Origin of the sequence: Tahibacter aquaticus, assembly GCF_004363655.1 — a bacterium.
In the GTDB taxonomy this organism is placed as follows: domain Bacteria; phylum Pseudomonadota; class Gammaproteobacteria; order Xanthomonadales; family Rhodanobacteraceae; genus Tahibacter; species Tahibacter aquaticus.
In genome coordinates, this window is record NZ_SNZH01000018.1 from 55,641 (window position 1) to 111,281 (window position 55,641).

Here is a 55,641-nt window from a genome sequence, read left to right on the forward strand (position 1 = left end):
GGCCGGGCGTCGGGCTATCGGGGCCGTACCGGCATCTACGAACTGATCGGCGTGGACGAGAATTTCCGCCGGCAGATCCACGAAGGCGCCTCGGAAGCCGACATGGAACGCTACGCGCGCACGCGCTGCGCGGCGATGCCGGCCGATGGCTGGGCCAAGTGCCTGTCGGGCATGACCTCGGTGGACGAGGTGTTGCGGGTTACGCGGGAAGATTGAGCGGCGCTTTCGGCGAAGCGCGGCGTCGGTGGATTTGTTGACTCGGCTCAATCTTGCTGCAAAGTATATTTCGGCATCTGCCCCCTCACCCCAGCCCTCTCCCCAAGCGGAGCTTGGAGGAGAGGGAGCCATGCTTTGGCCCACTCCCATCGCCTGCGATGGAGGAGTGGGCCAGGAGAGGGCGCGCAGCCTTTGCAAACTTCAGCATCCGGTTTTCGCCGCCACTGCCGAGGGATTCAAACCTCGCGGTACTACATCGCGGCGACCATACCGTTAACACGCTCCCCGCGCGCCAATCCGCCTCGTTTGCTGCACCGCAGCCTGGCTATGATCGGCCGGATATCGGGAGCCTCGCATGAGCCAGCAAGCATCCACCGCCGTATCGTCTGACGGGTTTCAGCGTTCCTTGTCTTTGCTCGACGGCACCATGCTGGTAGCCGGCTCCATGATCGGCTCGGGCATCTTCATCGTCAGCGCCGATATTGCGCGCACGGTCGGTTCGGCCGGCTATCTGGTGCTGGTCTGGCTGATCTCCGGCCTCATGACCGTGATCGGTGCGCTGAGCTATGCGGAATTGTCCGCCATGTATCCAAAGGCCGGCGGGCAATATGTATACCTGCGCGAGGCCTGGGGCAGGCTGCCGGCCTTCCTGTATGGCTGGTCGTTTTTCGCGGTGATCCAGACCGGCTCCATTGCCGCCGTCGGCGTGGCCTTCGCCAAGTTCGCCGCCTATCTGTTTCCGGCGCTGGGTGAGCAGAACCTGCTGCTGGACCTGGGCCTGCTGCGCCTCAACGCCGCACAGCTGGTGTCCATAGCCGTGGTGCTGCTACTGACCCTGGTCAACAGCCGTGGTGTGAACTATGGCAAATGGATACAGACCGGCTTCACCCTGGCCAAGATCGCCGCCGTCGTCGCGCTGGTCGTGTTCGGCCTGCTGCTCGGCGCCAAGGCCGAGATCTGGAATGCGAACTGGGCCGAGGCCTGGCAGCGGCCGCCGAGCGGCGCCGGCGGCTTCGCGCTGGCCCTGCTGCCGGCGATCGCCGTATCCATGGTCGGTGCGCTGTTCTCTTCCGATTCCTGGCACAGCGCCGCGTCGGTTGCCGGCGAGATGCACAATCCGCGGCGCAATGTGGGCCTGAGCCTGCTGCTTGGTACCGTCATCGTCTGCAGTCTCTACGTCGTGGCCAACCTGATGTACCTCGCCGTGCTGCCGCTGCAGGGCATTGCCCAGGCCGAGGCCGACCGTGTCGGCGTAGCCGCCGCGCAGGCGGCATTCGGGCCCTTGGGCACGACGATGATTGCGGTGCTGATCATGGTGTCCACGTTCGGCTGCGTGAACGGTCTGATCATGGCCGGCGCGCGCGTCTACTACAGCATGGCCGGCGACGGCCTGTTCTTCCGCCGCGCCGCCACGCTGAATGCGCAGGCCGTACCCGGCTGGGCGCTGTGGCTGCAGGCGCTGTGGGCCTGCGTGCTGTGCCTGTCGGGGCGCTACGGCGACCTGCTCGATTACGTCATCCTGGCGACGCTGATCTTCTACGTGCTGACCATCGCCGGGCTGTTCCGCCTGCGCCGCACGCGGCCGCAGGCAGAACGGCCTTACCGCGCGTTCGGCTATCCCTGGCTGCCGGCGCTGTATCTGCTGCTGGCCAGCGGCGTCGGTATCGGCCTGCTGATCTGGAAGCCGGCCTATACCTGGCCTGGCCTGGCCATCGTGCTGCTGGGGGTGCCGGTGTTCTATGCGATCCGCCGCCGCCAATAGCCTGTACGGATGTGGCCCAGGTATCCAGCGCCGGCAAACCTACGGCACCCCCGCCGCTCTGCGCGAGTGGTTATGATCGGCCGGATTCCTGGGAGGGAACCATGAGCCTCATTCAACAGATCACGCGGCACAAGAGCATCGAGCAATTGCAGAGCGAGGCGGGCGCACGGGGCGAATTCCGCCGCGTGCTGGGCCTGTGGCAGCTCACGGCGATCGGCCTCGGCGGCATCATCGGCGTCGGCATCTTCGTGCTGGCCGGACAGCAGGCCGCAGCGAACGCCGGCCCGGCGGTGGCGCTGGCCTTCATCATCGCCGGCATCGCCAGTGCCGCCGCCGCGCTGTGCTACGCGGAATTCGCCGGCATGATTCCTGTCACCGGCAGCGCCTATACCTACGGCTATGCGGTGCTCGGCGAAGGCGTGGCCTGGCTGATCGGCTGGGATCTACTGCTGGAATACGCGCTGATCGTCGCGGCGGTGTCCAGCGGCTGGGCCGGTTACCTGCAGAACCTGCTCGGACACGTGGGCATCCATCTGCCGGTCTGGGCGCAGGGCGCCATGGGCACGGGCGAAGGCCGCGTGTTCAACGTGATTGCTGCCCTGGTCGCGATGGGCGTGGCGGTACTGCTGACCATGCGCACGGAAACCGGTGCGCGGCTCAATACCATCGTCGTCGCGGTCAAGGTCGTCGGCGTGGCGCTGGTCATCGGCGTCGGCGCGTTCTACATCAACACGGCCAACTGGTTTCCGTTCATTCCGCCGGAGGTGGTCGGTGCCAACGGCGAAAAGCAGTTCGGCTTCCAGGGCGTGGTCGCTGCCGCGTCGGTGGTGTTCTTTGCGGTATTCGGCTACGACACGCTGACCACGGCAGCGGAAGAATCGAAGAATCCCCAGCGCGATCTGCCACGCGCGATCCTGTTGTCGCTGGGCGTGTCGATGGTGCTGTACCTGACCATCTCCCTGGTCATTACCGGCGTCGCCCACTACAGCACGCTCAACAACGATGCGCCGGTGGCGAATGCGTTCCAGTCGCTGGGCCTGACCTGGATCAGCGCGGCGATTTCCGCGGTCGCCGTGGCGAGCATCATCAGCGTGGTGTTTGCCTTCATGCTGGCGGCGGCGCGCATCTGGTTCTCGCTGGCCCGCGACGGCTTGTTGCCGCAATGGTTTGCCAAGGTGCATCCGCGCTACGGCACGCCGTACCGGCCGACGCTGATCCTCGGCCTGCTCACTGGCCTCGCTGCCGGCGCCATGCCGATCGGCGATCTGGCCAAGCTGGTGAATATCGGCGTGCTCTGCGCATTCATCGTGATCTGCGGATCGATCATCGTGCTGCGCCGCACGCGGCCCGAGGTCAAGCGCGCCTTCCGCACGCCGCTGGTGCCGCTGGTGCCGATCGTCGGCATCGTGTTCTCGATCTGGCTGCTGACCGGCCTGCCCTGGATCACCTGGGAACGCTTCCTGATGTGGATGGCGCTGGGCCTGGTGGTGTATTTCGGCTACGGCATCCGTCACAGCGTGCTGGCAAAGCGCGGCTAGGCGATGCCCTTCATCCGCGCCGCGGCCGTCCCGGCCAGGCGCGGATTTCGCGCAGGTCTTTCAGCGCCCGCTGCCACAGCTGGTCGAAGCCTTCGGCCAGCTGTGCCGCCAGCCCCGCGTCGTGCACCAGCAGCGAGGCGAAGCGGCCTTCGCCGATGAAGGGATGGTCCAGCGCCAGTATCACCAGGTCGTCGTCGACGACATGGAAGGGATGCCCCATCTCGCCGCAGTAGCGCACGCCGCTGAGGTTGCGCGTAGAGCTGGCGAAATCGCGCAGAAACGCCAGCAGCTGCGGCGCATTGCGGTCGTCGAAGCCGAAGATCACGCGATGCTCAACGCCGGAGCGTTCGCGCTGGCGCGCTATGGTTTTCAGCACATCGAAACCGTCGTCGTCGCGCAGGCGGCGCATCGCCGCCAGATCGCCGGATTCCAGATACGACAGCACGCGCTGGCGCGCGCCGGCCAGCCGGCTGACATGGCGCTTGATATGGCTGTCGGCGCCGATGGCCAGGTCGACCCGTGCTTCGTTGCTTTTCAGTTTGCGCGGCAATTTCTCGAAGGCAGCGCGCAGCGATTGCGAGGCCTGGGCGAACTGATCGGCGCGTTCGCGCGCAATGGCGTTGAGGCGGTCGATCAGCGGCTCCGGCGGCAGCGCCGCAAACAGCTGTGGACGCGAACGGCGTACCTCGACCAGGCCGAGCTGCGCCAGTTTCTCCATCGCGGCGTAGATCTTCGAACTCGGAATATCGCCGTCGCGGCATAGCGTGGCCGCGTCGCTGACACCATGCACGGCCAGTGTGACCAGGGCGCGCTTCTCGTAGCTGCCGAAGCCGGCTTCGTCGAGCAGACCGAACTCGGCCCAGGCTACGCGCATTTCTACTCCAGAAAGTAGCTGAATCGGCGCAAGTGTCTGTCGATACTGGTTTCCCCGCAAGCCAACGGAGAAACAGCATGAGTGACAAACCCGCATCCGCCGCCGTCATCCCCCTGCGTTTCGTCGAGTCGGTCGACACGATGCGCGAGTTCTATCTGCAGCAGCTGGGCTTCGATCACCTGATGGGCATGGTCGGCAAGGACGGCCAGCTCGACTTCGCCATCGTGCAGCGCGCCGGCGCCATGCTGATGCTGTCGCGGCCGCAGGATGCGGCCGGCACGCTGACCGGCCACATGGAACTTTTCATCGAAGTGGACGATGTGGACGCCTACCACGAGCAGCTGAGCAAGACTGGCCTGGCCATCGTGCAGCCGCCACAGACGCAGTGGTGGGGCGACCGCAATTTCTCCGTGGTCGATCCGGCGGGACACACCTTGTGGTTCTGGAAGACCGTGGCCGAGATGCAGCCGCCGCCGGGTGTGACCATGATCTGAGCCAGCCACACGCTCGCAGCCGTCCCGGCCATCCTGCGGCGGCGGCTGCGCCATCGCCGCCGTCGCAGGGCGCGACCAAGGCACGCTACCCCCGCTATGGGATTCCGTAGACAATCGGCCTTCGTCCCGACGGAATCCCCTAGTGCCGGCATTCGCCTATCAAGCCCTCGACGCCAGCGGCAAGACTCAGCGCGGCGTGTTGCAGGGCGATACCGCGCGCGCCGTGCGCCAGAGCCTGCGCGAGCGCGGCCTGAATCCGCTGGATGTGACGCCGGTGGACGAAAAGCAACAAAGCTCGCCGCTGGGCCGGCGCGGCCTGTCGGCGGCCCAGCTGTCGCTGTTCACGCGCCAGCTCGCCACCCTGCTGTCGGCCGGCCTGCCCATCGACGAAGCGCTGGCTGCGTTGGCCGAGCAGGGCGAAGACGAGCGCTCGCGCAGCCTCACCGCCGCGCTGCGTTCGCGTGTGATGGAAGGTGCCTCGCTGGCCGGCGCCTTTGCCGACTATCCGGAAAGCTTTCCCGAGATCTACCGTGCCTCGGTCGCCGCGGGCGAACAGTCGGGCCGCCTCGGCACGGTGCTGGAGCGCCTGGCCGACTACGCCGAATCGCGCGATGCGCTGCGCCAGAAACTGCTCGCGGCCTTGGCCTATCCCTTGCTGCTGACCCTGGTGGCCACGGCCGTGGTGACGGGGTTGCTGATCTATGTGGTACCGCAGATCGTCGGCGTGTTCGCCAGCATGAAGCAGGAACTGCCGCTGCCGACGACGCTGCTGCTGGCGCTGTCGGCGTTGCTGAAGCGCTGGGGCATTTTTCTGGCGATCGGTCTGATGGCGGCCATCGTCGCCGCGCGCCTCGCCCTGCGCCGCGACAGCGTGCGCATGGTCTGGCATCGCTGGCTGCTGCGCCTGCCCCTGGTCGGCAAGCTGACGCGCGCATCGAACACCGCACGTGCCGCGCGCACACTGGCCTTGCTCAGCGCCAGCGCGGTGCCGCTGCTGGATGCGCTGGCCATCTCGGCCCAGGTCGTGCCCAACCTGCCCATGCGCGATGCGCTGCGCCGCGCCGCGCACAAGGTGCGCGAAGGCGGCGCGTTCTCGCGTGCGCTGGCCGACAGCGGCTATTTCCCGCCGGTGGCGGTGCGCCTGATCGCCAGCGGCGAACGCTCGGGCCAGCTCGAACGCATGCTCCACGAAGCCGCCAACCACCAGGCGCGCGAACTGGACCGCTGGCTGACCGTGCTGACCGCGGTGCTTGGCCCGGCGGTGATTCTGCTGGTCGGCGGCATGGTGCTGTTCATCGTGCTGGCGATCCTGCTGCCGATCTTCAACATGAACCAGATGGTGAAGTGATGCCGGGCGCCGCCGCATGATCCGATTCGACCAGGTGACCAAGCGCTATGCCTCCGGGCATGAAGCCGTACACGATCTGTCGTTCGAGCTGGCGGCCGGCGAAATGGCCTTTATCACCGGCCATTCGGGCGCGGGCAAAAGCACCATGCTCAAGCTGATCGGCCTGATCGAGCGGCCGACCCGCGGCCACGTCACGGTCAACGGGCAGAACCTGCACGGCCTGCGCCGCGGCCGCATTCCCGAACTGCGCCGCGGCATCGGCATGGTGTTCCAGGATCACCGCCTGCTGATGGACCGCAGCGTCTACGACAACGTCGCCCTGCCACTGATCATCGCCGGCCAGTCGCGCGAGGAAATCGCCAGGCGCGTGCGTGCGGCGCTGGACAAGGTCGGCCTGCTGGAACGCGAGCGGGCGGAACCGGTCACCTTGTCCACCGGCGAACAGCAGCGCGTCGGCATTGCGCGTGCCATCGTGGCCAAGCCGTCGGTGCTGATCGCCGATGAGCCGACCGGCAACCTCGACCCGCAGCTGTCGGCGGAAATCATGCAGCTGTTCGCCGATTTCCAGCAGGTCGGTACTACCGTGCTGGTGGCCAGCCACGATCTGCCCCTGGTCAAGCGCATGGGCAAGCGCGTGCTGGTGCTCAATCAAGGGCGCCTGCTGGACGACTGGCGGCCGGGGGGCGGCTGATGTTCGCGAAGAAACCGACCGGTAACCGGCTCAAAGTACAAGCATCGCCACCGCGCGCGGCCGAGCGCGCTACGCCGCGTACGCGGCTGGGTTTTTCCAGCTGGCGTGACCAGCACCTGTACAGCCTGTTCTCCAGCCTGGGCCGCCTGCTGGCCAAGCCCTGGGCCACCGCACTGACTGCGCTGGTGATGGGCCTGGCACTGGCCTTGCCGCTGCTGTTCCTGATCCTGCTCGACAATGCCCGCGGCCTGAGCGGCGGCTGGCAGGACGCGCGCGAGATCACCGTCTTCCTCAAGCCCGACGCGCCGGTCGATGCGGCGCGGCAGCTGGCCGAGGCCTTGCGCAAGCGCAGCGACGTGGCTGCAGTCAAGCAGATCACGCCGGAGCAGGGCCTGGAGGAGTTCCGCCAGATGTCGGGCTTTGCCGATGCGCTGGCCGTGCTGCAGTTCAATCCCTTGCCGCAGGTACTGGTGGTTACGCCGCAGGAGCTGCGCGGCAGCGACGATCCGGCTGTGCTGGCCGAGCTGCGCCAGCAGCCGAGCGTCGATCTGGTGCAGTACGACGCGGCCTGGCGCCGGCGCCTGGGGGCCATCCTGGGCCTGTCGCAGCGCAGCGTGCTGGTGCTGGCCGGCCTGCTCGCCATGGCTACCTTGCTGGTGGTCGGCAATACCGTGCGCATGGACATCCAGTCCCGCGCCGAAGAGATCGCCGTGATGCAGCTGATTGGCGCCAGTCCGGGTTTCGTGCGCCGGCCGTTTCTGTATACCGGCATCTGGTATGGCCTGTTCAGCGGCGCCTTTGCCCTGATCGTGGTGTTCGGCGTGCAGTGGGCGCTGAGCCATCCGGTCAACCAGCTGCTGGAAAGCTATGATCACCGGTTCGCCTTGCGTGGGCTGGAGCCGCTGGCGGCCCTGGCCGTGCCTGTGCTGAGTGCCGTTTTGGGCTGGCTTGGCGCTATGCTTGCAACCGCCCGGCATCTGGCCGAAGCCCATCCCGACTGAGTCGCGGCGGGCGGCAGGCCGGTTCATCCACCGCGCAGTACTCGACGGAAGTTCCTCAGGGGGAACCAATGGAAGCGCATCTCACCCGACATATCGCCAGCGACGAACCACGGGTGATGGTGGTAGACGGCTCCAAGGTCGTGCGCCGGCTCATCGAGCAGGTGCTCAAGGCCGACCTGCCCGGCGTTACCGTGCTGGCCTGCGAATCCGGCGCCGAAGCCAAGCAGCAGCTCGAAGCCGGCGTCGTCGATTTCGTCACCACCGCGCTGCGCCTGCCCGACATGGACGGCCTGGAGCTGGCCCAGCACATCCGCGAACACGCGCCGCAGGCGTATATCCCCATCGTCGTGGTGTCCGGCGACGTGCAGGAACGGCTGATCGCACGCACCCTGTCGGACGCGGTCACCGATTATTTCGACAAGTCGCTGGGCTTCACTGCCCTGGCCGCCTTTATCCGCGGCTATGTGCGGCCCGAGTCGAACGTCACCGGCGAAGTGCTGTACGTCGAGGACAGCCGCGTGGTCGCCCTGGCGACGCGGCGCATGATGGAAAAGCACGGGCTTACCGTATTGCACGTGGTCAGCGTGGAAGACGCGCTGGCCCTGCTGGAAACCGCCAAGGCCCAGGGCAAGGTGCCCGGCGCCGACATCGTCCTGACCGACGTCAACCTCAAGGGCGAGCTGACCGGCGGCGACCTGCTCGAACGCATCCGCAACGAATACGGCTACGGCAAGGGACAATTGCCGGTGCTGGTGATGACCGGCGACGACAATCCGAAGAACCAGGCCGTGCTGATCCGCCAGGGCGCCAACGACCTGGTGGAAAAACCGATCGAGGAACGCCTGCTGATCACCAAGCTGCTGTTCCAGCTGCGCGTAGGCCAGCATTCGCGCGCGCTGCTGCTGGCGGAAACCGCATGACCGAAGCGCGGGTGAAACTGGAACCGTCCTGGAAGGAAAAGGTCGGCAGCTATCTCGACCGCCCCGACATGCTGGCGCTGTCGGAATTCCTGCGTACGGAACTGCGCAACGGCAAGGTGATTTTCCCGCCGCCGAAAACCATCTTCGCCGCGCTGGATGCGACGCCGTTCGATGCCGTCAAAGTGGTCATTCTCGGCCAGGATCCGTACCACGGGCCCGGCCAGGCGCATGGCCTGTGCTTCTCGGTACAGCTCGGCGTGCCGATTCCACCTTCGCTGCGCAACATGTATGTGGAACTGCAGCGCGACATCGGCTTTGTGCCGCCGCGCCACGGCTGTCTGACGCACTGGGCCGAGCAGGGCGTGCTGCTGCTCAATGCCGTGCTGACGGTCGAGCAGGCCATGGCCAACTCGCACCAGGGCAAGGGCTGGGAAGGCTTCACCGATGCAGTGGTCGATGCGCTCAACCGCGACCGCGAAGGGCTGGTGTTCATGCTGTGGGGCTCGTACGCCCAGACCAAGGGCAAGCTGATCGACACGCGCCGGCATCTGGTGCTGAAGGCGCCGCACCCGTCGCCGCTGTCGGCGCACCGCGGCTTTATCGGCTGCGGCCATTTCTCCGCTGCGAACGACTACCTGGTCAGGCACGGCAAGACACCGGTGGACTGGACGCTGTAACGCGCTGCGATTAGTTTCTGTCGTTCGGGCCATTGCCCAGACAGGGAAACGCATGCGTCGATTCGAATTCGCCGAAGGCAACTCGAACAAGTTCTGGGAAATCGAACAGGACGGTTCGGATCTGAATATCCGCTGGGGCCGCATTGGCACCCAGGGCCAAAGCCAGACCAAGAGCTTCGCCGACGCGGCCAAGGCGGCCGCGGCACTGGACAAGCTGGTCACGGAAAAGACCGGCAAAGGCTATGCGGAGACCGCCGGCGGCGCGTCAGCGGCGCCGGCCAAGCCTTTGGAAAAAGTCGCAAAAGAGAAAAAAATAGAAGTTTCCGAAGCGCCTGCCGCTGCAACTTCCGCCGTGGCGGCCGTAGCGGAGACCGCGATAGTTGCTGCAGTTTCCGCCCCGGCTGCCGGCATCGAACTGGATGGATTGCCGCCGCTGCCCGCCGCACCCGCCGGCACGCCGCCCTGGCTGGCCCAGGGCGAGCCGCTGGATTTCGACGCAGCCTGGAAAGGGCTGACCAGCCCCAGCAACTACAACGCGATCGTGCAGGCGCTGCCGTCGCGGCGCTTCCCCGCCGCGCCCGTAACAGCCGATGCGCGGCTGGGCTGGTTGCAGGCGCGCGAGCAGATGCTCAAGAACACCGAGATCGATCCGGCCGCCGGCGACGCGTCGCTATTGCCCTTGCTGGAGCAGACCTGGGACCGGCTGCAGCAGCGCGGCCTGCACGGTTCGGACGAATCCGACGCGCTGCTGCTGGCGCTGGCCATGAAACTGGCGAGCGACGGCCAGGGCGGCGCGGACGGCAGCATCGCCGAATACCTGATCGCCAGCCGCGGGCTGGTGCAGGCAGTGCACTTGCTGTTGCAGGCGCAGCGCCTGGATATTGCGCTCGACTCGACCTGGCAGGGCAGCAGTCGCGGCCACTCGCGCAAGATCGGTCTGACGCGGCAGGTTTCCGCGCCATTCTCCGGCGCCTGGCACGGCCCGCTGACCAGCGAAGAGCGCGTATTCCGGCGCCATTTCTCCTTTGCCGACGCGGCGGCCTGGCAGGAGTGCGTGGCGCAGATACAGGCGGAAATCGCCGGCTTGCATCCGGCTCGCCAGGTGGTCATGGCCATGCTGCTGCCCGATGCGCCGGAAGTCGCCAATGAAACTGCGCTGCGCCTGGCGGGTCCGGCTGCGCCGGATGCATTGTTCTGGCTGCAGTTGACTGCAACTTCGCACGAGGCGCTGGCCGCCATCCGCACGCGCAATGCAGAGTCGAGTTACTTTTTCCACAACCCTGCAATGTTGGCGACGCTGCTGCAGGAGCGCCGCCTGAATGTTCTGCCGTTGCTGCTCGACGTGGCGACCATGCAGCACCCCGGCGATCTGCTGCGCCATTTCGGCCTGCCCGAGGCGATCACTGCACTGGCCAAGGTAGCGAACAGCAGCAAGACCAGCCTGCAGCGCCTGAACCAGGCGGCGCAGCGCTGGCCGCTGGCGGCGATCCCCGCGCTGGCGCAGCTGGTTGGCGCGAACACGCGCGAAGCGTTGTTGGCCGCGCCGCTGCTGAGCCAACTGGTGCAAAAGCACGACGCGGCCTTGCCCATGCTGCGGCCCTGGCTGACGCCGGCGGCGCAAGGCGTGATCGAGCGCCTGCTGGCCCAGCTGCAGGCGCCGGGCGAAGTCGCCGGCCTGGACGAAGTGCCGCGCGTACTGGCCGATCCGCCCTGGCTGAAGCCGCGCAAGACCCTGGCCAATGTGCCCGGCCTGGCGCCCTTGCCCGAACCGGCGCAGGAACACTGGGACGAGGCCGCGCGGGCCACTGCCGCGCAGCTGGGCGAATGGCAGCGCAACCGCTACAGCGGCAGCAAGGGGATGAAGGAAATCGTCGACGACCTGGGTTTCGACGCCGACTGGACCACGCAGGACAAGGAAGGCAACCAGCGTCTGCGCGAACGGGCCATTGCTGCGATCAAGGCGAACGATGCGGCGGCGCTGATCGCGGCCTGGCGCGGGCTCAAGGCTACGCGCAAGTACTTCTACGTCAGCGTCAACGGCGCTGCCTTGAGCCAGTTATCCGATGAGGTGGCCGTGGCCGTGTGGAACGACCTCGCCGGCGAAGGCTATGCCGATTACCAGGTCGAACTGATGGCGGCGCGCTACGGCTTGCGTGCCTGGCCCGGCGTCTTCAAGGCGATACGGCGTAGTCCGGGTGCGTATATCGATCTGGCCCTGCGTTACGCCGATGCGGATATGGCGGGGCTGGCCGCGCGCGCGTATGCCAAGCTGAAGACCTTGCGCCGCTTCGGCCGCGACTGGCTGCTGCGCTATCCCGCAATAGCCGCCGCGGCGCTGATCGCGCCGGCGCTGGGCAAGCCGGGTGAGGCGCGCGACTGTGCCGGTTCCGCGCTGCGTTTCCTCGCGGCCAACGGACACGAGTCGATGATCCTCGCTGCCGCGGCGCGCTATGCCCGCGCCGACGTGGATGACGGCGTGCGGCATATGCTGGCGGAAGATCCGCTGGACCGTTTCCCGAGCAAGCGCAGCGAGCTGCCGGCGTTCTGGACGCCGCGGGCCTGGCACCGGCCGCTGCTGGCCGGCAGTGGCAAGGCTTTGCCGGATTCGGTGCTGAATCATCTAGGTTGCATGCTGGCGTTTCCGAGCAACGAAGAGCTGTATGCCGGTGTGGGCGAGCTGCGTGAAGCCTGTACGCGCGAATCGCTGGCCGATTTCGCCTGGGATCTGTTCAACGCCTGGCTCGCCGCGGGCACACCGTCCAAGGAAGCCTGGGCCATGCAGGCACTGGGCTGGTTCGGCGGCGACGATACGGCACGCAAGCTGACGCCGCTGATTCGCGTCTGGCCGGGCGAGGGCGCCCACGCCCGCGCCGTCGCCGGTCTCGATGTGCTGACCGCGATCGGCAGCGACGTGGCGCTGATGCTGCTCAACGGCATTGCGCAGAAGGTCAAGTTCAAGGGCCTGCAAGACAAGGCGCGGGAAAAGATCGACGCCATCGCCGAGGCGCGCGGCCTCAGCACCGAAGAACTGGAAGACCGCCTCGCTCCCGACCTGGACCTGGACGAAGCGGGCACCTTGCTGCTGGATTTCGGCGAGCGCCAGTTCCGCGTCGGTTTCGACGAGGCGCTGAAACCCTATGTGCGCGATAGCGACGGCGCACGCCTGGCCGATCTGCCCAAGCCGAAGAAAACCGACGATGCCGCGCTGGCCGCGGCTGCCGTGGAGCGCTTCAAACTACTGAAGAAAGACGCACGCACCATCGCCAGCCAGCAGGTGATACGCCTGGAAGTTGCCATGTGTACACGGCGCCGCTGGAGCGGCGAGGTGTTCCGCCAGTTCCTCGCCACGCATCCGCTGCTGCGGCATCTGGTGCAGCGCCTGGTCTGGGGCGTGTATGCGATGGCCTCGGCCGAGGACACGCAGGGCGGGCGCCTGCTCAGTTGCTTCCGCGTAACGGAAGACGGCAGCTATGGCGACGCCGACGATGCCGCCGTGGAACTGGCGCAGGACGAAATGCTGCGCATCGGCCTGCCGCATGCGCTGGAGCTGCCGGCCGACATCGCTGCGGCATTCGGCCAGCTGTTTGCCGACTACGAGCTGATGCAGCCGTTCGCCCAGCTGGGCCGCGACAGTTATGCGCTGAGCGACGAGGAACGCACGCAGACCGTGCTGACGCGCTGGAAGGACAAGGTGGTGCCGACCGGCCGCGTGCTCGGCCTGGTGAACAAGGGCTGGCGTCGCGGCCAGGCCCAGGACGGCGGCGGCATCTGGTATTTCATCAAGCCGCTGCAGGGCGAGGTGGTGATCGAGCTGACCCTGGACCCCGGCATCATTGTCGGCCTGGTCGACGAATACCCGGAGCAGAAGCTGGTCGATATCCAGGTCGGCAAGACCTCGGCCTGGGGCGATATGCAGAATCCGCAGCCGCTGTCGTCGCTGGATGCCATCGCGGCCAGCGAGCTGATTCGCGATATGCAGGCCTTGGTCGGCAGTTGAGCCGGCGAGATCGCTTGTTGGTTCGCGGATCGCGCAGGAGTGGTGTTCGTGTCTGCCCGATTGAATCGTAAAAAATGGAAGATATTTCTATGGCCACTAAAGATCCGTCGGCATTGCAACGGCCGCCGGCCGAAATCCTCTATGCCGACCAGCTGCAGCGCCTGGCCAAGGCCGACCGCGATCCGCGGCCGCCGGGCTGGGCGCTGAGCCTGAAGGCCGCGCGCGCGTTCATTCTCGGCGACGAGGCATTGGGCGTGACGCGCAAGGTGGTGGCACCCGCGGCGGCGATCGAACGCATGCTGGTGACGCTGGCCACGGGGCGCGGCCTGATGCTGGTGGGCGAGCCGGGGACGGCCAAGTCGCTGCTGTCGGAGCTGCTGGCGACGGCGGTATCGGGCCTGTCCACGCTGACCATCCAGGGCGGTGCCTCGATCACCGAAGACCAGATCAAGTATTCCTGGAACTATGCCCTGCTGATCAACGAAGGCCCCAGCCTGCGCGCACTGGTGCCGGCTCCGCTGTACCAGGGCATGCGCGACGGCCGCCTGGTGCGTTTCGAGGAAATCACGCGTGCGCCGCTGGAAGTGCAGGATTGCCTGCTCGGCATGCTGTCGGACCGGGTCATGGCAGTGCCGGAACTGAGCGGCGAGCAGGCCATGCTGTATGCGCGCGAAGGCTTCAACATTGTCGCCACGGCGAATACGCGCGACCGCGGCGTCAACGAGATGTCGGCCGCGCTGAAACGCCGTTTCGATTTCGAGACCGTGTTTCCCATCCTCGACTACGAGCGCGAACTGGCCCTGGTGCAGCAGGCCAGCACCGAGCTGATGGCGCGCAGCGGTATTCCCAAGACCGTGCCGGCCGACGTGCTGGAACTGCTGGTGACCACGTTCCGCGATCTGCGCGCATCACCCGACGGTGCGCGGCGCGACGGCGGCATGGACCAGCTCAATGCGGTGATGTCCACGGCCGAAGCGGTCAATGTGGCGCACGCAGTCGGCGTGCGCGCCTGGTTTCTGGAGCAGCGCGACGGCAGTCCGGCCGATCTGGTCGATTGCATCGCCGGCACCGTGGCCAAGGACGATGCGGACGATCGCGCCAAGCTGCGCCGTTATTTCGAGCAGAAAGTGGCGAAAAAGGCCGGCAAGCACTGGCGTGCGTATTTCGAGGCACGGCATCGCCTGCCATGAGTGCGGCAGCACCTTGCATCATCGGTGTGCGGCATCACAGCCCGGTCTGCGCACAGCTGGTCGCGCTGCGCATCCGCGCGCTGCGGCCGCGCTATGTGCTGATCGAAGGCCCGGCCGATTTCAATGCACGCCTGGACGAACTGTCGCTGGGGCATACATTGCCGCTGGCGATCTACAGTTATCTTTCCGGCGCCGGCGTGCAGCGCGGTTCCTGGTCGCCATTCGCCGAGCATTCGCCGGAATGGCAGGCACTGGTGATCGCGCGCGAAGTCGGCGCGCAGTTGCGCTTCATCGATCTGCCCGCCTGGCACGATGCGATGTCCGATCTGCCCAACCGCTATGCCGACGCACCCGAGGCCGCTCATGAGGCGCGCGCCGAAGCCTACGAGCAGGCCTTGGCGGATACGCTGGCGATAGAAGGGCGCGACGCGCTGTGGGATCACCTGTTCGAACAGGAACACGATCTGGAAGCCCGCGCGCTGCAATTGCAGACCTATTTCGAGCACCTGCGCGGCGACGACCCGGGCAGCAGCGGCAATCGTGCGCGCGAAGCGCATATGGCACAGTGGATTGCCTGGGCGATGGCGCGCAACGACGGCGCCGTGCTGGTGGTCTGCGGCGGTTATCACGCGCCAGCGCTGGCGCGGCTGTGGCCTGCGGCCGCCGCGGCGGCGAGCGCGCACGAGCCCGTAGTGCCGCAGCCACCGGCCAGCGACGCAAGCGATGGCAGCCTGCGCCACGGTTCTTTCCTGGTGCCCTACAGCTACAAGCGGCTGGACGCGTTCCAGGGCTATGCCTCGGGCATGTCGTCGCCGATGTACTACCAGTGGCTGTGGCAGCACGGCGTGGCTGCAGCGGGGCTGCAGCTGGTGCGCGAGATTGCCCAGCGTCTGCGCCAGCGCAAGCTGCCCGTATCGACGGCTGACCTGATTGCCGTGCATACGCAGGCACGGGCTTTGGCGCATTTGCGCGGGCATGCGCAGCCGCTGCGCGTGGACTGGCTCGACGCGGTGGCCGCGTCGCTGGTCAAGGAAGCGCAGCAGGTGCCCTTGCCGTGGGCGTATCGCGGCGCCATCCGTGCCGGCACCGTGCCGCTGCTGGTCGAAGCCATGGACGTGCTGGCCGGCGATGTGCGCGGCCGCCTGGCGGCGGGCACGCCGCAGCCGCCGCTGCTCGCGTCAGTGGCGCAGGCACTGGCCGACGTCGGCCTGGAACTGGACGGCGAGCGGCGCGTGGATCTGCTGCAGCAGGGCGGGCGGGCGCAGAGTCGTGTTTTGCACAGATTGCTTTTGCTGCAGATTCCCGGCGTGGCGCGCAGTCAGGGGCCTGCGCTGGCCTTGTCCGGCGAGCGCCAGGAATGCTGGCAGCTGAGCCGGCCGCTGGAACAGCAGGCTGCCTTGATCGAGGCCGGCGCCTACGGCGCAACCCTGGCGGATGCGGCGCGGGCGATACTGGAAGAGCGGCTGCGTGCCGCGGGCAATGATGTGACGGCGCTGGCCGCAGGCCTGAATGCCGCCGCCTTCGCTGGCCTGGGCGATGTCAGCGAGCGGCTGCTGCATGATCTGCAGGCTGCCGTGGCGGCAGCGCCGCAACTGGAGCCGCTGGGGCGCGCCCTGGCTGTGCTGCATCCGCTGTTTCGTCACGGCGATCTGCTTGGCATGGCGGGCACCGCGTTGTTGCGCAGCACTATCGAGGCTGCGTTCGACCGCGCCCTGTGGCTGCTGGAGCCACCGGTGGCGATTGCTGCCGCCGACGCGTTCGCGCACCTGAATGCCATGACCGCGCTGCGTGACGTAGTGCGTGCCTATTGGGCCGACGAGGCCGATGGCGCAACGCGGCTGACGCTGGAACCGCAGCGCGCCCTGGCGGTGTTTCTGCGCAAGGCGCAAAGCCTCGCGTCGGCGGCGCTGAGCCGTGGCGCAGCGCTGGGCGCATTGGTCAGCCTGCCGCAGGCGGCCGATCGGTTGGATATGCAGGCATTCGATCTGGCCGTGCCCCTGGCCTTGCTGCGCAGCCTGCCGCCCGAGGCGCTGGGCGATGCGCTGGCCGGTTTGCTGGCGCTGGCGCGGGAGCAGCTGGCCCAGGAAACGGATTTCATTGCCGGCCTGGATGCGCTGGTAACGGTCTTCGACGACGACGATTTCCTGCGCGCGCTGCCGGCATTGCGCGGTGCGTTCGCCTGGCTGCCGCCGCGCGAGCGCGGCCGGCTGGCGACGGCGGTGCTGCGTCTGCATCAGGCCGGACATCTGGCGCAGAGCGTGCTGACGGCGCCGCTGCCGGCACGGCTCGACGCCGAGCAGATTGCTGCGGCAGCAAAGCGCGAGCGTCAGGTCTGGCGGCTGCTGGAGCAATGGGGCGTGGCTGCGGGAGACGCGCCATGACCTTGAAAATTTCCGCCGCGCTTCAGCGCTGGCGTCTGTTGCTGGGCGAGCCGGCAGAATCGGCACTGGGCGCACTGCACGGCGAGGCGCAGGCTGCCGACGCGGCACTGGAATGGCTGTATGGCCGCGATCCGGAGCGCGCCAGGCGCGGTGAGCGCAGCGGCGGCCTGGAACCGTCGCAGCTGAGTACGCCGGACTGGATCAACAACGTGCACCGCCTGTTTCCGCAGGAAGTCATCGAGCGGCTGGAGCGCGATGCGGTAGAGCGCTACGGCATCACCGAAGTAGTGACCAATCTGGAGGTGCTGCAGCGCATAGAGCCGTCTTCGGCGCTGCTGCGCGCGGTGTTGCAGACCAAGCACCTGATGAATCCGGCGGTACTGGCCGCAGCGCGGCGCATCGTCGCCGAGGTCGTGCGGCGAATCATGGAAAAAATCGCCCACGACGTGCGCCAGGCGTTTTCCGGCACGCGCGACCGGCGCCGGCGTTCGTCGCTGAAGATCGCGCGCAATTTCGATTTCGCCCGCACCTTGCGCGGCAATCTGGCGCGCTGGGATCCGCAGCGGCGTCGCCTGTTTATCGATGATCCGGTATTTGTCAGCCGCTCGCGCCGGCATGTAGAGCGCTGGGACATCGTATTGCTGATCGACCAGAGCGGCTCCATGGTCGATTCGGTCATCCATTCGGCGGTGATGGCGGCCTGCCTGTGGCAGTTGCCCGGCATGACCACGCACCTGGTCGCGTTCGACACCATGGTGGTCGATCTGACCCGCGATGTGGCCGATCCGGTGGAATTGTTGATGAAGGTACAACTGGGCGGTGGCACCGACATCGCCAAGGCGGTCGGCTACGCGCAGGGGCTGATTGGCAATCCCGGCCGCAGCATTGTCGTGCTGGTCAGCGATTTCTACGAAGGCGGCGATGCAGGCGAACTGGTGCGGCGCGTACAGGCGCTGGTACAAGGCGGCACCAAGGTGCTGGGCCTCGCCGCCTTGGATGCACAGGCCAAGCCGAACTACGACCGCGAAACCGCGGCGCGACTGGTCAAGGTTGGCGCACAGGTCGGTGCGATGACGCCGGGCGAGCTGGCGAGCTGGCTGGCGGAGAAACTGCACGCATGAACCTGCGCCAGGATCTGATCGAACTGAGCATCGAGGCGCTGACTGCGCTGGCCAATGCGGGCTTCGTCAAGCGTGCGCAGAAGGATCTGGCCGAAGGCCGTCTGCCGCAGATCGAGTACGCCGACGACGGCTGCGTGCGCGCGCGCTACGAAGACGGCCATTGCGCCAGTCTGGCGGCGGCCAAGTCGCTGCGCGAGGCGTTGTGCACGTGTCCTGCGACGGGGCTTTGTCGTCACCGGGTGACCCTGGTGCTGGCGTACCAGCAGTGGGTGCGTGCGCAACAGCCTGCGCTTGACGACAGTGCGGGACCGGTGGCGGAAAGCGGGGCCGAAACCGCCTGGAGTCCCGGCGAGTTCGACGATGCGGCGCTGGCCGCCGCGTTGGCGCCCAGCGTGCTGGAACAGGCGACGCGCCTGGCAGCGGCCAGGCCGGTCATCCGCCTGCAGGCGTGGCATCCGCAGGCGACCGCGCCGATTGCGCATTTGCCATTGTGCAATGTGCGTTTTTTTTCCCGGCGCAATCTTTCCCACGCGCGCTGCGATTGCCGCCTCGGTGGCAGCTGCGAGCACGTAGCGCTGGCGGTATGGGCATTCCGCCAGGCCGGTGGCCTGGCCGACGCGACCTTAGCGCTGACGCCACGGCATGCGGCAGCGGTCCGCAGCACTGCGTTCGGGCCGGCAGAGCAGGACATCGAGTCGGCGGTAGCGCGCCTGCTGCGCCGGCTTTGGCTGGACGGCAGCAGCCAGGATCTGGCACCGCTGGACGCCGAGTTTGCGGGCCTGCGCGAGCGTCTGAGCGCGCTGGGCTGGCGTTGGCTGCTGGAATGCCTGGACGAGCTGTACAACCTGCTGCTGGACCAGGCGGGTCGTTCCAGCCGCTTCGATCCACAGCGCCTGGTGGCGGTCATGGCCGAATTGCAGGCGCGATTGTCCGCCGCACGCTCGGCTGCGCAGCAAGCGGCACCCCTGATTCCGGCCAGCCAGATCCTTGGCCTCGGGGTGCGTGGCGAAGTAGCGCTGGAACATCTCAAACTGGTTTCGCTGGGCCTGCAGTGCTGGAGCGACGAGCATCAGGACGGTGCGCGCGTATTGTTCGCCGACCCCGATACCTTGGCGGTCACCGTGCTGGAGCGCAGTTGGGTGCGGGGCGATGGCGATACGCCGACGCCGATCCTGAATCGCCGCGTGGCCGGCCAAAGCCTGCGCCAGTTGGCTTGCGCCCAGGTGGTCACGCGCGGCGCCAAGCGGCGCGCGAACGGCCTGATCGACATTGCGGCGCTGGCGCGACAGACCCAGGTGCTGCCGCTGTCGGCGCAGTCCTGGGAAGGCTTGGCGGCGCCGTTGCGTCAGCCTGGTGGTGCTGCGCTGGCCAGCCATCTCGGGCAGGCCTCGCCGGATTTCGTGCGTCCGCGCCAGGCGGTTGTCCAGGTACATGTGCTGCCGGTAGCGGCGGTGGAACACTGGGGCTGGGATGCGGCGACGCAGACCTTGTACGCGCGTCTGCTTTGTTGCGAGGACGCAGAGAAAGCCCAGCCTGGCGACTCGGTACAACTGGCCATGCCGCATGTGCCCGCGGCGGTGTCGGCGGTCGATGCACTGGCCCTGGTCTTGAGCGATGTGGCCGATCCGCCCCAGCGCATTGCCGGGCTGGCGAGCCTGCGCGAAGGTCGGGTCTGGCTGACGCCATTGGCGGTGCTCACGCGTGAGCGCGCCGTAGTGCTGCAGGCCGGTGCCGCCGCTGTGCAGCGGCTCGACCTGCAGCCGCTGCAGCTGGTTAGCGCGGGATTGGCGGCTCTGCTCGACCGGATTTTCGAAGAGATTGTCGTATGGGCGCGCCAGGGCCTGCGCCATCAGCCGGCGACAGCGCTGCAGCGCGCGCAGGGGCTGGCGAACGAACTGGCGAGCCACGGCCTGGAACGCTCGGCGGAGCTGATGCAGCAGATATTGGCCGAGTGGCGCGGCGCTACTTCCGCAGCGTTGTCATACCAACTGACGACACTGGTGCTGCTATTGCAAGGATTGCTACATGGTGCTGTCGAGGAGGGGGCGGCACCACCAGTGGCATCGCTTATACCCGTAGAAGACGCAGGAAACATTTGAATATTCAACAACTTGAATGTTTTTGGCGATTGTGTCGCAGTCGCGTAATAATCAATTCACGAGACGCTAACCCTTTTTCTGTACTTGCTGGTACACTAATCGCCGTTCGCACGGTGAAACCCAACTGGGAACTCCCGTCGGATTTAGCACTCATACCTGACGAGTGCTAACCTAGTTCCAGAATTGGAGGTTTCAAGCCATGAGCGAAGCGCTTGCCCTAGTCAGCAACAACCTGCCGATTCCGAGTGCACTGGGCAGCCTTGAGGCTTACATCAGCGCCACGCATCGGGTTCCGATGCTGACGCAGGACGAGGAACAAGAACTGGCCGAACGCCTGCGTCGCGATAGCGATCTCGATGCGGCCAAGCGCCTGGTTCTTTCCCACCTGCGTTTTGTCGTACATGTAGCACGCGGTTACCAGGGTTACGGTCTGCCGCTTGGCGATCTGGTGCAGGAAGGCAATATCGGTCTCATGAAGGCGGTCAAGCGCTTCGATCCCACCTTGGGCGTGCGCCTGGTTTCCTTCGCCGTGCACTGGATTCGCGCAGAAATGCATGAGTTCATCCTGCGCAACTGGCGCATCGTCAAGGTCGCCACGACCAAGGCGCAGCGCAAGCTGTTCTTCAATCTGCGCAAGTCGAAGAAGCGTCTGGGCTGGTTGACGCATGAGGAAGCGCAGACGGTCGCGAAGGAGCTCGGCGTGCCGCTGGCAACCGTGCTGGAAATGGAATCGCGCCTGTCCGGCCGCGACGTCGGCTTCGACGCGCCCAGCGACAGCGGTGACGACGATGCGCCGCCTGCTCCGGTGGCCTATCTGGTCGACCACACCGCCGATCCCTACCAGACGCTGGCCAACGACGACCAGGAAGAATCGCAGCTGGAATCGCTGCGCGAAGGCATGGCCCGTCTGGACCAGCGTTCCCGCGACATCGTCACCCGGCGCTGGTTGCGCGACGGCGAGAAGGCAACGCTGCAGGAACTGGCCGACGAGTACGGTGTTTCCGCCGAGCGCATCCGCCAGATCGAAGCGAATGCCATGAAGAAGATGCGCGCGCTGTTCGTCGCCTGATTCTTCGTTACAGCAAGACGATGGACAAACGGCCCCGCGAGGGGCCGTTTTTTTGCGCGGGCAGGATTCGCCTAGCCGTCGCCGGCGTGCTTCTGCCCGACAATGATTCGGGCGTGGCGCTGATAGGTCCAGTACGACCAGCTCCAGTTGATCAACACGATCAGGCGGCTGCGGAAACCGATCAGAAACAGCACGTGGATGAACAGCCAGAACCACCAGGCCACGATGCCGGACAGGCGTATGCGGCCCAGGTCGGCGACGGCGGCCATGCGGCCGATAGTGGCGAGTGAGCCCGCATCGCTGTAGCGGAAGGCCGCCGGGGTTTCGCCGCGCAGGCGTTGCCGTATCGCCCGTGCCGCATGCGTACCCATCTGCTTGGCGGCCGGAGCCACGCCGGGTACGGGGCGACCGTCCTGCTGCTTGCTCGCCAGGTCGCCGATGACCAGGATTTCCGGGTTACCGGGCAGGCTCAGGTCGTCCTCGACGACGACGCGGCCAGCCTTGTCCAAGGGTACGTCCAGGCTGCGTCCCAGCGGCGACGCGGCCACGCCGGCCGCCCACAGCACGGTGTGCGCGGCGATGCGCTGCTCGCCCAGGGCGATACCCTGGGCATCGACGGCGGTGACCGGCTTGCCCGTGTGCACTTCCACGCCCAGACGCTGCAGTTGGCGCGTGGCCTTGGCCGACAGTTCCTCGGGCAGGGCCGACAGCACGCGCGGGCCGGCCTCGACCAGCAACACGCGCGCTGCGGCCGGATTGCTGCGGCGGAATTCGCGCCGCAGCGTATGCCGGGCGATTTCCGCCAGCGTGCCGGCCAGTTCCACACCGGTCGGGCCGCCGCCGATCACGACAAAGTTGAGCCAGGCCGCGCGCCGGGTCTCGTCGGTCTCGGCTTCGGCGCGTTCGAACGCCGTCAATACGCGGCGGCGGATGACCAGGGCGTCGTCCAGCGTCTTCAGGCCGGGCGCGAACTCGGCCCAGTCGTCATGGCCGAAGTAGGCGTGGCGCGCACCGCTGGCGACGATGAGGAAGTCATACGCAAGCTCGCTGCCGTCGACGCAGCGGACTCGCCGGTTGGCTTTGTCGATCGCGCTCACTTCGTTCAGCAGCACGGTCGCATTGGCCTGGCGCCGCAGGATATGCCGCAGCGGCGCGGCGATGTCGGGCATGGACAGGCCGGCGGTGGCGACCTGGTACAGCAGCGGCTGGAACAGATGGTGATTGACCCGGTCGATCAGGCTGATGCGCACCTTCGCCGTGGCCAGGCCGCGGGCGGCCCACAGCCCGCCGAAACCCCCGCCGATAATAACCACATGTGGATAATTTTCCGTCTGCATGACTTGCTCACTGGATTGCCTTCAATAGAGGTCGATCGGGTCCACGTCGAGGGACCAGCGTACGCGCCGCGCCGACGGCAGCTGGCGCCAGAATTCCATCCAGCCCGGCAGCAGCGCCTGCAGGCGCGCACGCTCCGGCGCACTGAAGTGCAACTGGGCGCGCGCCAGGCCGGCACGAAGAGGCATGGGAGCGGGCAGGGGCCCGTAGATGGCGACGCCGTCGGCTTCGCCGCAGACCGTGGCACAGGCGGCAAGAAATTCCTCCGCTGCGGCGGCATCCTTGGCTTCTGCGCGCAGCAGGGCCATGTGCGTATACGGCGGCAGTTCGGCTGCCCTGCGTTCCAGCAGCAGGTTTTGCGCCAGTGCGCGATAGCCGCCGCGGATCAGTACGCCGAGCAGGGCATGGTCGGGATGATGGGTCTGCAACAGCACCAGGCCAGGCTTGCTCGCGCGTCCGGCGCGTCCGGCCACCTGCACGATCAGCTGCCCCAGGCGTTCGCTGGAGCGGAAATCGATGCTGTGCAGGCCCTCGTCCACGCCGAGTATCGCGACCAGGGTCAGATTGGGCAGGTCGTGCCCCTTGGCCAGCATCTGCGTGCCGACATAGATGCCGGGCTGGTGCGGACCCAGCCGGTCCAGCAAGGCTTCCAGCGCGCCGCGCCGCCGCGTGGTTTCGCGGTCGATGCGCACGATCGGCGTATCCGGAAACAACTCGCCCAGTGCTTCTTCCAGCCGCTCGGTGCCTTGTCCCTGCGGCATCAGGTTGGCGCCGCTGCATTCGGGACATTGCATTGGCACGCGCCGCTCGGCTTCGCAGTGATGGCAGGCGAGGCGGCCGCGCTGGCGGTGCAAGGTCATCGGCTTGGCGCAGCGCTCGCACTCCGCATGCCAGCCGCAGTCGTGGCAGAACAGCACCGGCGCGTAGCCGCGGCGGTTGCGGAAGATCAGCGCCTGCTCGCCGCGGCCCAGGGTCTCGCGCAGGGCGGTCAGCAGTTCCGGGCCGAGGCCGTGGCTCAGGCGCGTACGCCGCGCATCGATCACGCGCAACTGCGGCGGTTTGGCGTTGCCCGCGCGCAGCGGCAGCTCCAGGCGTTCGTAGCGCCCGCCAGCGACATTGGCCAGGCTTTCCAGCGATGGCGTGGCCGAGCCCAGCAGCACCGGAATCTGCAGTGCCCTGGCACGCACGACAGCCAGATCGCGGGCGCAGTAGCGAAAGCCGTCCTGCTGTTTGTACGAGGCATCGTGTTCTTCGTCCACGGCGATCAGGCCCAGTCGTGGCAATGGCGCGAAGATGGCCGAGCGTGTGCCCAGGATGACATTCGCTTCGCCGCGCGCGGCCGCCAGCCAGGCGCGCGAGCGCTCGCCCTCGGCCAGGCCCGAGTGCAGTGCATGCACGCCGGCGCCGAAACGGTCGCGGAAGCGGCGCAAGGTCTGCGGGGTCAGGCCGATCTCGGGCACCAGTACCAGCGCCTGGCGGCCGGCTGCAATGACCTGGTCGATCAGGCCCAGATAGACCTCGGTCTTGCCGCTGCCGGTAATGCCTTCGAGCAGCCAGGGCTGGAAGCGCTGCAGTGCCTCGGCGACTCGCGTCACGGCAGCGTCCTGGGCTGGATTCAACGGCGGCGGCGCCACGCGTGCGCCGAGCACAGGACTCGCCGCCAGCGCGACGGTTTCCACCAGCCCGCGCTGGCGCAGGGCCGACGCGCTGTCGCGCCAGCGCGGCAGGGCCAGGTCCAGCGCGGCATAGGTCTGCGCCCCATCGGCCAGGCGTTCGAACAGTTCGCGGATGCGCGTGCCGCGGCGCAAGGTGTCGGCGCTGGTGTCGCGCCCGTCGGCGCTCAGGGCGAGTGCGCGATAGCCTTCGAACGGCAGCGGCTTGGCCTGGCGCATGCCGACCGGCAGGGCGGCTTCCAGCACGGCGCCCAGCGGGTGCTGGTAGTAGCGGGCAGCCCATTGCAGGGTCGCCAGAAGTTCGCTGCTGAGCAGCGGCTGCGCGTCCAGCACGCTGCTGACACGCTTGAGCTTGGCCAGCGGAATGTCGCTGCTGTCGCTGCTGCCGACGACGATGGCGACCTGCCGCCCCGGTCCGAACGGCACGACGACACGGCAGCCGGGCGCCGGCAACGCGCCGCGCGGCGCGAGGTAGTCGAACAGCTGCGGTAGCGGCACCGGAACGGCGACGCGCAGGATCTCAGGCATGGGCAGTGCTTATAGCCGCAATCCGATCCATCGGATGCTCTCCTGCGCTATGGAGCCGCTGCCGGCAAATGCAATCACCTGCTGCTGTCCAGGCCGGCGAGCCGGCGATAGACGTAACGCGCGGCGGCCAGATCCTGCACGATGCTGCCCAGCGACTTGTACACCGTGATGTCGTCCGCAGCGACGCGGCCAGGCAAGTCAGCGGCCAGTACCTGGCCGATCTCGCCCAGCACATGGCTGTCGTCGACCAGGCCGGCGGCCTTGGCGCGTAGAAATTCCGCGCCCTGTTTCAACACGGATTCGCGGTGGTCGGCGAAAAAACGCGCACGGCATACCAGCGCACTGTCGACTTCCACCGGGCCGGGCCGGCCGGAGCCGACCAGGTTCACGTGGCAACCTGGCGCCAGCATCGTGCCTTCGAGTATCGGTTCGCTCGCATGCGTGAGCGTGCAGACCATATCGGCCGCATCGACCGCGGCGGCGACGCTGTCGCAGTAGCGCAGCGCCAGCGGCGCCAGTGCTACCTGCAAGCGCATGCGGCCGATAAACGCCTCGGCCTTGTCGCGCGAGCGACCCCAGATGCGTACTTCGCGCAGGCGGCGCACCTGGGCCAGCGCGATCAAATGCGTTTCGGCCTGTTCGCCATAGCCGAGCAAGGCCAGCACCTGCGCGTCCTGCCGTGCCAGCGCATCGGTGGCGACCGCCGAGGCCGCCGCCGTGCGCAGCGCGGTAATCGCCTGCGCATCGACCACGGCCAGCGGTGCGCCACTGGCGCGGTCGAACAGCGCCACAAGGCCTTGATGCGAGGGCTGGCCGCGTTCGGCGTTGTGCGGGTAGACGCTGATCAGCTTGGCGCCGAAACAGTCTTCGCCCAGCCTGCCCGGCATCAGTCCGAGCAGGTCGCCGCCGTCCAGGTCCAGAATGCTGCGCAGCGGCTGCTGCGCCTGGCCGCGGGACAGCGCGATCATGGCTTTGCGCACGACCGCGATGCACGCCGCCGGCGACAAGGTGCTGCGTACCTGCGCCGCATCGATGCAGATCAGGCTCATCCGGGCTGCGCCTGCGGCGCCCGGGAACGCAGCCAGCGCACGAGCAGGCCGGCGTTGATCACCATGATGATGCCGTAGATGGTCGGCGTGATCGCCAGCGACATCTGTCCCAGGATGGACAATGATAAAAATGTCGCCATCGATGCATTGTGGATGCCGACCTCGATCGCCACGGTCAGGCTGTCGTTGCGATCCAATTTGAGCAGCGCGGCCAGTCCCAGGCCCAGCGCCATGCTGGCCGCATTCAGCACAAAGGCTGCCGGGCCTGCCTGCCAGAGGTTCTGCAGCACCAGGCCGAAACTGATCGCCACGGCAAAGCCGATCACTGCGATCAGCACGATCAGCGAGGCCGGCCGCAGCCACGGCGTCAGGCGTTCGGCAGTGGCCGGCCAGAGCCGGCGGATCAGCATGCCGGCCAGCATCGGCGCCAATGTCATCTGCGCCAACGTCAGCATGGTCCTGGGCACCGATAGTGCCGGCATCTGCCCCTGCACGAACCAGTGCTGCAGCGCCCAGCTCATCAGCGGCGGGATGGTGAAGACAGTGATCAGACTGGACAGGCTGGTCAGCACCACGGCCAAGGCCACGTTCGCCTTGGCCGCATAGGTAATGGCGTTGGACGTGATGCCGCCGGGACAGATGGCCAGGATAAACAGCCCTGCCGCCATGGCAGGCGGCAGGCCAAACAGCCAGATTATCAGCAGGGCCAGCGGCGGCAGCACGATCAGCTGGCCGAACAGGCCGCCGAACACGGCCTTGGGATTGCGCGCGACTTCGGCGAAATCGCGCAGGCTCAGCGACAGGCCCATGCTGAACATGATGGCGACCAGCCCAACCGGCACGACGACGCTGTTGACCAGGGCGATGAAGGTGTCAGACATGGGCGGCCCCGCACCGCGGTGTATGCGGCCTCATGCCCAGATGTCCCGCGCATAGCGCAGGAAATTGTTGCCGAGGATCTTGTCGATGCGGCTGCGGCTATGGCCGCGCTGCTTCAGGCGTGCCGCCAGGTCGAAGAACTGGCCGGGACCGCGCAGGTCGAGCACGAACGGCAAGGTGTCCGGGCTTTCGCCCTTGGCGCTGATGCCGGCCTTGCGCCGCTCCTCGATCTCCTTGGCCAGCAGGCCGCGGTAGGCCTCCAGATCGTCGATCTGGGTGACGTCGCCGTCGGTGCCGATGCCGACCGCGTCTTCGCCGCAGACCTTGATGGCGTGTTCGATATGCGCCACCACGTCGTCGGCACTGGCCTTGCCCTGGGCGTGCAGGAAGGGCATGAAATAGATGCCGACGAAGCCGCCGCGTTCGGCCACCAGGCGCAGTTCCGCGTCGGTCTTGTTGCGCGGCAGGTCGGTCAGGGCGCGGCAGCCGGTGTGGTTGATCGAGATCGGCTGGCGCGACACTTTCGCCGCTTCCAGGCAGGTCTGCTCGCCGCTGTGCGACAGGTCGACCATGATGCGGTTGTCATTGAGCCGCGCCACGACCTCGCGGCCGAACGGCGTCAGGCCGCGGTTGCCCGGCGCCATCGAGCCGTCGCCGATCTGGTTGGCCGGGTTGTAGGTCAGCTGGATGATGCGCACGCCCAGATCGGCAAAGATGTCGACGCGGTCCAGCGTGTCGCCGACCATGGACGCATTCTGGAAGCCGTAGATGATGCCGACCTTGTCCTCGCGCTTGGCACGCAGGATGTCGTCGGCCTTGAGCACCTTGAGCACATGCGCCGACTCGTCGCGGATCATGCGGTCGTACAGGGCGATGTCGGAGATGCTGCGCTCGAACGGATCGCCAGGCCCGGCGACAAAGCCTATGGTCCAGTTCACCGCGGTCAGGCCGGAGGCGCGCATGTCCTTGAGGGTGCGCGCATCGAAGTGCAGGCGCTCGCGCGGCTGCAGTTCCTGGCCGGCCGGGTTGGGCGAGCCGGACTCGTGCTGGTTGGGGTTGTTCAGCGCGCCCAGGGCGTTGACGATCAGGCTGTCGCGCCATTCGGCAGCGGCTGTAGCGGGCACTGCGCTAGCTGCGGCCGTCACGCTGCGCGGCACCGTCGCGGCGGTCAGGGCGGCGCCGGCAAGGCCGAGGAACTGGCGCCGGGCGAGGCGCGGAAAAGCATCATTCATGGGTGGAAGACCTGGGACGGACCAGCGCCGATCATGGGACAGCCCGGCCCGCCAGCCAAGTGCGCCAATGGGCCTTCCCTGCGGTGTCGACGGCATGTATCGAGACTTCCCAATCGGCCAGGCAACATTCCTGGTCAAAGTTTCAGCAATGGCGTGCAGAAACCTGTTTTAGAACGGTTTTATCGTTTATCCACAAGGCCTGTGGATAAGCTTGTGGATGAAGGTCGGACAGACGTGCGCAAAGGCCGTCAATACGCGCTCTTCCTTAACATGGCGAATCTTTAATCAATTCGCCATAGTTATTTAAAATCAATGAGTTGAATTGTCTTAAAAGGTTAATATGCTGCACTTTCCGCGTTTGCCGCAGCGGGCGGGGCAGCCCGGGCGGGGCTGTGCACAACCCTTGACAGGGCAGCGCTTTCGCCACCGCCCGCATGAGGATTGGCTTTGCCCGCTGTCAACCGGTTTCGATGCCCTGCGTTGAGGCGGGGCAGGACCAAACCGGCTGGCCTGTCAATGACTGCTAACCTTGCAAAGGATGCCTGCTGGATGCCGCTGGACCGGGTTGAAGCCAGTACTGCCAGGCAGCGACTCGACGGCTTCCTGCGCGGCGTCGAGCGACGCGCCTTGCGTATGGCAGAGTTTGCTACAGCGAACCGCGAGGAAGCGCTGGACCTGGTGCAGGACGCCATGCTCGCTTTCGTACGCAATTACGCCGCCAAGCCCGAGGCCGACTGGCCGCCGCTGTTCCACCGGGTGCTGGATTCGCGCCTGACCGACTGGCACCGGCGCAACCAGGTGCGCAGCCGCTGGCTGAGTTCCTGGTGGCCGGCGAAGAACGACGAAGAAGCGGAAGACCCCATCGCCACGGCGCCCGATCCGGGCGAAGTGGGGCCGCTGGCACGCCTGATGGGCGAGGATGCAGGCCAGGCGCTGGACGTTGCGCTGAAGCAGCTGCCGCTGCGCCAGCGCCAGGCGTTCCTGTTGCGTATCTGGGAAGGCCTGGACGTAGCCGATACGGCTACCGCCATGCGCTGCGGCGAAGGCAGCGTAAAGACTCACCTGTGGCGTGCGCTCAATGCGTTGCGCCAGGCCCTGGAGGCACATCGATGAAGCAGCCGCAGGATTGGACCGACCGGGCGCGGGCGCTGCTCGACGCCTCGGCTCAGCATCTCGACGGCGCGACCGTGTCGCGCCTGAACCAGGCGCGCCAGCGCGCGCTGGCCGTACAGGCGCAGCGGGGAGCGTCCGGCTGGGTCTGGTCGCGCCGCCTGGCCTTGGCGGCCTCGCTGGCGCTGGCAGCGGTGATGTTCTGGCCAGATGCCCGCAATGGCGCCAATCCGGCGGCTACGGCCAGCGCGGCGCTATCGCCGGAAGACGCCGAACTGCTGGCGGACGGTGCCCTGGAATTGACTGACGAACCGGAGTTCTACGCATGGCTGGACGCGGACGACGAGCACAATGGCTGAGCGCGGCACTGCTGGCGACAACGGCTGTGGCGGCAGTGCCGCCACCGGCGGCACCACCGCCCGCCGCAGGCGCCACGGATGCCCAGGCCCAGGCCGACCTGCTGCTGTTCCTGAGCGAGTTCGAGGATGCCGACGGCGGCTTCCTCGACCCGGCCGAACTGCCGCCTGCCGAGCTGTCCGCCGAGGATGACGACGATGCGCGCTGATTCCCGCCTGCGCCGCCTGCAGGTGCTGGCCTTGGCCCTGCTGCTGCCGCTGGCCTTGCCGCTGTGGGCGCAACCGCCGCCGCCGGCAGCTGCTGCGCTGCCGATTCCCTACAGCAGCCTCAGCGCCAGCGAGCGCGAGCAGCTGCAGCCGTTTGCCGCCGACTGGGACCAGTTGCCGCCGGAACGCCAGGCGCGTCTGCGTCGCGCCGCGGCGCGCTGGGCCCAGATGACGCCCGAGCAGCGCGAACAGATGCAGGAACGCAAGCGCCGCTGGCAGGCCTTGCCACCGGAGCAGAAGGCCGAATTGCGCGAGCGCCTGCAGAATTTCCGCCGCATGTCGCCGGAACAGCAGGAGCGCGTTCGCCGCGGTCAGGAGCGTTTTCGCCAGCTGCCGCCGGAAGAACGTGCGCGCCTGCGCGAAGAATTCCAGCGCATGGCGCCGACCGAACGCCGGGCTTTCCTGCAAGGCGCGGCGGCGGAACGCCGCGCACTGGCGCGGGAGCGCTGGCTGCAGTCGCTGCCCGAGGCCGAACGCGAACCGATGCGCGCCATGATCGACGGCTTTGCGCCGGATCAGCGCAAAGCCTTCCGCCGTCTGCTGATGGATACGCCGGCAGCGCAGCGCGAAGGACTGCGCCGCGAATTCCTCGGCCTCGATCCTGCGGCGCGCGCCCAGCGCCTGCAGCAAGCCTTGCCCGAGCGCAGTCCGGAATAAGCCGCATTGGCCACGGCAGCGAGACTCCGCTGCCAGGGCTGGGCAACGCCACGATGCAGGCATCTGTGCCGGCGGTACCGCGGCTGCGGCACAGACGGGCCCGCGTCGACGATGCCCGGTGCGCGGGGCGCCTCAGGTGGCCTGCAATACCCGCCGTGTCGCCGAAAACCGCGTACCGAACCGCGCCAGCCCGTCGGCGCGCATCGCCGCCGCGTGCTTGGCGAAATACGCGTCCAGCGCGGCCTGGTCGCGCAGGCGGTAGGCAACCACAAGCGTGCAATGCGTGGAATCTGCTGCTTCGTCCACACGTGCAAATTGCTGTGCATCGACGAAGCCGGGCAGAGCCAGTATCTGCGCCACGTGCTCGTGCAGCCAGGCGGCAAAGTCCGCGGCGATGCCGCGCTCCACCTGCAAGGTGACCTCGTAGACGATCATACGGTCGCCAGGGTGATGACAAAGGCCAGCACCACCGCGAGGCTGACCAGCATGCTGTAGCAGGTGCCGATCACGCTGAACTTGAGAATGGTCATGAACCAGTTCTGCCGATAGACGCGTTTCTGCATCAGTAACAGATACAGCGGAATCCACCAGCTGGCGGCGACTACCGCCCAGTGCAGCGGTGTTGCCACGACCGGCCAGGTCAGCGCGGCCAGCTCCAGCAGTGCAATCAGCAGCAGGCTTTGCATCAGGAAGGCGTGGCTGTGCAGCGCCACGATCAGGTGTTCCATGTAGTAGCGGCGCTTGAAGATGAAGAACACCTTCAGCATCAGCGCAAACAGCGGCATCAGCACGAACAGGGCCTGCGGCAGAACGCCGAACAGCGCGGCAACCACGCGCTTGGGGTCGGTGCGCAGCAGTTTGCCGTTCTCGATGAACTTGCCAATCATCTCGTTGAACTTGGCGTTGCCCGCCTCGGGCAGCCAGTCGATCGTGACCGGGTTGGTCTTGGGATCCCAGTTCGAGCCGTTGAAATTGAAGCCGATCTGGTTCTGCTTCTCGACCGGGATTGCCGGTGGCTCCGGCGGCTGTGGCTCGCCCGGATCTGCCGGAACTGCCGGCACGGCCGGCGGCTGCACAGTCCCCCATTCGCCGTCCGGCAGCGGCGGTGGCGGTGGCGGCAGGCCGAGGGCCTTGGCGTCCTGCACTTTCCTCAGATAGTCCAGCCGCTCCTGCGCCTGCTTGCGGATCTCGTCGCGGGCTTTTTCGATCTCCGCGCGTGCCTCGGCCGGCATCATGCCGTGGCGGGTTGCCTGGTCGATGCCCTTCAGCGCTTCGTCGCGGTAGCGCAGCACGTTTTCCGGCGTGGTTGCCTCGGCGATGGAGTCGCCGCCGAACTTGAGCCAGGTGCTGGCGCTGTTGGTCAGCCCGCTGCGGTCGGCGGCGAACTGGGTGACCAGGAACGCGACGATGGTCAGGAAGAAGAACAGCCGGAACGGCGTGACATAGCGCTGGCGCCGGCCGATGAAGTATTCGGTGGTGAGAAACCCGGGCTTGAGGTAGAGCGGGCCTATCGTGCGCAGGATGCGCGAATCGATATTGAATACGCTGTCGATCACGTCGGCGGTCAGGCCCGACAGCGGCCGGATCATGCCCTTCAGCGGCTGGCCGCAGTGATGGCAGTACTCGCCCTGCAAGGCGACGCCGCAGTTGGCGCAGGGTGTTGCTGCCGGAAGCGCCGGTCCGGGCGCAGTGGGTTTGGCGGAATCGTTCATTGCTGGCGGCTGTTCATGCAGGGCGGATTGACGCGGAAGTATGGCGCATCGCCGCGGCAAGTGAACGGCGTGCGGCGAGCTTGCCGCCGGCTGCCTCACTTCCGTTTTACCCGCGCCTGCTAGACTGTGCGGTCGCCCGTTTCCCTGATCGTGCTGCATGGCTTCTTTCGACCGACAACGCCTCTGGCACGAACTCGCCGCCACCGTCCTGCTGGCCCTGCCCCTGGTGGCCGGACAGCTCAGCGGCGTGGGCATGACCGTGATCGACACCATGCTCGCCGGCCATCTGAACGCGCATACCCTGGGTGCAGTGTCGGTAGGCGCAAATTTCTGGGTACTGGCCTATGTGGCCGCGCTGGGCGTGACCATGGCCTTGTCGCCCTCGGTAGCCCAGATCAAGGGCGCGCAGCGCTACGACGAGATCGGCCCGCTGTTCCGCCAGGCGCTGTGGCTGGCGGCAATGATGGGTGTCGTGCTGTTTTTCGCCGTACGCGTGGTGGTGGTGCATTTCCTCGAATGGATAGGCGTCGATCCGACCCTGCGCGGTGACGCCCAAGCCTTCGTGCGGGCCATTTCCTGGGGCGCCCCGGCGCAATGCGGCTATTTCGCCCTGCGCGGTGTCAGCGAAGGTTATGGCCTGACCCGGCCGACCATGTATTTCGGCCTGCTTGGCCTGGCCCTGCTGGCGCCGATAGGCTGGGCGCTGATGTACGGCAAGCTGGGTTTTCCGCCGATGGGCGCCGAGGGCTGCGGCATTGCCACCGCCCTGGTGCTGTGGCTGCAGTTCTTCGCCCTGCTGGCCTGGCTGCGCTGGCGGCCGCAATACCGCCCGCTGAACCTGTTCGCCCGCTGGGAAAAGCCGAACTGGGGCGAGATCGGCCAGTTGCTGCGCATTGGCGTGCCGATGGGCGTGGCCATCTTCATGGAAGCCAGCCTGTTCGCCGTGGTCGCGCTGATCCTGGCCGGCCTGGGCGAGAACACGGCCTCGGCGCACCAGATTGCGCTGAATGTCTCGGCGGTCTGCTTCATGGTGCCGCTGGGCCTGGCCCTGGCCATCACCGTACGTGTCGGCCATGCGGTCGGCGCCAACGACGAGCGCGGCGTGCGCTATGCCGGCTATGCCGGCATTGCCCTGTGCCTGGTGACCCAGTTCGTTTCCGCTGGCGCCATGTTGCTCGTGCCCGAACGTATCGCCGCGCTGTATACCAGCGATGCGGCGGTGATCGCGCTGGCCGCGCAGCTGTTGATCCTGGCAGGCCTGTTCCAGTTTTCCGATGGCATCCAGGTTGCCTCCAACGGCGCCTTGCGCGGGTTGAAGGACACGCGCCTGCCCATGCTGATCACGGTGTTCGCTTACTGGGGCATCGGCATGCCGGTGGGCTGGTACCTGGCCTTCCGCCAGGGCTTCGGCGCGCGCGGCATGTGGATGGGCCTGATCGCCGGACTGTCGGTCGCGGCCGTACTGCTGTTCCTGCGCTTTCATCGCCAGGCCCGGCGCGGCCGCTGGCAGGGCGCGCCACTGGCGGCAGGGGATTCCCTTTCCGATCCGCGCCACAATGTGCATTGACCCGCCGCGTCTGCGCGGCAACCTCGACTTGGCAATCTGGAGACTGCAATGACGGAGCGTAAGCCCGGTCCCCTGCGGCGGTTCTTTGTCGGCATCTGGGATGCGATCAACTTCACCCGGCGGCTGGTGTTCAACCTGATCTTTCTGTTCGTGCTGCTGGTCTTCCTGATCGCGCTGTCGAGCAAGGCGCCGGTGATCGAACCGCGTACTGCCCTGGTGCTGGAACTCAAGGGCGACCTGGTCGAGCAATACCGTGCCGATGCGGGTTCGCGCGCGCTGGAACGCATGCTCGGCAACAAGACCAGCGAGATCCAGCTGCGCGACGTGATCGACGTCATCGGCCGCGCCGCGAAAGACCCGAACATCGAACGCATCGTGCTGATGGCCGACGATCTGCGTGGCGCCGGCGTCGCCTCGCTGATGGAGATCGGCACCGCGCTGGAACGCTTCCGCGCCGAGGGCAAGGGCAAGGAAGTCATCGCGGTTTCCGACGGCATGACGCAGATGCCGTATTTCCTCGCCTCGCATGCGGACCAGATCCTGCTGCACCCGGACGGCGCGGTGCTGCTGAACGGTTTCTCCAGTTATCGCGGCTACTACAAGGATCTGCTCGACAAGCTCGCCGTCACCGTACACCTGTTCCGCGTCGGCGAATTCAAATCGGCGGCCGAGCCCTACATCCTCAACGGCGCCTCGACCGAAGCACGCCAGGCCGACCTGTACTGGCTGGACGGCCTGTGGCAGACCTGGCTCGGCGAAGTCGCCGGCCGGCGCAAGCTGGAAGCCAAGGCGATCCAGAACGGCATCGAGATACTGCCCGAGGCGATCGAGGACGCCCAGGGCGACATGGCCAAGATCGCGCTCACCTCGCATCTGGTCGACCAGCTCGCCACGCGCGACCAGGCGCGGGAAATCCTCATCGCCAAGGGCGTGGAGGACAAGGCCAAGCACAGCTTCCGCCAGGTCCACTGGCGCGATTACCAGGCCATGCTGCGCAGTTCCAGCCTGCCCGACCTGCGCGCTTCCGTCGCCGTCATCGTGGCCGAAGGCGAGATCGTCGGCGGCGAACAGACGGCGGGTACGGTCGGTGGCGAATCCACTGCGGCACTGCTGCGCGAGGCGCGCGAGGACGACAACGTCAAGGCCGTGGTGCTGCGCGTGAATTCGCCCGGCGGCGAAGTGTTCGCGTCCGAGCAGATCCGCCGCGAAGTGGAACTGATCAAGCAGGCCGGCAAGCCGGTGATCGCCTCGATGGGCGACGTGGCTGCCTCGGGCGGCTACTGGATTTCCATGAACGCCGACGAGATATTCGCCCAGCCGGCGACCATAACCGGCTCCATCGGCATCTTCGGCCTGTTCGTGAATATCCCGGCCACGCTGGAGAAGATCGGCGTGCATACCGACGGCGTCGGTACCACGCCGTTCGCGGCGGCGCTGGACCCGCGCCTGCCGCTGGATCCGGCCGTGGGCAAGGTGATCCAGTCGATCATTGAAAAAGGCTATCGCGATTTCATCGGCCGTGTGGCCAGCGCCCGCGGCAAGGAACCGGCACAGATCGACGAGATCGCCCGCGGCCGCGTCTGGACCGGTCGCCAGGCGCTGGAGCGCGGCCTGGTCGACAAGCTCGGCGGACTCGATGCCGCGGTGGCCGCCGCCGCGGAGAAGGCCAAGCTGGGCAGCGATTTCCAGACGCGCTACGTGGAAAAGACGCCGGGTGCGTTCGAGCAGTTCCTGCTGAACATGAGCGAAAGCGCGAGTGCGCAGGCCCTGGCGCGGATCGAGGTGCTGCGTCCCGAGGCGATGCTGCTCGACGACGCCGACCTGCAGCGCCCCTTGCGCCTGTTGCGCAATGTGCATTCCGGCAAGCCGGCCATATTTGCCTATTGCTTCTGCGAAGTGCGCTGAGCCTGACACTGCCGGGCCGGGGATGCCCCCGGTCCGGTCTACGCGCGGTCGATGCGCTCTGCGCCGTGGCGCTGCAGTGCCTCCACCATCACCTGTTCCAGCGAGTTGTCCGCATCGTGGCGGATCGCATCGAGTGCGGCGGTATTCCAGTCCTGTACCAGCTTGCCGCCGAGCAGCAGCACGGCGCGGCTGATGAAGCGTTCCGCCACTTCCAGCGCATGCGTGGCGAGCAGCACGGCGCAACCCTGGTCGCGGGTAAGCCTTACCAGGTGCTGCTTGAGGGCGAAGGCGCTGAGCGGGTCCAGCCCGTTCATGGGTTCGTCCAGCACGATCAACGGCGGCTCGCCGATCAGGCCGAGCAGAATGCCGAGTTTCTGCCGCGTGCCCAGCGAGTAGCTCTGTACTTCGCGATCCAGCCAGGTATCGAAGGCGAGTTCCTGCGCCAGGGCCAGCGTCGCCGCCGGAATGGCAGCGAGATTGCGCGCGCCGGCAAACAGCTCCAGGCACTGGCGGCCGCTGAGCAGTGGCGGCAGCAGGGTCGGATCGACCGCGAAGCCGAGTTTCTGCTTGGCACCCATCGGATCGCTGGACATCACTGCGCCTGCGATGACGACCTGGCCTGACTGCGGCGCGAGGATGCCGGCCAGGCAGCGCAGCAAGGTGGTCTTGCCCGATCCGTTAGGCCCGATCAGTGCAACGAATTCACCGCCTTCGATGGCCAGATCCAGTCCGTCGAGCACGCGATGCTGGCCGTAGCTGTGAACCAGGCCGGCAATTTCCAGGGCAGCCATCAAATACTCCGGGCAACGACGTAGTGGCGCGCAATCAGCGCCAGGGCAAGGACCAGCGCCAGCGGCACGAACTGCGTAGCCAGTGCCAGCAGCAGGCAGGTTTCGGCAATCGCGCGGCTGCGTGCCAGATACGGGCGGTGGCGATAGCGCCAGCACAGGCTCAGCGACAAGGCACTGCCCAGCCCCAGCGCCAGCACGTAGCCCAGCGCCACCGGCCAGCGCGCCGCCTGCAGCAGCAGGCCGGCGGCGCCGGACGTGGCCGTGCAGGCAAACGCGAACAGCGGATAGCGCAGCGTGGCCGCGGCAAAACGCGGAAACGGCAAGGGCAGGGCGGCGAAGGTCTGGCTGGCGCGCACGATGGTGTTTTCGCTCGCCCGCAAGGCCAGTCCGTACCAGATCAGGCCCACGCCCAGCGCCGCAAAGGCGATCAGCGGCAGCAGCGGCATGCCCATGGGCACCAGCAGGCCCAGCGCGCCGATCTGCCAGGCACGGCCGCCGGAACGCCAGCGCCGCACCGTTTCGCGTCGCTGCCAATCGGGCAGATTGTGCAATTGTGGATGATCCAGCCAGGGCAGGCGCAGCAGGGCGGCGCTGGAATGCGCTTGCGTGCGCCTGCTGCCGCCACTGTGCTGGCGGCTGCGCAGGGCGGCGAAGAATCCGGCCGAGGCTCCCAGCCACAGCCCGGCGCTGGCCGTGGCCGCCAGCGGCATCAGCCATTCGGTGGAGCGGCGCGACAGCACGACGATGCCCAGCAGCACGGCCAGTACGATGGCATTGGCGAACACGGTCTGCAGCAGCGCATGCAGGCGCAGGCTGCGCTGCGTTGCCGCGGCCGGTATCGGCATCGCGCCCCACCAGCCCAGGCGCAACTCCTGCAACAGCTCGACGGTGGAGCTGCGCCCCATGGCGAAACCGAATGCGGCAAAGGCTAGGCCTATCGCCAGCGGCTGTTGCACGATCAGGCGCAGCAACAGGCCTATGCGGTCGCCGTCGATACGGCTCAACGCGGCCGCAGCGATGGCCAGCAAGGCAGCGCCGGCGAGCAGATGGAACAGGGTCTGCGGCCAGTGGCGCAGGGCCAGGCGCAGGCGATTGCCGGCGACCAGGCGGCTCTGTTGCAGGCGCGGATGAAAATAGGCGGGCATTGTGCGAGTGTGCGCACACGCCCCGGCGCGCGGCATGGGCCACGAGTTGGGTTGTCTTTGGCAGGGATTGCGATGAACCCCACTGCGCATTTGAGCCTGGCCACGCTGCCGCCCGAGATGCTCGCCGACCTGCGCGCGCACTACGCCCAGCCGCCCCGCGCCTACCACAATTTCGAGCATGTGCAGGAAGTGCTGGCCCAGTTCGCCGCCGTAGCCGCCGGGCCGGGCTGGCAGCAGCCCGACGAAGTCGTGCTGGCCCTGCTCTATCACGACGCCATCTACGAAGCCGGCCGCAAGGACAACGAAGCGCGCAGCGCCGAACTGGCCGCTGCGGCGATTGCGCGGTGGCTGCCGGCACAGGCCGTCGATGCGCAGCGTGTGCAGCAGCTGATCCTGCTGACCGCCAGCCACGGCCATCTGGCCGGAGAGTCGCTCGATGCCGATGCGGCGCTGTTCGTCGATTGCGACATGGCCATCCTGGCGGCGTCGGCCGAACGCTTCGATGCCTACGATCGCGAGATTGCGCAGGAATATCGCGGCAAGCTGCCGCAATGGATGTTTCGCCACTACCGACGGCGCTTTCTGCGCGGCCTGCTCGATTCCGCAGCGATCTACGTTTCGCCCTGGTTCCGCGAGCGGTGCGAGGCGGCGGCGCGGGCGAATATCGCGCGTTGCCTGGCCGGGCGCAGCGCGTTGAAGTCCAGCGCCGGGCGCTGACGCGGTCCGTCCGCGCCAGACGCGCTGCAGGACCATTCCTGCACGCTGCAGCAGAGCCATGCGGTGGCCTGCAGCGAGAGGGCTTATAACAATGTGCTGGCGCGCGATCGGCGCGCGCTGCGCTCTGCTACCGTGATTTGCATGAATGAATCCGTTGCCGGTCCTGCCGCCCTGTGCGATGCGGTAGAACCCGAATTGCTCCGCGTCGGTTTTGCTTTTGTCGACGGCGCCACCTTGCGCACACAGTTGCTGGCCGGCGGCGCGCTGGACGACTGGGACGCTTTCGCCGCCAGCTGGAACGATCTCGCTGTCGATACCTACATGGCGGACCAGGGCCGTTACCGCCGCCGCCGCCACGCGGTGTATGCCGCAGTGCCGGGCCAGGCGATCCAGCGCCAGGCTGCGCAGCCGCATTTCCAGACGCTGGAATACAACGTACTCAACGGCGGTATCGCGCGCTGGTTCCAGCCGGTATCCGAGCATTGGGACGCTGGCCAGTCACTGCCGACGGTATTGCGTTACTGCCGCGGCCTGTTCGAACACCTGGCCGGCGGCCAGCCGCGCTGGCATATCGAAATCCATCAGTTCCGCATCGAGGCCAAGGCGGGCGAAGCCGGCCTGCCGACGCCCGAAGGCGTGCATCGCGACGGTGTCGACTACGTACTGGTGCTGCTGGTCGCGCGGCGCAATATCGCCAGTGGCACGACCACCATCCATGAACCCGGCGGCCGCCTGCTCGGCGAATTCACCCTCGCGCAGCCCTTCGATGCAGCCCTGGTGGACGATGCGCGCGTCTGCCACGGCGTGACGCCGGTGCAGGCCGTCGACACGTCTTCACCGGCTTATCGCGATGTACTGGTAGTGACATTCCGGCGCAATGCGTAGAGCACGGCAATCCAGTCAAACGCGCTTCAGCCTGGGTTCGCTAGGGTCGCAGCCAATTCTTGCCGGAGTCTTCCCGTGTCGTCTTGCATCAGCGGCCTTTGCGCCGGGCTGCTTGCGCTGGTCGCCGTCGACGGACGCAGCCAGCCGCTTCCACCGTCCCTCCCTCCGCACGATTTTTCCTATTCCGTTTATGTCGACATGGCCCGCGCCCATGTCGAGCAGCAGGGCGAACGCGACCTGCTGCAGCGCCTGATCGCGCGCGATCCACAAGGTCTCCTGATCCGTTTTCCGCCAGGTAGCGAAGCGCGTGTCAGCGTGCATCTGAAAAGCGGCGTCCTGCGTTATGCCGCCGACGACAGGGACGAAGTCCACCTGCCCGACAAGCGCGAATGGCGTCGCGACAACCCGCGCATCGTGCTGTCGGTGCGCCCGGTGGAACTTGCGCTGGATTTCTAGGCGCAATGTAGGCGGCGATGAGCGCAGCGAATTCCACCGTCGCAGCCCTCACGCAAGCCGCCACGCCAAGCTCCTTGCGGTGCAATTCGCTGTGCTCATCGCACCCTACGAAAGCGCTGTGCCGCGCGTGGTTTCAAACCACCATATGCTGCTGTGACGTCCAGCGTCCCAGGCAATCTTCCACTTCGACAAAATGCGCGTAGTGTTTTTTTATCGCCGCGCGCAGGCGGGGCGAATGATCGCCTTCGGCTTCGTTCTCGAACAGGTCGTGCATCAGGCCGATCACGCGCCGTTCGCGCTCGTGCAGGGCGACCGCCTGCACTTGTGGATGGCGCGGATCGAACTGATGGCGCAGTTCCTCGTAGCCGAGGTTGGGTGCCAGTGAACGCACCGCGTGGGCCGGCGACGTCTGGAACAGCAGGCGGGTGGCGACCAGGTCGTCGAGCAGATCGCGCCGGCTGCGTACCGCCAGCGCAAATACGCTGGCGATCTCCGGGTCGCGGATTTCGTCGCAGGCGAAGGCATAGTATTCGCGGCCTTCGCGCAACATCCGTATCAGCAGCTGGGCATCGTCAAAAGCGCTCATGCTTGCGGTCCCTTCGTCGTGCTCGCGGAAACGTATCCTTATTCAAGACGCGTTGGCATGTCGTGAGCGGACGGTTAGCTGGCCCGGGATTACCCTCACGCCCACTCGGTTAAACCTTCCACGTCGTACAGGTGAATCCAACTGGGGCGTGCGCGCACGCGGTCGGCCAGGGCTTTCAGGCGCGGCCATTGGGTTGCCGGCCTGGGCATATTGCGCGACCAGCGCATCAGCATGACGGCGTAGAAATCCAGTGCCGAAATTTCAGCGCCGAGCAGATAGGGCCGGCCGTCGGCCAGCAGCTCGTCGAGCTGATCGAAGCAGCTTTCGATGCGCACGCGCATCGCTGCCTTGAGTGCAACCGCGTCCACGCCTTCCACGTCGCTGGGGTAGAACCACAGGCGAAAGGCAGGCTGCAGCGTATTGGCCAGGAACAGCACCCATTGCAGGAAGGCATTGCGCGACGGTGTACCCGGCGCCGGGGCCAGGCCCGCCTCGGGGTGGCGTTCGCACAGCATCAGCAGCAGGGCAGGGGTTTCGCGGCAGGGCTGATCGTCGATCGCCAGGGTCGGCAGCACGCCGTTGGGGTTCAGGCGCAGATAGTCCGCATCGCGGTTGGCGCCGGACTCTATGTCGACCAGGCGCAGCTGGAACGCCGCGCCGATCTCCAGCAGCAACAGGTGCGGCAGCATGCTGGCCGCACCGGGCGAGTAGTACAAGGTGTACATCGAGGGCTCTCCTGGTCAGGGGAAAAACGGAACACGCCGAACGGGCGTTGCTGGCCGCCTCCCTTGCCGCGAGGAGGCGGCCAAACCCTTGCACTGCAAGGGTTTGCAAGGCCATGGAAGCATGCGTCCGGGTACATGGAAAAGGCTTGCTCGGCCTTTCCTGGCCCAGCAGCATACGTGGCGGCGGCGACTGCCACGAGCCTCGCCGGGCCTGCCGGGTGGCGGACTGCCGGAAGTCATGCACGACTTCCAGCGCGCGCAATGCCTGCAACCCTGCGGCGAAAATCTGCATCGAAGGGCGTAACTTCCGCTGGCTGGGTCAGCTTTCTGCGACCGGCGGGATACCTGCAACTGCTTTTGCCGACGGAGTGACTTATGAAACGCCTGCTGCTTGCCGCCGCCCTGGGGCTGTCCCTGTCCGCCACCGCTGCCGCGCACGAGCGTGGCCATCACTTCAACAGCTGCGGCGTGGACAGCAATTATTCGGTCAGCTTCGAACAGGGCGGCCTGCTGTTCGCCCGCGACGAAGGCAAGCCGGGCCGGGTGCTGATGCGCAAGGGCCATCTGGAAATCGACGGGCGGGAACTGGCCCTGAGCGATGCCGACCGGGCCCGCGTCGCTGAATTCGAAGCCACCGTGCGTGCACTGGTACCGCAGGCCAAGGCGATAGCCCGCGATGCGGTCGACATTGCCTATACCGCGGTCAGCGAGGTCGCTGCAACGTTCTCCAAGACCGCCGACAACTCCGCCACGCGCCATCGACTGGAAGGCCTGCGCGACGAGTTCAAGCAGCGCCTGAACGACAGCTTCGACCGCCGTCCCTGGAGCGAGGACGAATTCGAAAAACTGTTCGAGCAGGCCATGAGCGATCTGATGCCGGTGATCATCGGCGAAGTCGCCGGTACCGCCATCGCCATCGCCCTGAGTGGCGACGAAGCTGGCGCCGCCGAGCTGGAAAAGCGCGCGAGCAAGCTGGAACAGGACATCGAAAAGCGCATCGACACGCAGACGGTGCAGCTGGCCGCCCGCGTCGCCGCGCTGTGTCCGATGGTGGCCAGCCTGAACCGGATCGAGTCGGGCCTGGAGCTGCGCCTGGACGAAGGTCGCCGGCTCGATCTGTTCGATATGCAGGACTGAACGACTGCACTTCAACTTGCATGCCGAGTCCGCCGGCTACCGTGCACAGCGCAATCCGCCTGCTGTCGCGGCCTGGACATAAATGCCTTCAGCGACAGGCGATTGGCGTTTTCGTCCAGCCTGGCACGGCGCTTGCGACAGCTGGCCCGAGTCCACCGACACGGAGCAGGCCCCGATGCAAGCGAACGACGACACGCCGCGCAGCGACAGCAGCAACTGGCGCGAGGAAGGCCCGCAGGCCATAGCCCGCGGCCTGCAGCCCGACAAGGAACAGGCGGCGATGGTGGACGAATCGCTCTGGCTTGCGCTGAACGCCTGGGCCTGAGGAGGACGACATGCTCAAACTCGCCATCATCTTCGGCCTGATTTCCCTGGTCGCCGGCGCGCTTGGCTTTACCGGAGTCGCCGGCGCCTCTGGCGGTATCGCCAAGATCATCTTCGCGATCTTCCTCGTATTGCTGCTGCTGGCCCTGGCCGGCATCGTGCTCGGCTTCAGCATCGCCTTCTGACCGGCGCGGCATTTCGCGGCGGGAAAGCCGCTGCATTGCAGGCGAACGTTCATGACCTGCCGGGTGGCAGATATCCACCCGATCCGGCGCCCCCGGCAGGTTCACTGGTGTTGTGACGTGGTACCGGGACTTTGGCGGGGCGGGCACAGGGAAAGGCGCCCGCTCCGCCGGGAATCGCAACGCGGCGGTATCGATGCATCAGGGGGCTGCGGTCTTCTCCACCTTGCCGCCTTTCATCACGAAAGTTACTTTTTCCATATTTGCAATGGTGTCGAGCGGATTGCCCGGCACGGCGATCACGTCTGCGTACAGGCCGGCCTTGAGGCTGCCGACGCGGTCGCCGCGGCCCAGCAGCTCCGCCGCGCGCACGGTTGCCGCCTGCAGGGCCTGCATCGGCGTCTGGCCCCATTCCACCATCTTGGCGAACTGCCTGGCGTTGTCGCCGTGGGGATAGACGCCGGCATCGGTGCCATAGGCGATCTTCACTCCGGCCTTGGCGGCGCGCTGGAAACTCTCGCGCTGGGTGCGGCCGACCTTGCGTTCCTTCTCGATGATGCTCTGCGGATACTTCAGGCGGCCGAACTCGGCCAGGATGTAGTCGTCGTTGTAGATGTCGGCGACCAGCCAGGTGCCGTGCTTCTTCATCAGCGCGATGGCCTCGTCGTCGAGGAAGCTGCCGTGCTCGATCGAATCGACACCGGCCTTGATCGCCATCTTGATCGCCTCGGTGCCGTGGGCATGGGCGGCCACTTTCCTGTGCCAGCGATGCGCTTCGTCAACCACGGCATTCATTTCGTCCTGCGAGTACTGCGGATCGCCGACCGATTCTTCCTCGGTCAGCACGCCGGCGCTGGCGGCGAACTTGATCACGTCGGCGCCGAATTTCACGTCGAAGCGGATCTTCTCGCGGATCGCGTCGACACCGTCGGCGATGCCGCTGAAGCCTTCGGTGCGGATATACGGCGAGAAGCCGGTGCCGCTGTCCATATGGCTGCCGGTAGCGCCCAGGGCCAGGCCGCTGGCGACGATGCGCGGCCCGCGCACTTCGCCGCGGTCGATCGCATTGCGCAGAGCCACATCGATGAATTCGGCCGAGCCGACGTTGCGCACCGTGGTGAAGCCGGCGTCCAGTGTGCGCTGGGCGTAGACATGGGCGCGCACGGCGTTGTCGATCGCGCTGCGGCGGAAGGCCTCGACGTAGTAGTCGCCCGACTGCCAGTCGATATGCACATGGCAGTCGATCAGCCCTGGCAGCAGGGTCACGTCGCCCAGGTCGATACGTCTGGCATCGGCCGGTACCTGGCCGTCGCTGCGTACGTCGACGATGCGTTCGCCGTCGATCACGATCACGGCCTGGTTGCGCAGGCTGCCGCTGTCGACGTCGACATAACGCGCCGCGGTCAAGGCAATGCGTTCGGCCTGGGCCGCGGCGGGAAGCAGGGCAAGCGCAAGGACGGCAGCAAGCGGACGCAGTACGGGCGATGGCGACATGGTCGGGCTCTCGGCGGGGGAAGGCCGAGGGTAATCACAGCGCCGCAGGAAAAGGAACCTGCGAAGGTCATGCTTTTCCTGCGATCGGCCAACGGACGCGCTATTCCGCGCGTTCGTGTAAATAGTCGCGCCCTTGCTGCATCAGGGCGACGAAGCTGGCTTCGTCGCCGTTGCGCACGGCGGCCAGCAAGGTGTGCACCGCCTCGTCCAGTGCCGTCAGCGCCGGTCCGTTGTGCTCGTTCAGCGACTGGATCTCGAAATACAGGTGCGGATTCTCCCGCGCCACGGCCTCGGCAATGCCGAGCTGTGCACCGAACGTGGTGGACGACACAGCCTTGAGCCGCTCCGCATCCACGCCGCTGCCGGCCAGTGCCGCGACGAAGGCGATATTCAATGCATGCGACAGGCCCAGCACCAGCGCGATCACGCGGTCGTGCTCGTCCAGGTCCATCTCCACCGTGATGGCTGTCGTGGACGAGAACAGGCTGCGTGCGGTTTCCAGCGCCTCGCGATCGCCACTGTCGATGAGCACCACATGGCGGCCGGCCAGCACATTGGCCGAAGGTCCGAACATGGGGTGGATCGAGGTCGCGCGTACGCCGGCCGCATTCAGTGCCTGCAGCGATTCGCGCAATGGGGTCTTGATCGAGCCCAGGTCGAACACGATGCCGGGTGGCTTGTGGACCGCCAGGGCGCCGAGGATGCGTGCCGCCGGGCGCAGCGGTGTGGCGACGACGATAAGGTCGTGCGACAGCTCGCCCTCGTCCCAGCGTTCGCGCTGGTGGAAGCCGGCGCTGTTGGCGACCGGATCGGCCACTTCCACCGCATAGCCCTGGGCATCGAGAAAGCGCGCGAACCAGGCACCCATGCGGCCGCTGCCGCCGATCACCAGCGCCCGCTTGCCGCCACCCTGGGACAGGGCGCGCACGGTGTCCTGTTCCTGCCGTGTCAGCGACGCGGCGATCAGCAACTGCATCAGGCCGGCGGCGAGTTCCGGATCGATACCGGCTTCGCGCGCATGGCCGCGCACGTTGTCCAGCACTTCTTTCTCGCGGCGGAAGTCGCGCAGCGGCCGGCCGCTGCCGCGCTTGCTCGCGCCGATCTCGGCCACGATGCGCTGACGTTCGGCAGCGAGGCGAACCAGGTCGCGGTCGACCTGGTCAAGTTGGGCGCGCAATTGGGGTATGTCCATCGATCATCGTCCCGGGCAAACGGCAGCCAGCTTAGCGGGGGGCGGGTGCGGTGGCGCGAACCAATCGGAATAAGTGACGGCGGCAGGACCTAGGTTGCCTGCTCGACTCACTCTGGTGCGGACGTGGCTTCGCCGCCACAATAGCCGCCTTGCCCGAAATCTGCCGCCTGGGAGGGCGTATGTCACAAGAAGTGAAGGTTCCTGACATCGGCAACTACGCCAATGTGCCGGTGATCGAGATCCTGGTTGCCCCCGGCGAGACGGTGAAGAAAGACCAGGGTCTGCTGACCCTGGAATCCGACAAGGCGACCATGGAAGTGCCCGCGCCGTTTGCCGGCGTGGTCAAGGAAATCCGCGTCAAGCTGGGCGACGACGTGTCCGAAGGCACGGTCGTGGCGGTTATCGAAGCCGCCGATGCGGCCGCAGCGCCCAAGCCGGCTGCTGCTGCAGCCGCCGCGCCCGCCAAGGCCGAAGCCGCGCCGGCAGCGCCCGCTGCGGCGCCGCCACCGCAAGCCGCTGCCGCAGCTCCCACTGCCGCCAATGCCGACTCGTCCCGGCCCGGCATCGACGCCGAGATCGCCGGACCGCGCACGCCGCCGGTGCCGTTCGACGCCAGCGTCGTGATGCCGGACAAGGTGCCGCATGCCAGCCCCGCCGTGCGCCTGTTCGCGCGCGAACTCGGCGTCGATCTGAACCAGGTCAGCGGCAGCGGCCGCAAGGCGCGCATCACGCGCGAAGACGTGCAGAACTATGTCAAACAGGCCCTGGCCGGTGGCGCCGCACCGCGCGCTGCGGCGGCGCCGGTCGCTGCCGGCGGTGGACTGAACCTGCTGCCCTGGCCGCAAGTGGATTTCTCCAAGTTTGGCGAAACCGAGACGCGCGCGCTGTCGCGCATCAAGAAGATTTCCGGTGCCAACCTGGCGCGCAACTGGGTCATGATTCCGCACGTCACCCAGCATGACGACGCCGACATCACCGAACTGGAAGCGCTGCGCGTACTCATCAACAAGGAAAACGAGAAGGCCGGCGTAAAGCTGACCATGCTCGCCTTCCTGATCAAGGCCGTGGTGTCTGCGCTGAAGAAATTCCCCGATTTCAACGCCTCGCTCGACGCCTCGGGCGACAACCTCGTGCTGAAGAAGTATTTCCACGTCGGCTTTGCCGCCGATACGCCCAACGGCCTGGTCGTGCCGGTGCTCAAGGATGCTGACAAGAAGGGCGTGCTCGACATCGCGCGGGAAAGCGGCGAACTGGCGGCCAAGGCGCGCGAAGGCAAGCTCGGCCCGGCCGACATGTCCGGCGGCTGCTTCTCCATCTCCTCGCTGGGCGGCATCGGCGGCACCGCGTTCACGCCGATCGTGAATGCACCCGAAGTCGCCATCCTCGGCGTGTCCAAGTCGGCGACCAAGCCGGTCTGGGACGGCAAGGCCTTCCAGCCGCGCCTGATCCTGCCGCTGTCGCTGAGCTACGACCATCGCGTCATCGACGGCGCTTCGGCCGCGCGCTTCACCGCCTATCTCGGCCAGGTGCTGGCCGATATGCGCCGTACCTTGCTCTGACCGGCGGCAGCGCAGGATCGCCGGCAACCTCATGGACGTGGAATTCGAAGACATCCGGATCGTCGATCTGGACCTGGCCAAGACCACCTGGTCGCGGGTGCACGATTCCCTGCGCGTGATGTATCTGCGCCTGGACCGCCATCCCCCCGATGTGGACTGGGGCCGGCTGTTCTTCGAAGAGCGCGAGACCCGCATCGTCGCGCGCCGGCGCGGCCTGTGGCTGGAAGACAACTACATCAGCTTCGACTCGCTGCCGGCAGAAGTGGAAAAGATCCATATTCCCGATATTCGCCTGTCCGTCGCCTACGCCAACCGCAAATACCGCGAGCTGTGCTGGCAGCGCCGGCTCAAGCGATTGGAGGAACAGGCCGGCCGGCGCAGCGAGCAGGATGAAATGCAGGCGCTGCAGCAGCGCGTGCGCAGCCTGCTGGAGCCGGAAAGCCCCACTGCACCGTTGGCCGGGCGCGTCGTCAAGGTCGCCGGCAGTACGGCGGACAGCAGGGCTGTATCGGTCGGCCGTAGTGCCGCCGCTGCCGCGTCAACGCCTGCCATTCCCGACACCGTCGCCGAACCAGCGCTGCCAGCAGCGCCGGCGGCGGCGCCATCCGATCCACTCGCCGAATTCGAACGGCGGCGCGACGCGCTCAAGCAGCAGTTTCGCCTCGCCGCCGCCCAACAGGACAAGGAGCAGAAATAATGGCAACGACAGAAGTCAAAGTGCCCGATATTGGCGGCGTCACCGTGCCGGTGATCGAAGTGCTGGTCAAGGTTGGCGATACGGTCAAGAAGGAGCAGGGCCTGGTCACGCTGGAGTCGGACAAGGCGACCATGGAAGTGCCCTCGACCGTGGCCGGCGTGGTCAAGGAGATCAAGGTCAAGCTCGGCGACGAACTTGCCGAAGGCGCCGTAGTGGCGCTGATCGAAACCGCAGCAGCGGCTGCCGCCGCCCCCGCGGCCGACAAGCCCGCCGCTGCGCCGGCTGCCCCTGCAGCCGCGAGCGCGGCCAAGCCCGCCGACAAGCCGGCAGAGAAACCCGCCGCGCCGGCCCCGGCCGCCGCTGCAGCGAGCGGACGCCAGGCCGATGTCGAAGCCCAGCTCGTGGTGATTGGCGCTGGGCCCGGCGGCTATACCGCTGCTTTCCGTGCCGCCGATCTGGGCCAGAAGGTCGTGCTGATCGAACGTTATGCGGCACTGGGCGGCGTCTGCCTCAATGTCGGCTGCATTCCGTCCAAGGCGCTGCTGCATGCGGCGCGCGTGATCGACGAAGCCCGGCAGTTCGCCAACCACGGCATCAGCTTCGGTGAACCGGTCATCGACCTGGACAAGCTGCGCGCACACAAGACCGCCGTCGTCGCCCAGCTCACCGGCGGCCTGGCCGGCATGAGCAAGCAGCGCAAGGTAACGGTGCTCACCGGCACTGCCAAATTCGTTTCGCCGAACGAGATCGAAGTCACTGGCGCCGACGGCAGCAAGCTCGTGCGCTTCGACAACGCCATCATCGCCGCCGGTTCGCAGGCGGTGAAGCTGCCCGGCTTCCCCTGGGACGACAAGCGCATGATGGACTCCACCGACGCGCTGGACCTGGCCGATATTCCCGCCAGCCTGCTCGTCGTCGGCGGCGGCATCATCGGCCTGGAAATGGCCTGCGTCTATGAGGCGCTGGGTACAAAAATCACCGTTGTGGAAATGCTCGACCAGCTCATGCCGGGTGCCGATCCCGACCTGGTACGCCCGCTGCAGCAGCGCCTGCAGAAGCGCTACGCCGGCATTCACCTGAAGACCAAGGTGGCGAAGATCGAAGCCAAGGCCGAAGGGTTGCTGGCGACGTTCGAAGGCGACAAGGCGCCCGAGCCCACGCTGTATGACCGCGTCCTTGTCGCCATCGGCCGCACACCCAACGGCGGCAAGCTCGACGCGCACAAGGCCGGCGTCACGGTGACCGAGCGCGGTTTCATTCCGGTCGACCGGCAGATGCGCACCAACGTGCCGCATATCTTTGCCATCGGCGACTTGGTCGGCAATCCCATGCTGGCGCACAAGGCCACGCACGAAGGCAAGGTCGCGGCCGAAGTCGCTGCCGGCCAGAAGAGCGAATTCGTCGCCCGCGTGATTCCCAGCGTGGCCTATACCGATCCGGAAATCTCCTGGGTTGGCGTGACCGAGACCGAAGCGAAGAAGCAGGGCATTGCCTACGGCGTGGGCAAGTTCCCGCACGCGGCCTCGGGCCGTGCCATCGGCATAGGCCGTACCGAAGGCTTCACCAAGCTGATCTTCGACGAAGCGACCCACCGCATCATCGGTGCCGGTATCGTGGCGCCGAACGCGGGCGACCTGATCGCCGAAGTCGCCCATGCCATCGAAATGGGCTCGGAAGCCGCCGACATCGGCCTCACCATCCATCCGCACCCGACCCTGAGCGAGTCGGTCGGCATGGCGGCAGAAGTGTACGAGGGTACTTGTACTGATATTTTCGTGCCGAAGCGCAAATAGGAGGCGGTGTATGCGGCGCGCGAACCTGGTGCTCCTATCGTTGCTGGGAATCGGCGCTGCGCTCGGCGTCGTTTCCAACGCGGCAGCCTGTTCCTGCCGCCGCGGTTCGGCAGAAGACGCGGTGGCGGCGGCGCGCAACATCGCCCTGGTCACCATCCAGAGTGTGCGTGTCGCCGAGGTTGCTGGCGACAAGTCCGGCGAATCCGACAGGCGCGGCCCGCAGCGCGGCCGCTTCACCCTCGTGCGCCAGCTCAAGGGCGAGTTGGCACAGGACGAGGAAATCAGTGCGGGTTACGGCTTCGGCGATTGCGGTGCACCGCTGGTCGTCGGCACGAGCTATGTCGTGTTCGACGACGGCGGGCCGCCGCAACTCGCCCTTTGCCGCGGATTCTTCGGGCCGTATCTGCTCTATGGCGACGAACGATCCGACGCCAAGATCACGCGCTTCGTCGATGCGCTTGTCGCGCACGTGAAGACGGGCGCGCCGATAGCGCGTCCGCCGTCGCCGCTCTGGGGCATCGACGACTCCAGCGCTGTCTGGTTCGGGCCGCCGCAGGATTGACTGAAGCGCCATGGCGCTACTTAACCCGGCGAACAGCCAGCGCAGGAAGCGGCGCAAGGGGCTGTGGTCCCTGGTGCCCGTGCAAATCTGCCAGCTTATCTATCGTCGGGCTGCGTCATGATTTCTGCGGCTGGGCGCAACCTGATGTCGATCAGTTTCAACGCCTGTTCGGTCGTGTTGCCGCGGACTACGGCGGCGATGCTGGCGTCGTCGTCCACCAGTTGCTGCAGCCGGGCTATTTGCTCCGCGCTGGCCCACACCAGGCTATTGCCGTGCTGGTTCCATTGGTTGAGCAGAGTCGGTATTTCGCTGCGCAAGTCTGGCCTGTGTGCATAGACCTGCAGCAGGAAGGTCAGCCGCTCCCACTTGTCTGCGAATCGCTGCGCTACGATCAGTCGCGCAAAATCATCGGCCGGCCGGCTGGGTTGCAGTAGCGACAACAGCTGCGCGGCAGTGAATTGTGCCTTTATGCGCCGCGCGATCCGCGCAGCTTCGTCGGCAACCGATTGGACGCTGTCCGACAGGGCGGCGAGCACCTGCGCTTGCGCGTCCATGCCGAGTCGGCGGCTGTAGGCGACCAGTGCATCGCGGCGGATCGCGGCACTCGGATGGACCAGTCGTTCCCGCAACAAGCCGATGTCCTGCGCATCGCCGTACTCGCCCACACCCCACAGTGCAATGCGCAGCTTGTGTCCGACGGCGTGATCCAACGCCTCCCGGAAGCAGCCGGCCACATCGAAACCGAGCGCGGCAAGATGACGTGCGGCGATGGCGCGAATGGACCGATGCTTGTCGAACAGAAACGGTTCGACCCGGCCTGCTTCGATTTCGCCGCGGAGCATCAGGCGCAGTGCCGTGCGGCGTGTCGGCAAGAACCGGTTCGTCAGCGCGATGGCAAGCAGGTCTGGGCGCAGCCTGCCGTCCGGGGCGCTGAGCAGTGCTGTCGCGTTCAGCGATATCAACGCGTCGGCGTGAGACAGCGCGATTCGAGCCAGCGCTTCGTCGTCTGCGAGGCGGTGTTCGATGGCGAATTTCATGCAGGCACGCGCCACGGCCGAATGCGGGCTATCGATACCCGCGAGCACGTACGTACGGCCTTCTTCGCGGAGGAAGGTTTCGATCTGACCGACGAAGCGGCGATGGTCGTCCCTGCCAAGGCTGAGCAGATGCTTGAATTGCGGCAGGCACTGCACGAATGTCGCTACATTCTCGCTCGTCGCGAACTGCAACACGGCATGGCGGGCGATGCCGCGTACCGGCGCCACCCAGTCGTTGACGCGCTCGATCAGCGCAGGTAGTACGCTGCTGTCGCCCAGCGACGCAAGACGGCGTACGGCTTCCTCGCGCACGTAGCCGCTGGAGTTTCCGCTGAGTTGCAGCAGTTGCTGCATATCCGGTGCAGGCTCGAAATACCATTGTCGCCAATCAAAGATTGCAGCCATAGTGATCTCCAGAAAGACACAGCGCGAAGCCTTGCCCAAGGCGCTGGCGAACCCATTGTTTGGCAGCAGATCAGCTTAGTGCACTGGCCGAACGCGGGTAAAGGTTATGACGCCGGTTGCCCGGAGCAGGCCACAAATCGGCCCTTCTGCTCGCGCATACTTTGTATTCGACATCCGACACACGAGAACTTCCATGCGCACCCTGGGCCTGCTAGCCGGCATGAGCTGGGAATCCACCATCCCCTACTACCGCATCATCAACGAACGCGTGCGCGACAGGCTCGGCGGCCTGCATTCGGCGCAGCTGCTGATGTACAGCGTCGATTTCGCCGGTATAGAGAAACTGCAGAGGGCCGGCGACTGGGACGAGGCTGGCCGCCAGCTGGCCGGCGCCGCGGCGGCCTTGCAGCGCGCCGGTGCGCAAGCCATCGTGATCTGCACCAACACCATGCACAAGGTGGCGGCGCCGATCGAGGTGGCCAGTGGCCTGCCGCTGCTGCATATCGCCGATGCGACCGCGCTGCAGGTGAAGGCGGCCGGACTGCAGCGCATAGGCCTGCTCGGCACGCGCTTCACCATGGAACAGGATTTCTACAGCGGCCGCCTGGCCGCGCACGGACTGGACGTGCTCGTGCCCGAAGCCGGACAGCGCGACCAGGTGCATCGCATCATCTACGACGAGCTTTGCCGCGGCCAGGTGCTGCAGCCGTCGCGGGTGATCTATCGCGACATCATGGCCGATCTGGTAGCGCGCGGTGCCCAGGGCATCATCCTGGGCTGTACCGAGATCGGCCTGCTGGTCGGCCCCGGCGATACCGCTGTACCCACCTTCGATACCACGCGCATCCATGCCGAAGCCGCGGCGGACTGGGCGCTGGCCGACTGAAGCAGGTCTTGTGCGGCGAGGTTGCCGCTGGGGAAACAGTTCATTCACGCACCGGGCGCAACCATGGCCTTGATTGCGTACTGCGTATCCTCACGTCGTCGCGACGCCCCGGCCCAAGGACGGGGCCGTCCATGCTTTCCGTCGAAAATCCACAAGGAGTTCTGCCATGAAACTGTATTTCTCTCCCGGTGCCTGCTCGCTGTCGCCGCACATCGTGTTGCGCGAACTCGGCCTGCCGTTCGAGGCGGTCAAGGTCGATCTGGGCAGCAAGAAGACCGCCGATGGCGGCGATTTCAAGGCGATCAACCCCAAGGGCTACGTGCCCACGCTGCAGCTGGACAACGGCCAGATCCTCACCGAAGGTCCGGCCATCGTGCAGTACCTGGCCGACCTCAAGCCCGAGGCCAAGCTGGCCCCGGCCAATGGCAGCTGGGAGCGCTACCAGTTGCAGGAATGGCTGAATTTCATCTCTACCGAAATCCACAAACAGTTCAGCCCGCTGTTCAATGCCGCCAACCCCGACTCGGTCAAGGACGCGCAGAAGACCAAGCTGGCGCAGCGCTTCGCCGAAATCTCGCCGCTGCTGGAAAAGCAGGACTACCTCACCGGCAGCGATTTCAGCGTGGCCGACGCCTACCTGTTCACCGTGCTGGGCTGGAGCAAGTACTTCCACATTGACCTGAACCAGTGGCCGGGCATTGCCGGCTTTGTCGAGCGTGTGTCGGCGCGACCGGCCGTGGCCGCGGCCGTGGAGTTCGAGGCGCAGGCGAAGAAGGCCGCCTGAAGACTGCAATCGCCAATTCGCTGTTGCTCATCGCACACCCTTTGGGAGCGCCGCCGCGCACTCCGCAGCAAGCGATGAGCGCAGCGAATTGCGCCGCAAGCCTCTCCCCCATAGCGGCCCGCGCGAATTGCCGGTCCACAGAGTGCTTGTCAGGAAATCTCCAGCGGGTAGCTACTTCGCCGGCTGGCTGAGCGTCGGGTCCGCAATCTGCTCGGCGACCTCGTAATGCCGCACCAGCGGTTCCATCTCCAGCAGGAATTCCTCGTCCGCGTCCCAGTAGCGCGAACGCTCGGCTTCCTTGCCGGCGAAGCGGCGCACCGCTTCCATCGAATCCCATAGCGAGATGATCTGGAACTCGCAGTGCTCGCCCTGCACGCGGCGTATCACCTGTACGCCCCGGTTGCCCGGCGTCTGGGCGAAGTCGCGCAGGCCGGTGTCGCGCAGGTGTTCCAGGTATTCGTCGGCCCTGCTTGCCAGGGTCACGCCACGCCAGACACGGGCAATCATGCGCCATCTCCGTTCGGGTTCGCGCCGGCAGCTTAGGCCAAAGCTGCCGCCCTGGGAATCGCGCCGCTGTTGCCGTTGCAGGGTTCAGCGACGCCACGGCCGCTGCTTTTCGGTGATTTGGGTCACGAAAGCGCCGACAGACGGTACATTACGCGGAATAAGCCACGGGTCCGCATGCTTATACTGCGGCCGGGACTGAACGCCGGGCCGGACTCGATCCAGCCTGGCCGGATGCAGCCACCCCGGTAGGCGCCGCTGCAGGATGCAGCAGTGCCGTCGGCAACGATCCGGAATCCGGACCGTGGCCAAGGGGAAACCGATGGGGAGAAGTTCGTGACAGCAGTGCTTGCGATCCTGGTGCTGGTACTGGCCGCCGCCGCGGGGGCTTTGTTCTGGCGCTTGCGCCAGGCCGAGGCCGCCAAGACGCGATTGGCCGCGGAACACCAGCAGACCGAGGTGGAACTCAAGCAGCTGCAGTCCAGCCAGGCCCAGGTGATCCACACCACCAAGCTGGCCTCGCTGGGCCAGATGGTTGCCGGCGTGGCGCACGAGCTGAACACGCCGCTGGGTTTCGTCAAAAGCAATGTGGAAGTGATTGCCGACCTGCTCGACGACTACCGCAAGCTGGTCAAGGACTACGACATCGCCGTGCAGTACTGCCAGCAGCCCGTAGACCTGATGTTCGGTGCCGACAAGGAGTCGCTGGACAAGCTGGTCAAGCATGTCGAGGAATCCCGGCGCAAACTGTTCGAGGCGCGCCGCGCCGTGGAAAAAAGCCCGCTGCTGACCGAGGCCAAGGAACTGCTGGCCGACTCCGCCGACGGCATCACCCAGCTCGCCGCGCTGGTACAGAACCTCAAGGGCTTCGCCCGCGTCGACCGCGACGGCATGGACCTCATGGATGTCAACGAAGGCGTGGAAAGCGCGCTGATGATCGCCGCGCACCAGTTGCGCGACCGCATCAAGATCGTGCGCAAGCTCGACAGCGTGCCGCGCGTACGCGGCATGCCCTCGCAGCTCAACCAGGTATTCCTCAACCTCATCACCAACGCCGCCCAGGCCATGGAAGAAGAGGGCACGCTGACCGTGGCCACGCGCGCGGGCGACGGCAATGTGGAAATTGCGTTCGCCGATACCGGCTGCGGCATTCCCGACGACGTGCTGCCGAAGATCTTCGATCCGTTCTTCACCACCAAGGCGCCGGGCGAGGGCACGGGGCTTGGCTTGTCCATCGTGCACAAGATCGTCAAGTCGCACGGCGGTTCGATCAAAGTGCGAACCACGCCCAACCGTGGTTCCGAATTCACCGTCATGCTGCCCGCCGAAAATACGGCGCGGCCGACCCTGCACTGAGGCGCACATGCTAGGTGAAGATTTCGACATGCCGGTCAGCGACCCCAACCGGGGTACGTTGCGGGTGCTTTTCATCGATGACGAGGCGCGCATCCTGCGCGCACTCAAGGCGCTGTTCCGCGACCTCGAGGTCTACATCACCACCGATCCGCGCGAGGCGCCGCAGCTGGCGGCAACGCACAATGTCGACGTCGTCGTGTGCGACCAGCGTATGCCGGAAATGCTGGGCGTCGACGTGTTGCGCGAGATCCGCGAAAAGCATCCGCGCGCGATGCGCGTGTTGCTGACCGGCTATTCCGACCTCAAGGCCGTGCTGGGCTCGGTCAACGAAGGCGAGGTCTATCGCTTCGTCAACAAGCCCTGGGTCAATGCCGATCTGCGCGCACTGGTGCTGGAAGCGGGCGCGATCTCGCGCGAAACGCCGGCGGTCGCCAGCGACCAGCTCAGCCCGAACGAACAGAGCATCGCCCGCTCGCAGGTCGGCGTGCTGGTGATCGAGGACGACGCCACGGTGCAGCAGCGCCTGCGCGAAATCCTGCAGCCGCACTACCAGGTGCGTTTCGCCAATACCGCCGAACGTGCCATGCAGGTGCTGGAACAGCACGAGACTGGCGTGGTGATTTCCGAGACCGCGACCAACCACGGCGCCGATCTCACCCTGATGCTCAAGGCGCTCAAGCAGTACCACCCGCATATCGCCACGGTGGTGATCACCGAGCGCGCCAATGCCCAGACCGTGATCGAGCTGATCAACGAAGGCCAGGTCTACCGCATGC

At 66.5% G+C, this 55,641-nt stretch carries 51 protein-coding genes (2 of these 51 running past the window's edge); 35 read left to right on the forward strand and 16 right to left on the reverse strand.

The window, feature by feature from the left end; all coding sequences use genetic code 11:
• From gspE to DFR29_RS23765, 3 genes are all read left to right on the forward strand, one after another.
• Window positions 1–216, forward strand: the final stretch of a protein-coding gene (gene gspE / locus DFR29_RS23755) for a type II secretion system ATPase GspE (RefSeq protein ID WP_133821211.1). It extends 1,290 nt beyond the left edge of the window; the window shows 216 of its 1,506 coding nt (coding positions 1,291–1,506); its start codon lies off the left edge, out of view; its stop codon occupies window positions 214–216.
• Window positions 217–571: 355 nt separating this feature from the next.
• Window positions 572–1,978 carry an APC family permease gene (locus DFR29_RS23760; RefSeq protein ID WP_133821133.1) on the forward strand — a complete coding sequence of 469 codons (1,407 nt, stop codon included), beginning with the start codon at window positions 572–574 and terminating at the stop codon, window positions 1,976–1,978.
• A 101-nt stretch (window positions 1,979–2,079) separates the two neighbouring features.
• Complete coding sequence (locus DFR29_RS23765; RefSeq protein WP_133821134.1) at window positions 2,080–3,516, forward strand: amino acid permease; 1,437 nt, start codon at window positions 2,080–2,082, stop codon at window positions 3,514–3,516.
• A gap of 10 nt (window positions 3,517–3,526) precedes the next feature.
• Here DFR29_RS23765 and DFR29_RS23770 read toward each other — a convergent pair whose 3' ends face one another.
• Window positions 3,527–4,390, reverse strand: coding sequence for a TrmB family transcriptional regulator (locus tag DFR29_RS23770; protein ID WP_166654298.1), 864 nt, complete (start codon window positions 4,388–4,390; stop codon window positions 3,527–3,529).
• A 77-nt stretch (window positions 4,391–4,467) separates the two neighbouring features.
• Here DFR29_RS23770 and DFR29_RS23775 point away from each other — a divergent pair, with 77 nt between their 5' ends.
• The 12 genes from DFR29_RS23775 (at window position 4,468) to rpoH (ending at window position 21,378) form a co-directional block, all read left to right on the forward strand.
• On the forward strand, window positions 4,468–4,884 hold the full coding sequence (locus DFR29_RS23775) for a VOC family protein (protein ID WP_133821136.1): 417 nt from the start codon (window positions 4,468–4,470) through the stop codon (window positions 4,882–4,884).
• A gap of 142 nt (window positions 4,885–5,026) precedes the next feature.
• Window positions 5,027–6,232, forward strand: coding sequence for a type II secretion system inner membrane protein GspF (gspF, locus tag DFR29_RS23780; protein ID WP_133821137.1), 1,206 nt, complete (start codon window positions 5,027–5,029; stop codon window positions 6,230–6,232).
• A gap of 16 nt (window positions 6,233–6,248) precedes the next feature.
• Complete coding sequence (ftsE, locus tag DFR29_RS23785; protein ID WP_133821138.1) at window positions 6,249–6,923, forward strand: cell division ATP-binding protein FtsE; 675 nt, start codon at window positions 6,249–6,251, stop codon at window positions 6,921–6,923.
• Window positions 6,923–7,924 (forward strand): permease-like cell division protein FtsX, encoded by a 1,002-nt coding sequence (gene ftsX / locus DFR29_RS23790; protein WP_133821139.1) that lies wholly within the window; start codon window positions 6,923–6,925, stop codon window positions 7,922–7,924. Before ftsE ends, ftsX begins: the two co-directional genes overlap by 1 nt.
• A 68-nt stretch (window positions 7,925–7,992) precedes the next feature.
• Window positions 7,993–8,844, forward strand: coding sequence for a response regulator (locus DFR29_RS23795; protein ID WP_133821140.1), 852 nt, complete (start codon window positions 7,993–7,995; stop codon window positions 8,842–8,844).
• The gene (gene ung, locus DFR29_RS23800) at window positions 8,841–9,521 is read left to right on the forward strand and encodes a uracil-DNA glycosylase (protein WP_133821141.1); all 681 of its coding nucleotides are present in this window, start codon (window positions 8,841–8,843) and stop codon (window positions 9,519–9,521) included. The genes DFR29_RS23795 and ung overlap by 4 nt, the downstream gene beginning before the upstream one ends.
• 52 nt (window positions 9,522–9,573) lie before the next feature.
• Window positions 9,574–13,518, forward strand: a complete 3,945-nt coding sequence (locus DFR29_RS23805) for a DUF4132 domain-containing protein (protein ID WP_133821142.1) — start codon at window positions 9,574–9,576, stop codon at window positions 13,516–13,518.
• 89 nt (window positions 13,519–13,607) lie between these two features.
• On the forward strand, window positions 13,608–14,708 hold the full coding sequence (locus tag DFR29_RS23810; RefSeq protein WP_133821143.1) for an ATP-binding protein: 1,101 nt from the start codon (window positions 13,608–13,610) through the stop codon (window positions 14,706–14,708).
• Entirely contained in the window at window positions 14,705–17,089 is a 2,385-nt protein-coding gene (locus DFR29_RS23815; protein ID WP_133821144.1) for a DUF5682 family protein, read from the forward strand. Before DFR29_RS23810 ends, DFR29_RS23815 begins: the two co-directional genes overlap by 4 nt.
• Window positions 17,086–18,210 carry a VWA domain-containing protein gene (locus DFR29_RS23820; protein WP_133821145.1) on the forward strand — a complete coding sequence of 375 codons (1,125 nt, stop codon included), beginning with the start codon at window positions 17,086–17,088 and terminating at the stop codon, window positions 18,208–18,210. Before DFR29_RS23815 ends, DFR29_RS23820 begins: the two co-directional genes overlap by 4 nt.
• Window positions 18,207–20,309 (forward strand): hypothetical protein, encoded by a 2,103-nt coding sequence (locus DFR29_RS23825; RefSeq protein ID WP_208113700.1) that lies wholly within the window; start codon window positions 18,207–18,209, stop codon window positions 20,307–20,309. Before DFR29_RS23820 ends, DFR29_RS23825 begins: the two co-directional genes overlap by 4 nt.
• A 199-nt stretch (window positions 20,310–20,508) precedes the next feature.
• The gene (gene rpoH, locus DFR29_RS23830; protein WP_133821146.1) at window positions 20,509–21,378 is read left to right on the forward strand and encodes an RNA polymerase sigma factor RpoH; all 870 of its coding nucleotides are present in this window, start codon (window positions 20,509–20,511) and stop codon (window positions 21,376–21,378) included.
• Window positions 21,379–21,449: 71 nt separating this feature from the next.
• On the opposite strand, the gene DFR29_RS23835 is transcribed toward rpoH, so the two are convergent.
• The 5 genes from DFR29_RS23835 to DFR29_RS23855 all read right to left on the reverse strand — a co-directional run bounded on the left by DFR29_RS23835 (window position 21,450) and on the right by DFR29_RS23855 (window position 28,074).
• The gene (locus DFR29_RS23835; protein ID WP_133821147.1) at window positions 21,450–22,715 is read right to left on the reverse strand and encodes an NAD(P)/FAD-dependent oxidoreductase; all 1,266 of its coding nucleotides are present in this window, start codon (window positions 22,713–22,715) and stop codon (window positions 21,450–21,452) included.
• A gap of 21 nt (window positions 22,716–22,736) precedes the next feature.
• Window positions 22,737–24,914, reverse strand: coding sequence for a primosomal protein N' (locus DFR29_RS23840; protein ID WP_133821148.1), 2,178 nt, complete (start codon window positions 24,912–24,914; stop codon window positions 22,737–22,739).
• Between the two features lie 74 nt (window positions 24,915–24,988).
• Complete coding sequence (locus DFR29_RS23845) at window positions 24,989–25,963, reverse strand: ornithine cyclodeaminase family protein (RefSeq protein ID WP_133821149.1); 975 nt, start codon at window positions 25,961–25,963, stop codon at window positions 24,989–24,991.
• Window positions 25,960–26,844, reverse strand: a complete 885-nt coding sequence (locus DFR29_RS23850; protein WP_133821150.1) for a bile acid:sodium symporter family protein — start codon at window positions 26,842–26,844, stop codon at window positions 25,960–25,962. The genes DFR29_RS23845 and DFR29_RS23850 overlap by 4 nt, the downstream gene beginning before the upstream one ends.
• A gap of 30 nt (window positions 26,845–26,874) precedes the next feature.
• Complete coding sequence (locus tag DFR29_RS23855) at window positions 26,875–28,074, reverse strand: dipeptidase (RefSeq protein ID WP_133821151.1); 1,200 nt, start codon at window positions 28,072–28,074, stop codon at window positions 26,875–26,877.
• A 516-nt stretch (window positions 28,075–28,590) separates the two neighbouring features.
• On the opposite strand from DFR29_RS23855, the gene DFR29_RS23860 reads away from it, so the two are divergent.
• Genes DFR29_RS23860 through DFR29_RS23875 form a run of 4 tightly spaced genes read left to right on the forward strand, consistent with a single transcriptional unit; the run spans window position 28,591 to window position 30,464 of the window.
• On the forward strand, window positions 28,591–29,187 hold the full coding sequence (locus tag DFR29_RS23860; protein WP_243746165.1) for an RNA polymerase sigma factor: 597 nt from the start codon (window positions 28,591–28,593) through the stop codon (window positions 29,185–29,187).
• Complete coding sequence (locus DFR29_RS23865) at window positions 29,184–29,543, forward strand: DUF3619 family protein (RefSeq protein ID WP_133821152.1); 360 nt, start codon at window positions 29,184–29,186, stop codon at window positions 29,541–29,543. Before DFR29_RS23860 ends, DFR29_RS23865 begins: the two co-directional genes overlap by 4 nt.
• Complete coding sequence (locus DFR29_RS23870; RefSeq protein WP_133821153.1) at window positions 29,510–29,749, forward strand: hypothetical protein; 240 nt, start codon at window positions 29,510–29,512, stop codon at window positions 29,747–29,749. Before DFR29_RS23865 ends, DFR29_RS23870 begins: the two co-directional genes overlap by 34 nt.
• Window positions 29,739–30,464: a DUF3106 domain-containing protein gene (locus tag DFR29_RS23875; RefSeq protein ID WP_166654299.1), complete on the forward strand. Its 726-nt coding sequence runs from the start codon at window positions 29,739–29,741 to the stop codon at window positions 30,462–30,464. The genes DFR29_RS23870 and DFR29_RS23875 overlap by 11 nt, the downstream gene beginning before the upstream one ends.
• A 132-nt stretch (window positions 30,465–30,596) precedes the next feature.
• On the opposite strand, the gene DFR29_RS29390 is transcribed toward DFR29_RS23875, so the two are convergent.
• Together DFR29_RS29390 and DFR29_RS23885 are read right to left on the reverse strand one after the other, a co-directional pair.
• Window positions 30,597–30,899, reverse strand: coding sequence for a DUF4286 family protein (locus tag DFR29_RS29390; RefSeq protein ID WP_166654300.1), 303 nt, complete (start codon window positions 30,897–30,899; stop codon window positions 30,597–30,599).
• Complete coding sequence (locus tag DFR29_RS23885; protein ID WP_166654301.1) at window positions 30,896–32,176, reverse strand: DUF3667 domain-containing protein; 1,281 nt, start codon at window positions 32,174–32,176, stop codon at window positions 30,896–30,898. Before DFR29_RS23885 ends, DFR29_RS29390 begins: the two co-directional genes overlap by 4 nt.
• A gap of 157 nt (window positions 32,177–32,333) precedes the next feature.
• On the opposite strand from DFR29_RS23885, the gene DFR29_RS23890 reads away from it, so the two are divergent.
• Window positions 32,334–33,743, forward strand: coding sequence for an MATE family efflux transporter (locus DFR29_RS23890; protein ID WP_133821156.1), 1,410 nt, complete (start codon window positions 32,334–32,336; stop codon window positions 33,741–33,743).
• Between the two features lie 48 nt (window positions 33,744–33,791).
• Window positions 33,792–35,648 (forward strand): signal peptide peptidase SppA, encoded by a 1,857-nt coding sequence (gene sppA / locus DFR29_RS23895; protein WP_133821157.1) that lies wholly within the window; start codon window positions 33,792–33,794, stop codon window positions 35,646–35,648.
• 38 nt (window positions 35,649–35,686) lie between these two features.
• On the opposite strand, the gene DFR29_RS29395 is transcribed toward sppA, so the two are convergent.
• Window positions 35,687–36,439: an ABC transporter ATP-binding protein gene (locus DFR29_RS29395; protein ID WP_166654302.1), complete on the reverse strand. Its 753-nt coding sequence runs from the start codon at window positions 36,437–36,439 to the stop codon at window positions 35,687–35,689.
• Window positions 36,439–37,584, reverse strand: a complete 1,146-nt coding sequence (locus tag DFR29_RS29400; protein ID WP_166654303.1) for a hypothetical protein — start codon at window positions 37,582–37,584, stop codon at window positions 36,439–36,441. The genes DFR29_RS29395 and DFR29_RS29400 overlap by 1 nt, the downstream gene beginning before the upstream one ends.
• A gap of 72 nt (window positions 37,585–37,656) precedes the next feature.
• On the opposite strand from DFR29_RS29400, the gene DFR29_RS23905 reads away from it, so the two are divergent.
• The 3 genes from DFR29_RS23905 (at window position 37,657) to DFR29_RS23915 (ending at window position 39,642) form a co-directional block, all read left to right on the forward strand.
• The gene (locus tag DFR29_RS23905; RefSeq protein WP_243746166.1) at window positions 37,657–38,301 is read left to right on the forward strand and encodes an HD domain-containing protein; all 645 of its coding nucleotides are present in this window, start codon (window positions 37,657–37,659) and stop codon (window positions 38,299–38,301) included.
• Window positions 38,302–38,442: 141 nt separating this feature from the next.
• Window positions 38,443–39,186: a 2OG-Fe dioxygenase family protein gene (locus tag DFR29_RS23910; RefSeq protein ID WP_133821158.1), complete on the forward strand. Its 744-nt coding sequence runs from the start codon at window positions 38,443–38,445 to the stop codon at window positions 39,184–39,186.
• Window positions 39,187–39,261: 75 nt separating this feature from the next.
• On the forward strand, window positions 39,262–39,642 hold the full coding sequence (locus tag DFR29_RS23915) for a hypothetical protein (RefSeq protein WP_133821159.1): 381 nt from the start codon (window positions 39,262–39,264) through the stop codon (window positions 39,640–39,642).
• Between the two features lie 133 nt (window positions 39,643–39,775).
• Here the strand turns inward: DFR29_RS23915 and DFR29_RS23920 are convergent, their stop codons facing one another.
• On the reverse strand, window positions 39,776–40,228 hold the full coding sequence (locus DFR29_RS23920) for a hypothetical protein (RefSeq protein ID WP_133821160.1): 453 nt from the start codon (window positions 40,226–40,228) through the stop codon (window positions 39,776–39,778).
• 95 nt (window positions 40,229–40,323) lie between these two features.
• Window positions 40,324–40,953, reverse strand: a complete 630-nt coding sequence (locus DFR29_RS23925) for a glutathione S-transferase family protein (protein WP_133821161.1) — start codon at window positions 40,951–40,953, stop codon at window positions 40,324–40,326.
• 375 nt (window positions 40,954–41,328) lie between these two features.
• Between DFR29_RS23925 and DFR29_RS23930 the strand changes: the two genes are divergently transcribed.
• From DFR29_RS23930 to DFR29_RS23935, 3 genes are all read left to right on the forward strand, one after another.
• Window positions 41,329–42,090, forward strand: coding sequence for a DUF2884 family protein (locus DFR29_RS23930; protein ID WP_133821162.1), 762 nt, complete (start codon window positions 41,329–41,331; stop codon window positions 42,088–42,090).
• A 175-nt stretch (window positions 42,091–42,265) separates the two neighbouring features.
• Complete coding sequence (locus tag DFR29_RS29405) at window positions 42,266–42,415, forward strand: hypothetical protein (protein WP_166654304.1); 150 nt, start codon at window positions 42,266–42,268, stop codon at window positions 42,413–42,415.
• 10 nt (window positions 42,416–42,425) lie between these two features.
• On the forward strand, window positions 42,426–42,599 hold the full coding sequence (locus tag DFR29_RS23935; protein ID WP_133821163.1) for a DUF1328 domain-containing protein: 174 nt from the start codon (window positions 42,426–42,428) through the stop codon (window positions 42,597–42,599).
• A gap of 198 nt (window positions 42,600–42,797) precedes the next feature.
• Here DFR29_RS23935 and DFR29_RS23940 read toward each other — a convergent pair whose 3' ends face one another.
• Window positions 42,798–44,090, reverse strand: a complete 1,293-nt coding sequence (locus DFR29_RS23940; protein WP_133821164.1) for a Xaa-Pro dipeptidase — start codon at window positions 44,088–44,090, stop codon at window positions 42,798–42,800.
• Window positions 44,091–44,190: 100 nt separating this feature from the next.
• On the reverse strand, window positions 44,191–45,282 hold the full coding sequence (locus DFR29_RS23945) for a bifunctional chorismate mutase/prephenate dehydrogenase (protein ID WP_133821165.1): 1,092 nt from the start codon (window positions 45,280–45,282) through the stop codon (window positions 44,191–44,193).
• A 179-nt stretch (window positions 45,283–45,461) separates the two neighbouring features.
• Between DFR29_RS23945 and aceF the strand changes: the two genes are divergently transcribed.
• From aceF to DFR29_RS23965, 4 genes are read left to right on the forward strand one after another with little or no spacing between them, the layout of a single operon-like run.
• On the forward strand, window positions 45,462–46,841 hold the full coding sequence (gene aceF / locus DFR29_RS23950) for a dihydrolipoyllysine-residue acetyltransferase (RefSeq protein ID WP_133821166.1): 1,380 nt from the start codon (window positions 45,462–45,464) through the stop codon (window positions 46,839–46,841).
• Between the two features lie 31 nt (window positions 46,842–46,872).
• Window positions 46,873–47,538 (forward strand): hypothetical protein, encoded by a 666-nt coding sequence (locus tag DFR29_RS23955; protein WP_133821167.1) that lies wholly within the window; start codon window positions 46,873–46,875, stop codon window positions 47,536–47,538.
• The gene (gene lpdA / locus DFR29_RS23960; RefSeq protein ID WP_133821168.1) at window positions 47,538–49,331 is read left to right on the forward strand and encodes a dihydrolipoyl dehydrogenase; all 1,794 of its coding nucleotides are present in this window, start codon (window positions 47,538–47,540) and stop codon (window positions 49,329–49,331) included. The genes DFR29_RS23955 and lpdA overlap by 1 nt, the downstream gene beginning before the upstream one ends.
• A gap of 10 nt (window positions 49,332–49,341) precedes the next feature.
• Window positions 49,342–49,893, forward strand: a complete 552-nt coding sequence (locus DFR29_RS23965) for a hypothetical protein (RefSeq protein ID WP_133821169.1) — start codon at window positions 49,342–49,344, stop codon at window positions 49,891–49,893.
• 95 nt (window positions 49,894–49,988) lie between these two features.
• Here the strand turns inward: DFR29_RS23965 and DFR29_RS23970 are convergent, their stop codons facing one another.
• The gene (locus DFR29_RS23970) at window positions 49,989–51,374 is read right to left on the reverse strand and encodes a HEAT repeat domain-containing protein (RefSeq protein WP_133821170.1); all 1,386 of its coding nucleotides are present in this window, start codon (window positions 51,372–51,374) and stop codon (window positions 49,989–49,991) included.
• Between the two features lie 154 nt (window positions 51,375–51,528).
• Between DFR29_RS23970 and DFR29_RS23975 the strand changes: the two genes are divergently transcribed.
• On the forward strand, window positions 51,529–52,221 hold the full coding sequence (locus DFR29_RS23975; RefSeq protein WP_133821171.1) for an aspartate/glutamate racemase family protein: 693 nt from the start codon (window positions 51,529–51,531) through the stop codon (window positions 52,219–52,221).
• A gap of 166 nt (window positions 52,222–52,387) precedes the next feature.
• A complete protein-coding gene (gene gstA, locus DFR29_RS23980) occupies window positions 52,388–53,005 on the forward strand; it encodes a glutathione transferase GstA (protein ID WP_133821172.1) in 618 nt (205 codons plus the stop codon).
• Window positions 53,006–53,176: 171 nt separating this feature from the next.
• On the opposite strand, the gene DFR29_RS23985 is transcribed toward gstA, so the two are convergent.
• Window positions 53,177–53,512: an antibiotic biosynthesis monooxygenase family protein gene (locus DFR29_RS23985; protein WP_133821173.1), complete on the reverse strand. Its 336-nt coding sequence runs from the start codon at window positions 53,510–53,512 to the stop codon at window positions 53,177–53,179.
• 333 nt (window positions 53,513–53,845) lie between these two features.
• On the opposite strand from DFR29_RS23985, the gene DFR29_RS23990 reads away from it, so the two are divergent.
• Complete coding sequence (locus DFR29_RS23990; RefSeq protein WP_133821174.1) at window positions 53,846–54,865, forward strand: sensor histidine kinase; 1,020 nt, start codon at window positions 53,846–53,848, stop codon at window positions 54,863–54,865.
• Window positions 54,866–54,872: 7 nt separating this feature from the next.
• On the forward strand, window positions 54,873–55,641 hold the 5' portion of the coding sequence (locus DFR29_RS23995) for a response regulator (RefSeq protein WP_133821175.1). Its footprint extends 212 nt past the window's final position; only the first 769 of its 981 coding nucleotides appear in the window; the start codon lies at window positions 54,873–54,875; the stop codon falls past the right edge of the window.

What these genes read in the sequence shown, in the direction of transcription:
- DFR29_RS23760 (WP_133821133.1), top strand. Translation starts at nt 572, where the DNA reads ATGAGCCAGCAAGCATCCACCGCCGTATCGTCTGACGGGTTTCAGCGT.
- DFR29_RS23765 (WP_133821134.1), top strand. Translation starts at nt 2,080, where the DNA reads ATGAGCCTCATTCAACAGATCACGCGGCACAAGAGCATCGAGCAATTG.
- DFR29_RS23770 (WP_166654298.1), bottom strand. Translation starts at nt 4,390, where the DNA reads ATGCGCGTAGCCTGGGCCGAGTTCGGTCTGCTCGACGAAGCCGGCTTC.
- DFR29_RS23775 (WP_133821136.1), top strand. Translation starts at nt 4,468, where the DNA reads ATGAGTGACAAACCCGCATCCGCCGCCGTCATCCCCCTGCGTTTCGTC.
- ftsE (WP_133821138.1), top strand. Translation starts at nt 6,249, where the DNA reads ATGATCCGATTCGACCAGGTGACCAAGCGCTATGCCTCCGGGCATGAA.
- ftsX (WP_133821139.1), top strand. Translation starts at nt 6,923, where the DNA reads ATGTTCGCGAAGAAACCGACCGGTAACCGGCTCAAAGTACAAGCATCG.
- DFR29_RS23795 (WP_133821140.1), top strand. Translation starts at nt 7,993, where the DNA reads ATGGAAGCGCATCTCACCCGACATATCGCCAGCGACGAACCACGGGTG.
- ung (WP_133821141.1), top strand. Translation starts at nt 8,841, where the DNA reads ATGACCGAAGCGCGGGTGAAACTGGAACCGTCCTGGAAGGAAAAGGTC.
- DFR29_RS23805 (WP_133821142.1), top strand. Translation starts at nt 9,574, where the DNA reads ATGCGTCGATTCGAATTCGCCGAAGGCAACTCGAACAAGTTCTGGGAA.
- DFR29_RS23810 (WP_133821143.1), top strand. Translation starts at nt 13,608, where the DNA reads ATGGCCACTAAAGATCCGTCGGCATTGCAACGGCCGCCGGCCGAAATC.
- DFR29_RS23815 (WP_133821144.1), top strand. Translation starts at nt 14,705, where the DNA reads ATGAGTGCGGCAGCACCTTGCATCATCGGTGTGCGGCATCACAGCCCG.
- DFR29_RS23820 (WP_133821145.1), top strand. Translation starts at nt 17,086, where the DNA reads ATGACCTTGAAAATTTCCGCCGCGCTTCAGCGCTGGCGTCTGTTGCTG.
- DFR29_RS23825 (WP_208113700.1), top strand. Translation starts at nt 18,207, where the DNA reads ATGAACCTGCGCCAGGATCTGATCGAACTGAGCATCGAGGCGCTGACT.
- rpoH (WP_133821146.1), top strand. Translation starts at nt 20,509, where the DNA reads ATGAGCGAAGCGCTTGCCCTAGTCAGCAACAACCTGCCGATTCCGAGT.
- DFR29_RS23835 (WP_133821147.1), bottom strand. Translation starts at nt 22,715, where the DNA reads ATGCAGACGGAAAATTATCCACATGTGGTTATTATCGGCGGGGGTTTC.
- DFR29_RS23840 (WP_133821148.1), bottom strand. Translation starts at nt 24,914, where the DNA reads ATGCCTGAGATCCTGCGCGTCGCCGTTCCGGTGCCGCTACCGCAGCTG.
- DFR29_RS23845 (WP_133821149.1), bottom strand. Translation starts at nt 25,963, where the DNA reads ATGAGCCTGATCTGCATCGATGCGGCGCAGGTACGCAGCACCTTGTCG.
- DFR29_RS23850 (WP_133821150.1), bottom strand. Translation starts at nt 26,844, where the DNA reads ATGTCTGACACCTTCATCGCCCTGGTCAACAGCGTCGTCGTGCCGGTT.
- DFR29_RS23855 (WP_133821151.1), bottom strand. Translation starts at nt 28,074, where the DNA reads ATGAATGATGCTTTTCCGCGCCTCGCCCGGCGCCAGTTCCTCGGCCTT.
- DFR29_RS23860 (WP_243746165.1), top strand. Translation starts at nt 28,591, where the DNA reads ATGACTGCTAACCTTGCAAAGGATGCCTGCTGGATGCCGCTGGACCGG.
- DFR29_RS23865 (WP_133821152.1), top strand. Translation starts at nt 29,184, where the DNA reads ATGAAGCAGCCGCAGGATTGGACCGACCGGGCGCGGGCGCTGCTCGAC.
- DFR29_RS23870 (WP_133821153.1), top strand. Translation starts at nt 29,510, where the DNA reads ATGGCTGGACGCGGACGACGAGCACAATGGCTGAGCGCGGCACTGCTG.
- DFR29_RS23875 (WP_166654299.1), top strand. Translation starts at nt 29,739, where the DNA reads ATGCGCGCTGATTCCCGCCTGCGCCGCCTGCAGGTGCTGGCCTTGGCC.
- DFR29_RS29390 (WP_166654300.1), bottom strand. Translation starts at nt 30,899, where the DNA reads ATGATCGTCTACGAGGTCACCTTGCAGGTGGAGCGCGGCATCGCCGCG.
- DFR29_RS23885 (WP_166654301.1), bottom strand. Translation starts at nt 32,176, where the DNA reads ATGAACGATTCCGCCAAACCCACTGCGCCCGGACCGGCGCTTCCGGCA.
- DFR29_RS23890 (WP_133821156.1), top strand. Translation starts at nt 32,334, where the DNA reads ATGGCTTCTTTCGACCGACAACGCCTCTGGCACGAACTCGCCGCCACC.
- sppA (WP_133821157.1), top strand. Translation starts at nt 33,792, where the DNA reads ATGACGGAGCGTAAGCCCGGTCCCCTGCGGCGGTTCTTTGTCGGCATC.
- DFR29_RS29395 (WP_166654302.1), bottom strand. Translation starts at nt 36,439, where the DNA reads ATGGCTGCCCTGGAAATTGCCGGCCTGGTTCACAGCTACGGCCAGCAT.
- DFR29_RS29400 (WP_166654303.1), bottom strand. Translation starts at nt 37,584, where the DNA reads ATGCCCGCCTATTTTCATCCGCGCCTGCAACAGAGCCGCCTGGTCGCC.
- DFR29_RS23905 (WP_243746166.1), top strand. Translation starts at nt 37,657, where the DNA reads ATGAACCCCACTGCGCATTTGAGCCTGGCCACGCTGCCGCCCGAGATG.
- DFR29_RS23910 (WP_133821158.1), top strand. Translation starts at nt 38,443, where the DNA reads ATGAATGAATCCGTTGCCGGTCCTGCCGCCCTGTGCGATGCGGTAGAA.
- DFR29_RS23920 (WP_133821160.1), bottom strand. Translation starts at nt 40,228, where the DNA reads ATGAGCGCTTTTGACGATGCCCAGCTGCTGATACGGATGTTGCGCGAA.
- DFR29_RS23925 (WP_133821161.1), bottom strand. Translation starts at nt 40,953, where the DNA reads ATGTACACCTTGTACTACTCGCCCGGTGCGGCCAGCATGCTGCCGCAC.
- DFR29_RS23930 (WP_133821162.1), top strand. Translation starts at nt 41,329, where the DNA reads ATGAAACGCCTGCTGCTTGCCGCCGCCCTGGGGCTGTCCCTGTCCGCC.
- DFR29_RS29405 (WP_166654304.1), top strand. Translation starts at nt 42,266, where the DNA reads ATGCAAGCGAACGACGACACGCCGCGCAGCGACAGCAGCAACTGGCGC.
- DFR29_RS23935 (WP_133821163.1), top strand. Translation starts at nt 42,426, where the DNA reads ATGCTCAAACTCGCCATCATCTTCGGCCTGATTTCCCTGGTCGCCGGC.
- DFR29_RS23940 (WP_133821164.1), bottom strand. Translation starts at nt 44,090, where the DNA reads ATGTCGCCATCGCCCGTACTGCGTCCGCTTGCTGCCGTCCTTGCGCTT.
- DFR29_RS23945 (WP_133821165.1), bottom strand. Translation starts at nt 45,282, where the DNA reads ATGGACATACCCCAATTGCGCGCCCAACTTGACCAGGTCGACCGCGAC.
- aceF (WP_133821166.1), top strand. Translation starts at nt 45,462, where the DNA reads ATGTCACAAGAAGTGAAGGTTCCTGACATCGGCAACTACGCCAATGTG.
- DFR29_RS23955 (WP_133821167.1), top strand. Translation starts at nt 46,873, where the DNA reads ATGGACGTGGAATTCGAAGACATCCGGATCGTCGATCTGGACCTGGCC.
- lpdA (WP_133821168.1), top strand. Translation starts at nt 47,538, where the DNA reads ATGGCAACGACAGAAGTCAAAGTGCCCGATATTGGCGGCGTCACCGTG.
- DFR29_RS23965 (WP_133821169.1), top strand. Translation starts at nt 49,342, where the DNA reads ATGCGGCGCGCGAACCTGGTGCTCCTATCGTTGCTGGGAATCGGCGCT.
- DFR29_RS23975 (WP_133821171.1), top strand. Translation starts at nt 51,529, where the DNA reads ATGCGCACCCTGGGCCTGCTAGCCGGCATGAGCTGGGAATCCACCATC.
- gstA (WP_133821172.1), top strand. Translation starts at nt 52,388, where the DNA reads ATGAAACTGTATTTCTCTCCCGGTGCCTGCTCGCTGTCGCCGCACATC.
- DFR29_RS23985 (WP_133821173.1), bottom strand. Translation starts at nt 53,512, where the DNA reads ATGATTGCCCGTGTCTGGCGTGGCGTGACCCTGGCAAGCAGGGCCGAC.